At 72.1% G+C, this 43971-nt stretch carries 4 protein-coding genes and 1 pseudogene; all 5 read left to right on the forward strand.

All coding sequences use genetic code 11. The features are described 5' to 3' along the window. Positions 1-1890, forward strand: a pseudogene (locus B5D66_RS26060) (hypothetical protein); the annotation flags it as partial. Continuing rightward, positions 1802-2170 (forward strand): YbaB/EbfC family nucleoid-associated protein, encoded by a 369-nt coding sequence (locus B5D66_RS10435; RefSeq protein ID WP_235000910.1) that lies wholly within the window; start codon positions 1802-1804, stop codon positions 2168-2170. The pseudogene B5D66_RS26060 and the gene B5D66_RS10435, both read left to right, overlap by 89 nt. 9 nt (positions 2171-2179) lie before the next feature. Further along, positions 2180-5404 (forward strand): hypothetical protein, encoded by a 3225-nt coding sequence (locus B5D66_RS10440; RefSeq protein ID WP_078761489.1) that lies wholly within the window; start codon positions 2180-2182, stop codon positions 5402-5404. Between the two features lie 128 nt (positions 5405-5532). Continuing rightward, a complete protein-coding gene (locus B5D66_RS10445; protein WP_078761490.1) occupies positions 5533-5922 on the forward strand; it encodes a hypothetical protein in 390 nt (129 codons plus the stop codon). 11 nt (positions 5923-5933) lie between these two features. Beyond that, positions 5934-43971: ADP-ribosyltransferase (locus tag B5D66_RS10455; RefSeq protein WP_200813606.1), on the forward strand; the 38038-nt coding region annotated here is incomplete at its 3' end.

The following is a 43971-nucleotide window of genomic DNA, read 5'->3' on the forward strand; positions in this document are numbered from 1 at the left end:
GGCCCGGGGGCGGGCAGCAGCATGCCGCCCCCCGGTTCCTTCGGTGGGCCGGGGAACAGCAGCGTGCTGCCGCCGCCCCCCGACTACAGCGGCCCAGGCGCCGGCAGCGGCATCACCCCGCCACCCGGCGACGGCACCATCGTGCCGCCGCCGCTGTACTCGGGCGGGCCCGGTGGCGGCAGCGGCATGACACCGCCGCCCTCCACTCAGCGGGGCAGCAACCGGACACCGTTCCCGGTCGACCCGGATACCGGGCTGCCCATCGACCCCGACACCGGCCAGCCCTTCCCCGTCGACCCCGACACCGGCCTGCCCTACGACCCGGACACCGGGCTGCCCGTCGCGATCGACCCCGACACCGGCCAGCCGACGCCGATCGACCCGATGACGGGTCAGCCGATCACGAGCAGCGGTCCGGGCAGCGGCGGCTTCCCCGGCGGGTTCCCCACGGACCCCGGCACGGGGCTGCCTCTCAACCCGGACACCGGCCAGCCCTTCCCCGTCGACCCGGACACCGGGCTGCCGTACAACCCCGACACCGGCCTGCCCATCGCCCTGGACCCCGACACCGGCCAGCCCTACCCGATCGACCCGATCACCGGCGGGCCGGTCGATCCGGACACCGGACTGCCGATCCAGTTCGACCCGGAAACCGGCGACCCGGTGGGCATCGACCCCATTACGGGGCAGCCGATCACCAGCAGCGGTCCGGGCAGCGGCGGCTTCCCCGGCGGATTCCCCACGGACCCCGGCACGGGGCTGCCTCTCAACCCGGACACCGGCCAGCCCTTCCCGATCGACCCCGACACCGGACTGCCCTACAACCCCGACACCGGCCTGCCCATCGCCCTGGACCCCGACACCGGCCAGCCCTACCCGATCGACCCCGACACCGGACTGCCGTACGACCCGGACACCGGACTGCCGATCCAGATGGACCCGTCCACCGGCCAGCCGGTGGGCATCGACCCGATGACCGGCGAACCGATCACCAGCAGCGGCCCCGGCGTGGGGAACTTCCCCATCGATCCCGACAGCGGCATCCCCATTAACCCGGAGACCGGCGAGCCGTTCCCCATCGACCCGGAGACGGAGCTGCCGTACAACCCGGACACCGGCCTGCCGGTGCTCGTGGACCCGGACACCGGCGTTCCGTTCCCCATCGACCCGAACACGGGGTTGCCGTATGACCCGGATACCGGGTACCAGATGGCGTTCGATCCCGACACCGGGGAGACCTACGCGGTCGATCCCACTACCGGATTGCGGATCGACCCCGATACCGGGCAGCCCATCACCAGCAGCGGTCCGGGCAGCGGCTCCGGTCTCCCGAGTCCGCCGCGCATCGAGATCCCGGAGTACCGTCCCTCCACGACCAGCGGGGGCCCCGGATCCGGCGGCTTCGGCGGCGATGGGCAGGCCCCCGGAACGTCCGACCGCTCGAGCATGTTCGCCGGGCCCGGAGGGCAGAACGGCGCGGCCGGGCCGACCGGCGGCCCCGGTGAGAGTGGCTTCCTGACCGCCCCAAACCCCGGCGGACCAGGTCAGATGCAGAACGGGACCGGCGCCCCCATGGGCGGCATGCCGCCCATGATGCCGCCGAACATGGGCGGGCAGAACCAGCAGGACCGCAGCCGTTCGACCTGGCTGTCCGAGGACGAGCGGGTCTGGGGCACTGCCGGCAAGGACCGCAAGTCCGTCCTCGGGCGTCCCGTACCTGGCGAAGAGAAGAAGGGAGCGGCACGTGAGTACATCGATGCCCGAACAGGTGGAGCAGGCACTCGCACGTCTTCGGACGCAGATGGCGGAGTTCGCGCAGGCAAACGCAAGCCTGGAATCGGCAACCGAAGAGGTCGTGTCCAAGGATCGGGCGGTGAGCGCGAAGGTTAACGCCAAGGGCGAACTGGTGGAACTGAAGTTCCCCACCCAGAAGTACCGCCAGATGGCGCCTGCGGAGCTGGCCCAGGCGATCAAGGACGTCATCGAGCGCGCCCGTACCCAGATGTCCGCGCACGTCGCGGAAACCCTCGGCCGGTTCGCTCCGGAAGGCGTGAACATGGCCGACGCGATGAACGGCCAGATCAACCCGACGCAGATGATGAGCAAACTCGACCTCCCCTTCATGGGCACGGACGTGCCCGGCAGGAGCGAACGCCCCGAAGTGGGCTAGGAGACGACCATGACCGAGAACCGGGACAGCTCCACCCCTGTGCCCTCTGAGGAGGGCGATGCGAGTTCGCCGCGCGAGGTGCTGCGGACCGTCGCCATGATGGCGCCGGTCGCGGCTTCGGCCGGTGACAGCGTCAGCTCCGATCCCGCGACCGGGGAGCTGCACATCACGCAGGACGACGGGGACGTCACGACGCTGGACCCCGGCGGCAAACAGGTCCACGTCGACGATGAGACGGGCATCATCACCGTGGGCGCGGACAGCGACACGACCGTCGAGGCGTTCCGCGCCTTCAAGCAGACCATGCCGCGGCATGAGCTCCGGCAGGGCTCCTCGTACTCCAGCCAGCCTGGCCACGGTGGCGGCGACGGCGGCGGCTCGTACGGAGGTGGACAGCAGCAGGCCGGCGACGAGCAGGTCACGCAGCAGTACACGCCGATGACGGAGTCGGTGGACACCGCCACTGTGTTCGCGCGTGCCCTGCACCCGCAGCGGGAACCGGCGCAGCCGGTGGAGGACATCAGCGTGCCCGCTTCCGAGGGGGAACCTCAGCAGCGGCTGCTGCGCGGCGAGCAGACGCTGCACCAGCCCATGGAGCCCATCCCGGACAAGGGGGTCGCGGCGAAGAGCGAGCCGGTGATCCCCATCAGCACCGACGCCGCGGGCGAGGAGCGGTCCCCGAGCATCGAGATCGATCCGGAGACCGGGCTGGTCACCGTCGACAGCGGCACGGGTGTGGTGCACCTCGACCATGGCGACCACGACATCGAGCTGGATGCGGAGACCGGGCAGTTCACCGCCACGCCGGAAGGCAGCAAGGTGGTGTCGCCTCCCGGGCAGGTGAGCATCGACCCCGACAGCGGGCTGCTCACCATCCTGCACAGCGGCGGCAAGGTCGTCGTCGACCCGGCGACCGGCGAGGTCACCCTCGACTCCGAGGGCGCGTTCGAGATTGACCCGGAGAGCGGCCGGCTGACGATGGGCGACCCGGCGGCGCTCGTGGCCGAGGACGCCGGCTTCGCCGACGGGGAGCCGCTGGTGCCCAACCCCGGCGAGGTCATGGTCCGCGTCGACCCCGACACCGGACTGATCCAGGTGTACCGGCACGAGGGCACCATCACCATCAACCCCGAGGACGGCGCGGTCGGCGTCGAACTCGGCGACGGCTCCGTGAGTGTCGACCCGGAGACCGGCCAGGTCATCGTTACCCCCGCCGAGGAGGAGCAGGCGGAAGGTGGCGGCGGCGACGGGCAGTCCGCCGGTGGCGGGTCCGATGCGCAGGACGGCGACGAGGACCAGGCGGCCGACGATCAGTCCAAGACCGTGCCCGCAAACAACGACCGGTCCACCGAGGGCCAGGTCACCGTCCCGGAGCAGAACACTCCGCACATCCCGAGCAAGACGGTCCCCTCCGGAGAGCAGGAGACCGGAGATGACGATGCCGCGGCCGATTCGGACGCCGTCACCCCCGGGGAGTCGTCCTCCTTCGCTCCACCGTCGTACAGCCCCCCCGGCACGTCGTCCCCGCCGATTTCCCAGTCCGGGGACCCCGCGCCGGACGGTGGCTCCGGCACCGCCACGGAGGAGCCCCAGGACGAGGAGTCCACGGGTAACGAGGAGAACGCCGCAGGGCAGACGACGCCCGGAGGCTCCGCTGGCGACACCTCAGGGGACACGTCCGGGAACGGGCAGACCGGGCAGTCCACGCCGACCGAGCACGTGGGCAACACGCCGCCGGCCACCTCGGAGTCGGAACCGGCCCATTCGATCGCCACCAACCCCGAAACGGGCGCGGCCGAGATCGACTACGGGAACGGCACCGTCAGCGTGGACCCCGCCCTGGGTGACGTGGAGAAGGATCCGGAGACCGGGGACCTGGTCTTCACCCCGGCGAATGGCGACCCCAACTCCACCGGCCGGGTCAGCATCAACCCCGAAACGGGCAAGATCGCCCTGGGGCCGAACGGCAACGTGACCATCGACCCGGGGACGGGCGAGGTCACGATGGACAGCGGCAACGACCGGGTCCGTATCGACCCGGAGACGGGCGAGCTCATCATCGGTGACCCCGAGGACACCGCGGGGCACGACGACAGCTCCGCGGCTGGCGGGGAATTCACACTGGGAGAGGGCGACGCGCAGATCAGCGTCGATCCGGAGACCGGTGACATCATCGTCGACCGTCCCGACGGCCGGCTCATCGTCGACCCGGAAACCGGTGCGGTCCGGGCAGATCTGGACGACAACGAGCTGACGGTCGATCCGGAAACGGGCGAGCTCACGCTCACCCCGCCGGCGGAGGATTCCGCGGAGCAGCCGGGAGACAGCAGCCAGGGTGCTACCGGCCAGAGCGAATCTCCTGGCGGCAGTGGAGAATCGTCGGCCGGGACGGGTTCGTCCGATTCTCCCGGCGGAGGGGACTCCGCTTCCGAGCCTGTCCAGAGCTTCCCGCGTCACGTTATGAGCACCCGGCCCGGCTCGGAGGACGGCGAAGAAGGCACCGGCGAGGAGGAGGAGGAGTCGGCTGGGACGGGCTCGTCCAGCTCACCCGGCGGAGACGACTCCACCTCCAGCTCGTCCGGGGAAGAAGAGGAAGAAGACGACACCTCCGAAGAGGAGGAGGAAGAAGACGACTCCGGTGAGCCGGACCCACGTTCGGAAGATGAGCCCGAGTCCGTCGACGACAAAAAGGGCAACGGCGAGGAAAAGGGGGAAGGTGAGGGCGGAAACGGCGCGGGCCAGAACGGCGAAGGCTCCGAGACCTCCGGCGACGTCACCACGATCGCGTTCAGTGAGATCAAGAAGTTCAACAAGGACTTCGTGATCGGGATCCGGGACGCCGCCGCCGCACACAAGCTGGAACTGCAGCCGTACCAGGACGGCGGCCCGCACCTCCTCTGCGGAAATCCCGAGCACCTCCCCATCATCTCCACTCTCCATAAGCAGGTCGACCAGGGCCTGAAGGACATCTACAAGGAGCTGGACAAGCTGGAGGTGAAGATGACGGAAATCTCCGCCCAGCTGCACGAGAGTGTCCTCCGCTGGTCCGACCTGGAGGACGACCAGGAACTCACCGCTGCGGAGATCACCGCACTCATGGGACAGCCGTTCGGCTCGCAGAGCGGTACCGGCGGCACTGGTGGTATCGGCGGCTTTGGTGGTACCGGCGGTACTGGCAGCACCACCAGCGGCAACGGCAACGGCAACACCCAGAACGACGAGGAGGCAGAGTAGAAAGGGCGTAATCTACCTTTCGCCCCCACTCGTCCCCCACGCCCCCATCGGGCACCGCGGACGGCGCGGCGTGTGATCATGTGGCAGGAGACGGCACGCCGCGCCCGACAGAACGGAAAGGATAGGCGGTGTCAGGAGAAGAATTCAGCGCCAACCCCGATGAACTCGGCCGGGCCGGCAACGAGATCTACGACCTCGGCAACTTCGTCCACAAGCTGCGCACCGATCTGATAGCACAGCGCGCCAATATCGGTGATGCCTGGGACGAGACGGACGGGCGGGAAGAGGAGATCGAGCGTTCCCTGAAGGAGAACCTCACTCCGATGATCAAGAACCACGACGGACTGCTGGAGTCGCTGGTGACCGCCTTCAACGACACCGCCGACTACACCCTCGTCATGAAGCGGCGTTTTGAGCTCTCCAACGAAGCCGCTACCGACTTCGCCGACCAGTGGCAGAGCAGCATCACCGATTCCGGCACCACCCCCGGCGGTGGCGACGGCGGCCGGAGAGGGTGACGTAGTCCGCCATGGGGATGGAGCTGCCCGACGCACTCGCCGACCTGTTCTATGGTCTCACCGGCACGAAGTGGCCGAATGTGGACGAGGACCGGTTGCGGCAGCTCGGTGATGTCTACGCCACGACGAAATACATCCTCGACACCGAACTCCCCGACATGGTCATCCAGATCCGCCGCAAGGTGGAGATGACCTTCGACGGCCATTCCAACGAGTTTTTCCAGCAGTCGCTGGACCAGTTCACGGCGGGGAAGAACGACTACGTCGGAAAGGCCGCCGAACTCGCCGGCGAGATCGAGAAATACGCCCGGGAAGCGGCGAACCAGGTCGAGTACGCGAAATGGATGGTGATCGCGCAGCTCATCCAGTTGGCCTTGGAGATCGCCTGGGCGATCTCCATGGCCTTCTGGACGGGCGGCAGCTCCCTCACGTGGATTCCGATGTTCCGGTTCATCCGCAACCAGATGATCCGGCGCATCCTCAACTGGCTGGTCTGGACCCTGATCAGCAACGTCGCCATCTCGGTGCTGTTCGCCTACGCGATGGACGCCATCATCCAGCGCATCCAGATCGCCCAGGGCAACCGGGACTCGAACGACGACAAGCTCACCAAGAGCGCCCTCATGGGCGGCCTGTTCGAGGGCCTCATCAGCGCGGGCCTGTCCACCGGCTTCGACATCCTCATCAGCCGGGAACTCGCCAACATCTTCAGCAAGAACCTCGACGAGCTCGCCAACTTCGACCCGCCCCCGCCCGGCGGCCGCAACATCGACGTCGACGGTCCGCCACCGCCCCGGGACACGCCCGAGAGCCTGCCGGACCCGGAGCCCGGCAACGCCGGCCCGGGTTCGCTGAGCAACGGTCCGGACATACCGTCCACCCGCAGCGGCTCGGACGACCTCGCCCAGACCCCACCGCCCCGGAGCACGCCCGAGGAGGCTCCGGACAGCTCCCCCACGCCGACGCCGGAAGGCTCTCCGGCCCCCACTCCGTCGTCCGCCGGGAACACCGCCCCCGACGCCGCCGCGCGCACGACGCCGGACAACGCGTCGGACAACTTCCCGTCCAGCGCCGCCGACGAGGTGGGGGACGATGTTCCCCTGCTCGGCTTGCGCGACCGCAACACCCCCCTCGACAACCCCACCGGGGCGATCACGCCCGACTTCAACCGGGATCTGTCCAAGATCTTCGGCAAGAATCAGGACCAGATCCTGGCCCCCTGGCGCAACGACGTCGGCTGGCTGGACCCGAAGACCGCCCGGCAGTTCCGCGATGACATGGCGGACCTGTTCGAGCACCAGTTCGGCAACACGATCGGCCGCGACGCCGCCCGGCAGCTCGGCAGCGACTACGCGGACACCTTCGCCAAGAACTGGCAGAAGCCCGAACTGCGCAGCAGCCTCGACGAGCTGCTCGCCAGCCACCCGACTCCGCTGCCCCAGGGCACCCGGGACTTCCTCTCCAATGGTGTCCCCAACACGCTCACCAAGACGCTCAACGAGTACGGCGCCCGCTGGTCGGACCGGTTCAAGCAGCTCGCCTTCGCCTCCGGTTCCGGCGCCCTCCAGGGCTACCTGGGCGAGGGACTCACGAACCTGTACATGGAAGGGGAGTTCAAGGCGAACGGCATGTCCGCGGTGGCCGGTGCCTCCAGCGGCGCGCTGACGACCCTGGCCACCCTGGGTGGCACGTCCGTCATCAACTCCCTCAAGAACATGGGGCCGATCGACCTCCCGACCCCGCCGCCCATGGAGACCACCTCCGGCGCCTCCAGCGACCCGGGCAACGCGTCCGGCCCCTCGAATGCTCCCGCTCCCAACCCCGACGGCTCCAGCAGCGATTCCAGCAACAACGGCCCCGGCACCGCTGAGTCCAGCCGGGGCAGCGACAGCGAGTCGCCGGGCACGGAGGACATCGAGCTCTCGCAGGGTGGCCGCGGAACGGACGGCCGCCCGGCCACGGTGTCGAGCGACACCCCGTCCCCGCAGCGCGACCGCTCGGCGGATACGGCACCGGACCCTGCCGACGACCGGCGGGACGCCCCGGCGCCGGGACAGCGGCCCAGCAACGACAGCCGCCCGGCCCCAACACCGGAACAGTCCGCCGAGGACACCACCACCAGCAACCAGAACGACACCCCGGCACCCCAGCAGCGGCCCACCCCGCAGAACACGCCGGGGCAGCAGTCGTCCGGCCAGAGCCGCACCTCCCCCAGCGCCGACCCGGAGGTCATGGCGCTGATCAACCAGATTCTCAACCCGGGACAGCACGGCTCCGGTCTCGGCTCTCTCCCCGGGCTGGGGCAGGCGGGACCGAACGTCGTCCAGGTCTACGCGGTACCCGAGATCCAGACCAACGGCGCGAACGGCAACGGCGCGAACGGCAACGGCCAGAACAGCACCGCCGGGCCGGCGCCCGCGCACCAGCCGGGATCCCAGGCGGCCACGTCGCGGGCCGGCGGCACCACCCAGCAGAGCGGCGGCACCACGCAGTCGAACCGTGCCGCCGAGGAAGGTGGCTCTGAGTCGACGCGGCAGACGGCCCGCACCACGTCCGGCACGGACGAGCGCGGCGAACCGGACCCCACGGCACCGCTGACCGAGACGGCCGGGCAGCAGGGCACCGAGTTCGGGCGGGACACCGGGGCCGGCAACACCGAAGGGACCCGGGAAGACTTCACGCCGATCCGCACCACGTCCGGCCAGGATACGCCCGGTCCCGTCACGGAGTCCGGCCCTCTCCGGGAGGACACCACCTCGCAGTCGCCCACCGGCGAGGGGAACGTCACGTCGCAGTCCGGTGAGGGGCAGCAGCCGGGCGGCGACGAAGAGACGGCGCCCCGATCCGACGTCGATTCCGAGTCCGACTCCGAGTCCGAGTCCGGCACCGAGAACCAGCGGGACGAGCGCCCGCTGCCCCAGCCGCCGGAGCACGTCCGGCAGCTCGGCATGGAGGCCGACCGGCGGGCCACCGAGCTCGACACCGCGCGGGAGGACGTCGAGCAGGCGGAGCGACGGGTCACCCAGCTGGAGAGCTGGGAGAAGGACTCCTCGGACGCGTACACCGCGTCGCAGAAGAAGCACGAGGAGGCCGAGACCGCCGCGAGGGACGCCCGGGCGGAACAGCGGCGCCACGTCGACTCGGCCGCCGCTGCCGCGGACGCCGCACGGGAGCGGGCAGAGCGGTCAGCGCGGGCCGCGCGGGCGGCCGAGGCTGCGGCCGAGCAGGCCAGGCAGCACCTCCAGAACGCCCGGGACGGGCAACGGGCGGCCCGCGACCGGGCTAACGAGCTGCGCGCCGAGGCGGCGGAGGCCCGGCGGGAGGCCGCCCAGGTCCTGCGGGACGCCGACAGCGCTTCCCCGACGCGGCAGCGAAGCACGCGGGACACGGCGAACGAGCTCCGTGCGAGGGCGGCGGAGAATCAGCGCAGAGCCACCCAGATTGAGAGGGACGCGGACGCCGCCCGGGAGCAGGCCGAAAGGAACGTGGAACGGGCCGACAGGACGGCGCGGGACGCCGCCCGGACCGCCGAACAGGACGCGCGCACCGCGCAGCGTGCCGAGGACGTCCGGGTGGAGACGGTCTCGCAGGAACGTCGCGCCGTCGAGGCGGCCGACGAGGCGCTCCAGCAGGCCCGCGACACCATGGAGCGCGACCAGCGCAACATGTGGCGGGACCAGTTCGACCTCGCTCGCGCGCGGCAGGACCTCGGCAACGCGCTCCGGGAGGCAGCCGAGGCCGGAGAGCGCTGGCTCGACGCGCACCGGGCCTACCACCAGGCACGGGTGGGACACTTCCGCGAGGCCGCCGAGGCCGCGGAGCTGGCACGGGACAGGGCCGTTGATGAGCGGCGGGCGGCCCGGCAGCGGATGGCGGACATCGATGGCGAGGCTCAGCGGCTGCACGGCTATATGGAGGGCCTCCGCCTCTTCAACCCTGAGCGGTTCGAGACCGAACGCCCCCGGGCCAACGCGCGTATGCAGGAGCTGCGCGAGCAGTACGCGGAGGCGGAGCAGCAGCGCGACGCGGCCCGGGAGGCGGTGCGGCAGCACCAGCGGGACTTCCGTGCCGCGCAGCGCGATGTCACGCGGGTCCAGCAGCAGGCGGAGGAGGCTGGGCAGCAGGCCGTGCGGGAGCGCGGCATTGTGGACGAGCAGGCGTCGCGGGCCGGCGAGTTGCAGTCGCCCGAGGCCACCGAGAACATCCGGGACCTCCAGGAGAAGGTGGCGACCGCGGAGCGGGACTCGGGGAAGAGCCGCGCGGACGACCTCGGCACCTACAACCGTCAGCTCGACCACCTGCTCGGCAACGAGCTGCTGGAGCGCAACCGGGTCCGGCTGGACGTGCCGGACTCCTCGGGCCACACCGGGATCGACGCCGTCCTGCAGCGGTTCGACGGGCACCTGACCGATGATCTGCGCGCCCGCCTGGCGTCGGACTACGCCAGAAACCCCTATCCCTTCTTCAGCGAGCGCGGTCACACCGTGCGCAGCGGGAACGATTCGGCCACCCTGAAGCTGCGCTCGGCGAACAACGACTGGCGCCGGTCGGATGACGTGCGCGTCCGGCCGGACGACTCGGTGCCGGAGCTCGCCAACGCCGACACCGCCGGCCGGGAGATCAGCCACACCGGTAGCCGGACGGCGGGCTCCCGCCGCACCCTGGGCGGCGGTGCCTACATCAACCCCATGCTGCCCATTCCGGACATGACCGTGGGGCCCGCCGTCAGCCCCGCGCTCGCGCTGGCGTTCAACCGGCCGACGGCGAGCGAGACGGTCGGTCAGGACACCTCGACCAAGACCGAGACGTCGGTCGGGGGCGGGCGGCACACCTACACGACCGACCTGGTCGCCGAGCTGTCCCGTGGCCCGGACGCCACCGACAGCGACAGGGATGGCGGCACGCCCCTGCGGGACATCCACCGGACCGACGTCCCCAACGGCCTGAACATGACCGTGGAACTCGGCGACCGCGCGTCCGAGGCGCCGGACCACATCAGGCTGCACGACCCGTTCGCCTCCGGCACGCGGCCAGACGGGGCTGGCGACATTGGCACCCGGGCGCCGGTCGGCCACACCGGGAAGGTGAACGGCGTCTTCCACGTCCCCGCCGAGGAAGGCGCGGGCGGCCCCCGGACGACCATGGCCGACTGGGTCGCGGACCACATCAACCAGGAGCGGCCGTCAACGGCGCAGCGGCTCAAGGACACCCTCATTCCGGATGCCCTGCGCAGCCACGCCAACGATCCGCGCCGCGCCGACCGGGTGCGCGAGCAGCTTTCCGACGACGCGCTGCGCGACCTGATGCGGGACGCCTCCCAGGGCCCCGTCTACTTGGAGCTCGTGGACAACCGCGGGCGGCCCCGCATCGCCAAGATCTGGACGGTCCCCACGGACCTGACCCGGATCCCGGACGCGCCCGCCAAGCTGGACGTCAAGGACACGACCAGCTCGGCGACGACGACCGACAGCAAGCTCACCCGCAGCGACGTCTTCAGCCCCGGGCTGGGTTTCGGCGCGGTGCTGCAGACGGTCGGCAGCCTGTTCCGGATCGAACTGCCCATGTTCGACTACCGGCACGACCGCCAGCGTGGCCTCGGCAACTCGCGGCAGTCCGGCGCCACCACCAGCATGGCCAGCGAAACCAGCGACTCGGCCATGTACCACGTGAACCGGAACTTCTACGTGCAGTTCGACGGGGAGGACACCGCGCACCGGTTCACCGGGAGCACGGTCGAAGCGCTGGGGATCGACGACGCCCAGCTGCTCGCCGACCCGCATCGCAACGACGCCGACGCCCGGGAGCGCGCGAAGCACGTCCCCGCCTACCCGCACCTGCGGCGGGACAAGCCCGAGCACCTGGGCGGCACGACCGTGCGGGGCATCACCTGGCGGGACGGGAACCGGTACGCCAGCACGCCGCCGGCCGACGGGACGGACGGGGCGGCCGGCCGGGACGGCTCCGGGGGCACGCCCCCGCCACGGACGGTGTTCGACGCCTACGCCCAGCAGGTGCTCGACGGGATCGCCCGCACGTACCCCGGCCTAGTGATTCCCGACCTTGGGCGGCCGAGGGACGAGTTCGCGTACCGGCCGGCGGGTGAGCACGATGACGCGTTCTTCTCCCGGGAGAACCACTTCCGCCGCAGCCACCCGGTGGCTGTGTACAACACCCTCAAGGTGCTGGACGCGATTTCCGAGCAGAGCCTGTCCGACCGGGCCCGGGCCGACGACTGGTTCAACCAGGGCGTCGACATCCACCTGTACGAGACCGCGCGGTTCAACCCCGACCTCAGCAACTTCGACCCCCGGGACCCGGACAAGGAGGGCTGGCTGCGCAACCACACCGTCACCGTGCGGCTGAAGGCGACCCCGCGCGACCGGGAGTTCGGCGGCACCGTCACCAAGAACCACACCACGGTCTCGACCGAGGGGAGTTCCGGGCGCAAGCGCCACGAGGAGCACAGCCGGTCGCACACGGGCGGGGCCCGGGTCCGGGCGGTGTACCGCGACTACTCGGGGCAGGACGCCCGGGGCATGCCGTCCGCCCAGGGCGGTATCGGGATCCGGGGGCACGTCACGCACACGTCCAGCCGGGGCCTCGACACCGGCGGTACCGACAAGAGCGCCGCGGAGTTCAAGGACAAGGGCGACACCGACATCTGGCGGTACCAGCTCGACCTGCACGCCGAGATGGGCAAGTTCCGCAAGTTCGACGACCTCCCGCCGGACCAGCGCGAGGTGCGGACCGGCTCCGCCCGCGACATCTTCCGCTCACCGGACGAACGCGGCCCCAACCGCTACGACGGCCACCGCGTCAACCTCATGACCGACGCGAACGGCCAGCCCGTCCACCTCACCGCCCGCATGGAGCTGGAGGCCCCCGCCCAGCTCGACCCGCACGCCAGCGAGACCGAGCCCACCCCCCGGCGCACGCGTGCCCAGGATGACAGCACCGGCCTGCAGCGCGACCAGGCCCGCAACTTGATCAACGGCGGCCGGCCGGCCGCCCCGGCCCGGACGCCCCAGGCCGCCGGTCTCGACGCGGTCCCGACCTACACCCAGAAGATCAGCACCACGGTCGATGACGTCGACCTGCGGCAGCGGCTCTACGGCCTACTGGGCAAGGCCCCCGGGCTGGCCCGCTACCTGAAGGAGCAGCCGGCCTCGCACGACTTCCTGCCCACGCACTTCTCGGACGACGAGCTCGCGGCGCAGGCCAAGCACCTGCTGCCGCCCGCCTCGGGGCACCGGGCACGGAACTGGATGCGGGACTTCGTCTTCAGTGGCCGGCACACCACGGCGCTGTTCGCCGACCGCACCGGCGTCACCTTCTACGACCCGCGGCCAAACTCCTCCATCAGGATCCGCTCCCAGCACAACACGAACCTCAACCGCTCCCAGGGCTCCTCGTGGACCGGGGGCGTGGAGACCGAGGTTCGTGCGGCCGGCAACCCCAACCCGTCCGCCGAGAGCCTGCGCGCGTCCCAGGGGCAGGACCAGCTCCGCGCCAACCAGGCGAACGCGCCCACCATCCAGCCGATCTGGAACCCCCTCACCAAGTCGTGGACCACCGGCACCAGCACGGCCGACTCGGCGACGTACTCCCAGAAGCGGAGTTTCGAACCGCAGGGCGGCGCCATCCCGTACACCGCCGACCTGAGCATCACGAGCGCGGCGGAGATCCGGAAGGACTGGGATCTCGCGCTCAACGTCGCCCGGCACTCCAGCGGTACCGACTTCCGTGGTATGCGGTTCACCGCCGACCGCGCCGAGTTCGGTTACGTGCCGGCACGCTCCGCCTACCAGGCCGGTCTGGTCAACGACCGGTACGTGCCGCCCGCGGGTAACGAGACCACCGGCCGGGCCATGCCACATATCAACCCGCACCTCGACACCAGCCGGTTCCGGATCCGCCCCGGCTTCGAGGGGCAGGGCACGCGGCTGAGCAGCACGCCCCGGCCGCCGGATTCGGGGACCGGTCCCGTCTCGACCGGTGTGCAGCTCGACGCCCGGCTGCGGCAGGACAACTACGGACTCACCGGCGAGAGCCGCGAATCCGTCCTGGCCGAGATCACCGCGCACGTCACCGGCCGCCGTGCGCCCAAGACTCTCGACGTGAAGCTGTACCACCTCGAAGGACTGGCGAACAACAAGATCGACCACGGCACGGTCAAGGTCGAGACCGTGCGGGAAAGCCCGGTCATCACCGACCTCGGCGGCAAGGGCAAGTTCGGCGAGGACACGGCCCTGTCGGCCTCGCGGAGCGACACGGATTCCGGGTCACGGAGCACCGGAACCCAGATCGAGGTGTCGGGTATGACCCCGGCCCCCTTCCCTGGCCAGGACCAGCCCGGCAACCTGCCCGACGACCTGCCCCGCAACCGGTTCATCAACATGGCGCCGGCCCCCGGCTCCGGGGTGTCGTCCAGCACGAGCCGCACGGACACCACGACGGGCAAGACCGACACCACCTCGACCACCGAGCTCACCGGCCCCTACGCCATCGCCGAGACTCCCGAGCACATCAAGCTGACGGTCAGTTACGGCGGCCGTTCCTTCACCATCGAAGGCGACCACGCCACCGTCCAGGAGGCCTTCGAGGCCGCTTACCTCGACGTGCTGCCCGACCGCCGCGCCGGGGAGACCGAGGGCAGCGGCCGGCCGGTGACCACGCCCGCTCTCCCACCCCGGGTACGCAACCCGCAGGGCAACTTCGATAACGCGATCCCGGCCTGGCGTCCGCAGCCGCGAGAGGGTGCCGAGGCGCCGCCGGACGCGACGCTGACGCCGCTGACCATCCAGGATCACGGCCAAAGCGTTGTGGACGCGAGCTACGTCGCGGTGGCCCGCGCGCACGGCTGGCCGCACACCGGCGCCCTCCGGCCCGCCGACATCCAGCAGGCCAAGGAATTCGTCTACAAGAAGACGGGCATCCGCCCCGACAACGACCCCATCGCGACGACCATTCACGAGGACTCGCTCCGGGGCTACCTCAACGACGCCAAACGCGGCAACGGTGTCGGGCTCATCGACATTGGTGGCGGCACCAAGTGGCGGCTCGGCGCCCACCCGCACATCGACCGGGCCACCGTGCTCGACGTCGCCGTCGAGTCCTCCACCACGGACTCCCTGTCCCGGGGCACCTCCCGCGCGACCGCCGCCGGCACGACGACCACGACCAGCGGTGCCGTTCCGGTTCGCCCGGTGGGGATCACCTCGCCGGCGCCACCGGAGAACGACCCCACCGCCAGCATGCCCTACACGGTCGAGGCCGGGCAGGCCGGCTTCAACCCCAGCCACGAGCGCGGTGGGACCCGCACCGAGACCGTCACCGACACCGACCACGCGGTGCCCGGCCCGGACGCGAACTCCAAGCGCTCCTACCTGGTGTCCATCCCGGTCGACTGGGTCGTCTCCGCCGTGGTACCCCACCGCGCCGTCCCCGGATTCGGCCGGCCGCCCACGCAGGGCATGGCCGATGCCGCGTCGACCATCACCACCTGGGTCAGCGAGGCTGACGCCCGCTCTCTGGGCCTGCTCGACAACGTCCCCGCGAAGCCGTGGGACCGGGTCGCGGACGCCCAGGAGAAGCTGGGCGACGCGGAGAAGACCTACTACGAAGCGCGGGCCAAGCTGCCGCCGCTGGTCCGGCGGCTGCTCGACAACCCCGGCGACGAGGACGCGCGCACGGAGTACGCGCTCGCTGAGCAGGAGTACACGAAGGCACGGCGGAAGTTCGAGCAGCGGTTCACCGCCTGGCGGGACGCGCAGGACCGTGCCCGCGCCACGATCGGCAACCCCGAGGCGGGCCTGACCGGCTTCGAAACCCCGAGGTCGAGTGAGTCGCCCAACGTCTCCGGCACCCCCACCCCGCTGCGGGAGACGCCACCCGGCAACTCCGGTGCCGGCACTTCGACCACGACCTACTTCCCGCCCCCGAACCCGGCCACCGGCCGCAGCGGGAACAATGTCACCGTCATGGCGGTGCAGACCGGCCCGGTCACGCCGCCGCCCCGCACCACCACGGGCAGCCTCCCGCCGGAACCAGGCCCGGTGGAGTCGGCACGCAACCGCGTGGGCGACGCCCAGGCGAACGTCGTCCGGTTCGAAACCAACCTGGAAAACACGCGCAGCGAGCTCGGCCTCGCCGACGACGACCTGTCCTACCTCGGCGGGCTGATCGAGGCCGCCCAGCTGCGGGTCACCGCCGCCCAAGCCGAGATCGACCTCGCCCAGGCACACCTCCACGACGCACGCGGCAGCCGCAGCGGCACCGAAACCGCACGCGCAGACATGGCCCGCGCCCAGACCGAACTCGACCGCGCGAACGCCGACCTCGCCCAGGCCCGCGACCACTACACCCAGGCCGGCGGCACCTACCGCCCCGACGGCACCCCCGACACCCCCACCCAGTTCACACCCCCCACGGCCACCGACGGCACGCCCACCCCGCCGGCCACCGCGGACAGGGGGAGCGAGACGGAGACCGCAGCGGCCGTCCCCACGTCACGGGACCAGGAGCCCGCCCTCGCGGAGTGGCGGAGCAACCCCACGCACCAGGTGAACCCGGCATTCATCGAGCCGCCCGCCGTCCCATTCCTCACCACGCCGCAGCCCGGCACCGTCGATCCGCTGCTGCAGAGCCAGATCGCCGCCGCGCTCGGGCAGCACATGTCGTCCGGCCTCCACCCCGGTCACGCGTACCCGATTCTGACCGCGTTCTACGACCACCACATCAATGGGGTGCCGATGCCCCACGTGGTCGCCAGGTTCACGGGCAACCCCGATGCCTACGCATCGATCGAACAGGCACTGCGCCACCAGTGGGGTCAGTGGCAGGGCTCCGGCCACCTGTTCTGGGCGTTCGACGCGCTCTACCAGTCCGGTGGCGTCTTCGTGCCCCGCAACTTCTGGTCCACACTGCTGCCCCCGCCACGCCCCCCGATGCCCAGCGGCGGCGAGGGCAGCGTGGGCATGACCTACCGCACCAACCGTCTCTCCGACGAGGAAGCCGGCTTCTTCTCCATCCGGGAGCTGGAAGGCCAGGACCGGGGCAGCCGTGTCCAGGACCTGCTCCCCCCGCACGAGGTCGAGGCCGTCCGCCGCTACGCCCGTGACGATTTCGACTTCGTGAATAGCGCGCTGCGCGGCCTGGACTACCTCCCTGATGCGGACCGCCCAAGTCTCCTCGACATGGTCGTCAATCTGGACAGCGCGCTCTCCCATCGGCCGTTCCCGCAGTCGTTCATCATGCAGCGCGGGGTCAACACCGACTTCATCAACATGCTCGGTGGCAACGTCGACAATCCGGCCGCCATGCGCAATCTGGTGGGCCAGGTCTACACCGACCCCGGCTACATGTCGGGCTCCCTGGGGGCCACCAGCCCGCTGGAACGCGATGTGTACATCGCGATCCGGGTGCCCGCCGGACACAACGGTCTCAGCACCATGCCGTTCGTGGAGACCGCCGCCGGGGAACGCGAGATCCTGCTGCCGCGCAACACCACGATGGTTCTCCACGCCGCCTACCAGGCCGAGGCCGTGCAGCCCGGGAGCGGCGAGCGGAAGCCCATATGGTTCCTCGAAGCCGAAATCGTCCCGCCCGGCTGGCGGCCCGGCCCCGACTGGCGCCCCTCCCCCTACGGCGACGTGCACGAGGGATACCAGGAAGGCTCCACCCGGGACTCTGACTCCGACCTCGACGACTCCGACGACGACGTCAACGTTTACACGGTGCTCACCGAGCCGTCCCCGGCCACCGTGCCGGCCCCGGAGCCCGGTGGCCGGGCGGTCGACGTGCCGCAGGCCCGTGCCGCCCGGGCGCAGGCCGACGTCGTCCGGTTCGAGACCGGTCTGGAAGCCGCCCGCAGCGAGCTCGGCCTGGCCGACGACGACCTCTCCTACCTGGGCGGACTCGTCGAGGCGGCGCAGCTGCGGGTGACCGCCGCCGAAGCGGAGATCGACCTCGCCCAGGCAGAGCTGGCCGACGCACGCGGCGGCCGCATGGGCACCGAAACCGCACGCGCCGACCTGGCCCGCGCCCAGACCGAACTCGACCGCGCGAACGCCGACCTCGCCCAGGCCCGCGACCGCTACACCCAGGCCGGCGGCACCCTCACCCCCGACGGCGCCCCGGTACACACCGCGCCCACGGTCCCCGGAAGCACGACGCCCGCGCCGGCAGCCGACGGCACGTCCATCCTGTCCCAGCTCACCTCCGCGCCGAGGGCCCCGCTCACCCCCGGCGACCTTCCACAGGCCCCGGATAGCGATCCGGTGATCGGCGGGCGCGACGGTCTGACGCCGGAGCAGGCCGCCATGGCGCTGGAAACGTACTACGCCCACTATGTCGAAGGGAGCAGCCGCGACAACCTTTTCCGGGGCGACCACGACACCGAACAGTGGTTCCTGCAGACCACCGCCTACTGGCGGGAGAGCGGCGCCTTGCTGGAGGCGCTGCAGGGGCTCGAACGCGCGGGTTTCCAGCCCCCGCGCGACGGCTGGGAGAGCGTCGTCAACCCGACCAGCCGTTCCGTGCCGATCAGCACGTCGATGGCGGAAAGGTTCGGCAACGTCCCCGGCCAGTCGCGAAGCTTCACCGTCACGACGGATGACGGGAGCGTGCTGCCCGCCCGCATCACCCAGCGCGGCGCTCGCTCGGTCCCACCACGGTTCGAGTGGCACCGTATCCACCGGGACGGCGGCGACATCGTGGAGGGGCGGTACCGGCTGATCCGGCACCGGCCGCCCGCCGGGCTGGACCCGGACACCGTCCGGCAGGCCGAACAGCGGCTGGTGGCGGACCTTGAAGCCCAGATCAATGATGGCCGGCCGGTCCCCGACGGGCAGGGCGGCACCCGGGAACGCGTCCCCTACACCCTGCGCGACGGCAGCGAGCTCCGGCTGAAGGTGGAACTCGTCGACCCCACGGACGTGCCCGACGACACCGCCTACCACGGGCACCTGCTTTGGGAGGATCCGGCGACCATCACGGGAAACCGGCCCGACCACACCGTGGCCGGTCCCGACGTGCTGGCGTGGTTCGGCTTCACCGAATCCACCGAGTCCCAGACCAGCCGGGAGTTGCAGCAGGCCGAGCGCACCGAGACCAACGCGCGGGACCAGCGGAGGCGGGCGAGGCAGGAGGAGGCCTGGGCCACCCAGGGTGTCCCCGAGCCCACGGACGATGGCTGGTTCGATTCGCAGGACTCACGGGAGGAGGCCCGGGTTGTAGCGGGTATCGCGCGCACCGCGCGGGAGCAGGCCGGTGACCTCCTAGCGAAGGGCGACATGTCCGGCGCCCTGGCCAAGCTGGCCGAGGCCCGTGACAAGGCCCAACAGGCCATGGCGTATCAGCGGGAAGCCCGGGACCTGCACCCCACCCCTCAGCCGGCCGCAGCTGGCAGCACACCATCGGCATACGACCGCGCCCGGCTGGCCGAGGCCGAGACCATGCGCGCCGAAGCGGTCGAGTACCGGGCCTTGGCCGACTCCCTGGATGCTGTGACGCAGGCGGTGCGCTTCCGCACGCCCGCGCACCAGGACGCGGTGCGCGATGCCGTGCCGCCACGGGTCACCGCCGCCGCCCTGTCCCGTATCTCCGAACTCACCACGGAGTCCAGCAGCAGACCCGCTCCGGTCCACCAGGGGCTCGTTCCCATCGCCGACTTGGAGGACCCGCGCAGCCAGGTGCCCGAGGCGCTTCGCCAGGCCTGGGAGGATGCCGTCCGCCAGGCCCCCGTAACCGTCGTTGGATCCCGCCCGGACGAATCCGGTGTGGACATCGGCAGCCGGGAGTTCAAGCTCTCGGCGCGTCCGGCCCGCCCCACCTACCCCGGTGACCCCAATGGAGTATCGATTCCGGGGCGCCCGGACGACGCTCCCGAACGCCTGATCCCCAGCGATCCGCGCAGATTCGTAATTTCGCCCCGTTTGGTGGTTCGCAGGATTCCCATTCCGGATGCACTCCGGAGGCCCGGCGGCCCCACCCACGTCATTGACGTCGCCGTCGTCGTCAAATTCGACCCGAACGGGAACGACCCCGCGCTGGCCGCCGAACGCCTGGCGGCGGTCATCAAGAAGGCGCATGAGGTCGTCAACCACCGGCACCGGATCCCCAACCCGGACGGCACCGTCGGCGATCAGATTCACTTCCGACTGCTGGACGTGGACGATCCCGGCGTCCCCTGGCCGGCCGGCTACAGGGTCAACTGGCGCGCCACGGCTCCCGATGGGACTATCCCGCGCAACAGCGCTGGCAATTGGTCCATGGACTCGCCCCCAGAGGGCCTGGTCCATGAGGTCAAGCACTTGTTCGGCTTCCGGGACGAGTATTTCAAGCGCTCCGATACCGACACCAGCGTGCTGCGGGCCCGCCCCGACCACTCCCGGGTCGATCCCTCCGCCGCGAACATCATGACGCAGCCGAGGACACCGTTCACCGGGCTGCGTGAGCACCACCTCGCGGAGATCGCCGCGCGAATCCGGCCCGCGCTGGACCGCGACAACGGCGGACCCGTCCCATACCAGACGCCCACTCGCATCGCTGACCTTCCCGACTCGGCCGTCACCCCGCTGCTCGGCCAGGGCGTACTCGGCGATCCCGAGACGGTGCGCGACATCCTCGGCGCCTACTACGACCACCACATCCTCGGGCGCAGTTTCGAAGATGTCACCGACTACCCCAGCGGCATGCTGGTGCCCGACAGCTCTGGTGGGGAGCGCAGCGCGAACGCGCAGGAGCGGGCGGAACTGCTCCGCACGGCATGGAAGCAGTGGCAGGACAGCGGCGTCCTGCAGCCCGTCCTCGACACGCTCCCGCAGCAATCCACGCCCGGTGTGGGCTGGAGCGCCACCCTCCCCCACCACGGCAGCGCGCCGTCCGCCGACCCGGGCGAAGCCCCGCAGGACCCCGGAGGCAGCGAGGGCACGGACGCGCAGCCCGGCACGGACACCACCCAGAACCCGCAGACCACCCGGCCGCTCGCCCCGGAACCGCAGCAGGTCCGCGACCTCGCGGCCGGCGTCGTCCAGCGGGTGGCCGACGTCGACGCCGCCCGCGCGGACGTGGAGGCCGCCGCCCGCCGGGTGCGGCGGGCCGCATCCTGGGCGAAGGACTCCGAAGACGCCTACCAGACGTCCAGGAAGAAGTACGACGACGCCCTCGCCGACGCGCGGAAGGCCCGGGCGGAGCAGCGGCGCCATGTTGATCGCGCCACCAGCCGCGCCGACGCGTCGCAGGCCCAGGCGGACCGGTCCTGGGCGGAGGTGCAGGCCGCCCGGGAGCGGGAGGTGGCGGCCAACGATGCCGTCCAGGCCGCCCAGGCACGGCGGCAGACGGCCGGCGCCGAGCACCGCGCGGAAGCCGCCCGCGCCCGGCAGCAGGCCGAGCAGGTCCTGCGGGACGCGCAGGGCGGAACCCCGGACCAGCTGGCCCGCGCCCGCGATGACGCGGCCCGGCTGCAGGCGCAGGCCACCGAGTCCGAGCGCGAAGCCGCCCGGCTCGAGCAGGAGGCCGCCGCCGACCTGCAGCGGGCTGAAGCGGCGGCCAGGGAGGCCGGCCGGGAAGCGGAGGAGCGCGCGGCCACCGCGCAGCAGCACGCGCGCACCGCGCAGCGTGACGCGGACATTCAGCGGGAGACCGTCTCGCGCTACCGGCCCGCCGTCACGGCCGCCGATGAGGCGCTCCAGCAGGCCCAGGACGCCATGGAGCGCGACAACCGCAACCGGTTGCGCGACCAGGTCGACCTCGCCCGCGCCCAGGAGGAGCTGAGGGCCGCCCTGGAACGGAGCCTCGCCGCCGGCCAGGCGTGGCGGGACGCTTTCCGGGCCTACCACGAGGCCCGGCTGGAGCACTACGCGGACACCTCCACAGCCGCCGACACCGCGCGGGACGAGGCGCGCGAGCGGCACGACCAGGCCCGGCAGGCCGTGGACACCATCCAGCACGAGCAGAACCGGATCCGCCGGCTCGCCGAGCAGCTGCGCACGAACCCGCCGGACCCGGACGACGCCGAGGCCGTCCGCGAGCACGGCGAGCGGAGCGCGCTCGTCCGGCAGCGCACCGACGCGCTGCTCCGGGAGAAGATCCGGGCCGAGCAGCAGCTCCGGCACGCCGAAGCGGAGCTGCGGCAGCGCGAGGAGGAGGCCCGGCACGCGCAGGCGGACTACGACACGGTCGAGCAGGAGTTCGACCGGGCCGGCACGTACGCCGAACAGGAGGGCAGGCGGTACCAGCAGGAACGTGAGCAGGCCAATGATCTGGAGCAGGCGGCCGAGCGGGCCGCCGCCTTCCAGCGGCAGGTGGACGCCGCGGAACGAAACTCCGGGAAGAGCCGCGAGGATGATCTCGGCACCTACTCCCGCCAGCTCGACCACCTGCTCGGCAGCGAGGTGCTGGAACGCCACCGAGTCCGGCTGGACGTCTCCGGCCCGGACGGACGGAGCCCGCTCGACCATCTGCTGGACCGGTTCCGGCCCGGCCTGCCCGCAGACCTGACCGGTTTCGACCGCTTCGCCGACCGGTTCCGGTCCGACTTCGCCGAGAACCCGTACCGGTTCTACAGCGAGCGCGGCCACACCGTGCGGATCGGGAACGACTCCGTCACCCTGAAGCTGCGCTCGGCGAACAACGACTGGCGCCGGGCGGGCGACCCGCACGCCCGGCCGAGCGACTCGGCACCGGACCTCGCCAACGCCGACACCGCCACCCGGGAGGTCAGCCACACCGCCGGCCAGGGCCTGGCCAGCCGGCGCACCGTGGGCGGTGGCCTCTACATCAACCCGATGCCGGCCGGACCGGCTGTGGTCGTGGGCCCGGCCGTCAACCCGTCGTTCGCTGTCGGGATGAACCAGCCCTCCGCCAGCCAGACGGTGGGGCAGCAGACGTCGACGCAGACGGAGACAAGCCTCGGCGGCAAGGACGTGAGCTACACGACCGACCTGGTCGCCGAGCTGACCGCCGCCCCGGGCCGGACGGACGGTGACGGCCAGGGCGTACCGCTCCAGTCGCATCAGACGGTCCAGGAACCCAACGGGCTGTCCATGACCGTGGAGCTCGGCGACCGCACCTCGGAGGCGCCGGACCACTTCACGCTGCACGACCCGTTCGCTCCCGGCGCGCGGCCGCTCGGCGCGCAGGACATCGGCGCCCGGCCGCCGGGCGGCCACACCGCGAAGGTGAACGGCATCTACCACGTGCCGGACAACGCCACGGGACCGGCCGGACGCCCCACGACCATGGCCGACTGGGTGGCCGACCACCTGAACCAGCCCCGCCGGCGGGGCTCGTGGGACGCGGCCAAGGACCGGCTGGTGCCGAACTTTCTGCGGCGGCACCGCCCCGATCCGTCCCGCGCCGACCAGGTGCGCCGGCAGCTGTCGGACGATTCGATCCGGGACCTGATCCGGGACGCCTCCCGGGGGCCGGAGTACCTGACGCTGGTGGACAACACCGGGCAGACCCGAATCGCGAAGATCTGGTCGGTCCCCACCGAGTTCACGCGGATCCCGGACGCGCCCGCCAAGCTGGACCTGAAGGACAAGACCAGTTCGGCGATGTCCACCGAGAGCCGGTTCCTGCGCCGGGACCTCTTCGCCCCCGGCCTCGGCTTCGGCGCGGTGCTGCAGACGGTTGGCAGCCTGTTCCGCATCGAACTGCCCATGGTCGACTACCGGCACGAGCGGTCGCGCGGCCTGGGCGACCGGCGCTCGGCGGGCGGCACCACCAGCATGGCCGTCGAGACGGGCGACACGGCCATGTACAACGTGCGGCGCAACGTCTACCTGCAGTTCGACGGGGAGGCCACCCCGCACCGGTTCACCGGAACCACGGTCGACGTGCTCGGCGTCGACGACGCCCAGCTGCTGGCCGAGCCGAACCGCAACAACGCGGACGCCCGGGACCGCGCGACCCACGTCCCCGTCTACCCGCATCTGCGGCGGGACCGCCCGGACCACCTCGGCGGCACCACCGTTCGTGGCGTCACCTGGCGCGACGGCCGCCGCTACACGCCGTGGACTCCCGCCGGGCAGCCAGCCACCGGCGGCGACGGAACCGCGACTCCGCCGCCCCGCACCGTTTTCGAAGCCTACGCCCAGCAGGTGCTCGACGGGATCGCCCGCGCCTACCCCGGCCTGGTGGTGCCGGAGATGGCGCGCACGGCGGACAACTTCGCGCACCGGCCGGCGGGTGAGCACGACGACGCGTTCTTCTCCCGGGAGAACCACTTCCGCCGCAGCCACCCCGTCGCGATCTACAACACGACCCGGGTGCTGGAGACGATCTCCGAGCAGTACCTGACCGACCCGGAGCATGTCGACCGGTGGTTCACCGAGGGCATCGACGTCCACCTCATCGAAACCGCTGTCCTCAATCCCGACCTGAGCAACTTCAACCCCCGGGACCCCAAGAAGGAAGGCTGGTTCCTCCCCGACATTGTCACCGTCCGGCTGAAGGCGACCCCGCACAACCGGGCGTTCGGCGGCACCGTCAGCAAGAACGACACGTCGAACTCGATCGAGGGCACGTCGGGGCGCGGCCTCGTGGAGGAGCACGGGCGGACGCACACCGGCGGCGTGCGGGCGCGGGTCGTGTACCGGGACATCCCCGGCCAGGACGCGCGTGGCATGCCGCGCAGCCAGGGCGGCGCCGGCGTGCGGGGGTACATCACGTACTCGTCCAGCCGTGGGCTGGAGACGGGTGAGACCGACAAGGCCACGGCGGAGTTCAAGGACAAGGGCGACACCGACATCTGGCGGTACGACGTCGACCTTCACGCCGAGATGGGCAAGTTCCGCAAGTCCAGCGACTTGCCGCCTGGCAGCCCGCCGGTGCGGTCCGGGTACGACGGGCACCGCGTCGACCTGATGACCACCGCGAACGGGCAGGGTGTCGACATCCGGGCCCGGATGGAGCTGGAGGCCCCTGCCCAGCTTGACCCGCACGCCCGCGAGAGCGACGCGCCGGCTCGTCCGGACCCGGACCAGGCAGAGACCGCGCTGAGCACTGCCGACGCCAGGAACATGATCAACGGCGGCCGGCCGGACGCCCCGGCCCGGACGCCGCGTGCCGACGTGCTCGACACGATCCCGACCTACACCCACAAGATCAGCACCACGGTCGGCGACACCAACCTGCGGCAGCGGATCTACGGGATCCTGGACGGTGCTCCGGGACTGCAGCGTTTCCTGAAGGAGCGCGCCGGGCACGACTTCTACCCCGTCCACTACTCCAGCAGCGAGCTCGCGTCGCACTCCGACCGGCTGTTCACGGCCCCGCCGGGGTACCGGGCGCGGAACTGGATGCGGAGCTTCGTCTTCAGTGGCCGGCACACCACGGCGCTGTTCGCTGACCGCACCGACGCCACGTTCTATGACCCGCGGCCGAACTCGTCGCTCAAGATCAGTTCGCAGCACGACACGAACGTCGGCCGCACCCACGGCTCGTCGTGGACCAGGGGTGTGGAGACCGAGCTGCGCGGGGTCGGGAACCCCAACCCGACCGCCGAGAGCCTGCGCGAAGCGCAGGGGCAGGATCAGCTCCGCGCCGACCAGGCGAACGCGCCCACCACGCAGGTCATCTCGAACCCGTTCACCGGCTCCCGGACCCTCCGCGGCACGTCGCGGGCGGAGTCGGCGACCTACTCGCAGAAGACGAGCTTCCAGCCGCAGGGTGGCGCCGTCCCGTACACCGCTGACTTGAGCATCACCGGGGCGGCCGAGGTCCGGAAGGACTGGGATCTCGCGGTCAACGTCCCCCGGCATTCGCGGGACGAGGGGTTCCGCGCGAGTCAGTTCAGCGTCCCGCAGGCGGAGTTCGGTTACGCGCCCTCACGGGCCCTGTACCTTGCCGGGCGGGTCCACGACCGGTTCGTCCCCGCCACCGGCGAGGCGGAAGCGCAGCCGAACCCGCAGCTTGGCACCGACCGGTTCCGGGTCCGTCCGGGGTTCGAGGGCGCGGGCCAGCACCTGGGCACCCTGCCACGGCAGGTCCCGGCCCCCGACGGGCAGGGCGGGCCCGACCACCGGCCCACCGGTGTCCAGCTGGACGCCCGGCTGCGGCGGGACAACTACACGCTGACCGGGGAGAGCCGGGAAGCGGTCCTGGAGGAGATTTCCGCGCACCTCACCGGGCGCGGGGCTCCCAAGACGCTGGACGTCAAGCTGGTGGCACTGGACAGCCGCGCCTCGCACGGGCCCGACGGCGCGGACCGGCGGGTCGAGGTCAGCAACCAGATCCGGCACGGCTCGATCACGGTCGAGACGGTGCGTGGCCGCCCGGTCATCACCGACCTCGGCGGGAAGGCGACGTTCGGCAGCGAGACATCGCTGGCGATCTCCGACACCCTGAGCACGCCCGGAACCACGAGCAGGGGCACCCGCTTCGAGGTGTCGGAGCTCCTCACCACGACGTTCCCGGGATCGAGTGACGAGCGGAACCTGCCGAGCGAGCTGCCGCGCGACCGTCCCACCAACGTCGCACCCGCCCCCAACGTCGCCCACACGTCCTCGACCACCCGTACCGAGAGCGACACCGACAAGACCACCACCACCTGGACCACGGAGGTGGACGGTCCGTTCGCGGTGGCCGAGACGCCGGAGCACATCCGGCTCACGGTCGAGTACGGTGACCGTTCCTTCACCATCGAGGGCGACTACGCCACGATCCGGGAATCCTTCCCGGTCGCCTACCTCGACCTCGTGGACGGCGCCGATCCCGAGGGGCAGAACGGGACCGGGCCGGAGACCGCCCCGGCGCCGCCGCCGCGGGTGGTGAACCCGACCGGGCGGCTGGAGGACTCGATCCGCGACTGGCGGAACGCCCAGCAGCCGGCCGGCACGGCGCAGCCGGAGGCGACGCTGACGCCGCTGACCATCCAGGACCACGGCGCGAACATCCTCGACGCCGGCTACGTCGCGGTCGCCCGCGCGCACGGCTGGCCGCACACCGGCGCCCTCCAGCCCGCCGACATCCAGCAGGCCAAGGACTTCGCCTTCGAGAAGGCGGGGGTGCGCCGCAACAACGACCCCATCCGGGCGACCATCAACGAGGACTCCCTCCGGGCCTACTTCAACGACGCGAAGCGCGGTGACGGCGTCGGGCTCATCGACATCCAGGGGCCCAGATGGCAGTCCATCACCAGCCTGCGCACCGACCCCTCCACCGTCCTCGACGTCTCCGGCCCCACTAAGTGGCGGCTGGGGGCCCACCCGCGCACCGACCAGGCCACCCTGATCGACGTCGCCGTCGACTCCTCTACCAAGAACAACCAGACGCACGGCACGGCGCACGCGTCGGCGGTCACCGAAACCGGCACCACGACCAGCTCCGTCCCGGTCCGGCCGGCCGGGACCACCGGTGAGGAGCCGCCGGAGGGCACCCCCACCGCCCCGACCCGCAGCGTCGGCTTGGCCGGTGGAGCCGACCCGGTGTCCGGCCAGGAGGGCAGCGGCACCCGCACCGTGACCGTCACCGACACCGACCACGCGGTGCCCGGCCCGGACGCGAACTCCAAGCGCTCCTACCTGGTGTCCATCCCGGTCGACTGGGTCGTCTCCGTCGAAGTCCCGCACCGGGTGATCCCCGGCCTCGGCCGGCAGCCCACCCAGGGCATGGCCGAGGCCACGTCCACGGTGACGGGCTGGGTCAGCGAGGCGGAGGCGCGCGCCCTCGGTGTGCTGGGCCAGACCCGGACCAAGGCGTGGGACCGGGTCGCGGACGCCCAGGAGAAGCTGGGCGACGCGGAGAAGACCTACTTCGAAGAGCGGGCCAAGCTGCCGCCGCTGGTCCGGCGGCTGCTCGACAACCCCGGCGACCAGGGCACGCTCGCCGACTACCGGGCTGCGGAACGCGAGTACGAGGCGGCACGGACGGAGTTCGAGAGGCAGTTCACCACCTGGCGGGACGCGCTGGACCGTGCCCGCGCCACGATCGGCAACCCCGGCGCCTGGTCCGGCTCGGCGACTCCGACCACGCCGCTGTCGTCGACGCCCACCACCCCGGGTGACGAGACGCCGCCCGGCGGGCCTGGCCTTTCGGATCAGCAGGGGTCTCTGCTCCCGAGGCCGCCCCGCGGCACCGGGAACAATGTCACCGTCATGGCGGTGCAGACCGGCCCGGTCACGCCGCCGCCCCGCACCACCACGGGCAGCCTCCCGCCGGAACCAGGCCCGGTGGAGTCGGCACGCAACCGCGTGGGCGACGCCCAGGCGAACGTCGTCCGGTTCGAAACCAACCTGGAAAACACGCGCAGCGAGCTCGGCCTCGCCGACGACGACCTGTCCTACCTCGGCGGACTCATCGAAGCCGCCCAACTGCGACTCACCGCCGCCCAAGCCGAGATCGACCTCGCCCAGGCACACCTCCACGACGCACGCGGCAGCCGCAGCGGCACCGAAACCGCACGCGCAGACATGGCCCGCGCCCAGACCGAACTCGACCGCGCGAACGCCGACCTCGCCCAGGCCCGCGACCGCTACACCCAGGCCGGCGGCACCTACCGCCCCGACGGCACCCCCGACACCCCCACCCAGTTCACGCCCCCCACCGGCAGCACACCGGACCGCAGCTCCGGCTCGCAGCCCGCCGTGAGCTCCACCGGCGGCCGGGGTCTGTCCGATCTCATCGCCAGCGTGAACGCCCCAGACGTCTGGGCGCTCTTTGACACGGTGACGAGTGCGCCGACCGTCGACTCCGCGGCGCGCGCCACCATGGACCCGCTCGCCGGATCGGTGCTGGACCGCAGTGTCCCGCCCTTCGAACGGCCGGCCGACCCGAACACCGACCCGACCCCTGACCCGAACGGCACCGTCGTCCGCGACTTCACGGTGACGGGCACGGAGCAGCCGGCGCCGCTGCCGGAGCCACTGCCGGAACCGGTGCGGCAGCGGCAGCAGGAGGCCGCCACCGCCCACACCGCCTATAACGAGCTGCGGCAGCGCCTGCAGGACGCGGCCGCGGACCTGGAAAAGGCCGAGACCCGGGTCAAGGACTCCCAGGAGGCGGCCACCTCCTCGGCGTCCAAGCACGAGAAGGCCGAGAAGGCCGCGAAGCAGGCGCAGACGGACCGGCAGACCGACGTGGACCGCCACTCGAAGCGGCTGGCCGACGCCGAGCGGCGCGCTACCGAGTCGGACCGGCGGGCCGAGGAGTCCCGCACCCGCCTCGGCCAGTCCACGGACGCGCTGCGCGACGCCGAGCAGGCCCGCGAGGAGGCCAGCCGGGACGCGGCCGATATTCGCTCCGCGGCGGAGACCGCGCACCAGTCGGCGATCGACCGGGCCGCCGCGGTCCGCGCCGCCGCCGGCGAATCCGCCGACCCGGCGGCGGAGAACGCCCGCGCCGACGAGGTGGAACGCCAGGCCCGCCAGGACCGGGACGCGGAGAATGCCCGCGCCGACCGCATCGTGCGGGAGGCCGACGATGCCCTCCGCGCCGCCCAGGGCCGGCGGCAGCGGGACGAGGAGCGTCTCGCGGACGACGTCCGCGCCGCCGGGCGCGACCATGACGCGGCGCGCCGGGAACGGCAGATCCTCGCGGAGCGGACGGCCCAGCACGACCGCGCCGTCCAGAAGGCCAACGAGGATCTGCGCAAGGCGCAGGAAGTCCGGGAGCGGGACGAGCGCAACCTGCTGCGCGACCAGTACGACCTCGCCCGCGCCGGGCAGGCCTACGGCGACCTGCTGCAGCGCACGGCGGACGCCGGCCAGCGGCTGGCCGGCATCCGGGACGGGCTGCGCGACGCCCTCATCGACCACTACCGGTCGGCCGCCGAGCAGGCACGCCAGGCCCGCGACGACGCGGCCGGCGTCCGGGACCGCGCGATACGCGACCGCGACGCCCTGCTGGCCGAGCAGTCCGAAGTGCCCGCGGCCATCGAGCGCGCGGTCCGGGACGGCGACGCCGCCGCAGAGGCCGCCGCCCGGGGCCGGGCCGAGGCGCTGCCCGGGGAGATCGCCACCGCCGAGCAGCGGGTCCGCGACGCCCAGAGCACCTACGAGCAGCGGAACACCGCGTGGGAACGCGCGGACGCCGCCGTCCGTGACGGCGAGCGGAACGCGGCGCAGGAGGCCGCCGACGACCGGGAGAAGGCGGCGTCCTTCGACGGCCACCGCACGGAGGGCCGCGAGCTGTCCGAGCAGGCCGCCACGAGCATCCGCACCCTGCAACCGCGGGTCGACGCCCTGGAAGGCGTACCCGGCAGGTCGCGGGAGGACGACCTCGGCACCTACTCCCGGCAGCTCGACCACCTGCTCGGCAGCGAGCTGCTGGACACGTACCGCATCAAGCTGAACGTGACCGACGGCGACCGCAGCGGCATCGACGCCGTCCTGAACCGGTTCGGCGATCTCGACGCGGACACCCGGGCGCGGTTCGCGGAGGACTTCGCCCGCAACCCGTACCCGTTCTTCAGCCACGACGGCCACACCGTGGACACCGCGGACGGCAAGGTGAAGCTGCGGCTGCGGTCCACGGACAACGACTGGCGGCGCGCGGGTGATCCGCGCGCCAAGCCCGACGACAACGCGCGGGACCCCTACAGCACGGACAGCACCTCGCGCGACACCAAGCGCACCACCACGCGCGGCGCCAGCGTGCAGCGCGGCCTGGGCGGGTCCGTCACGATCAACCCGATGAACGTGACGGGCATCGGCCGCGTGGGCCCCGCCATCGTGCCGATGCTGCAGTTCTCGTGGAACCAGCCGTCGGTGTCGGAGACGCCCAACCAGGGCGTCACCATGAAGACCGAGACGGCGCTCTCGGGCCGCGCGGTGGACTATTCGGCCTCGCTGACGGCCGAACTCACCGTTACGCCGCGCACGGACACCCCGGCGGCCACCGAGACCGCCGGCGAGGAGAGCATCCCGTTCTCGGGGACCACGTCGTTCCAGCAGGACAACGGCATCACCCTGACCGTGGAACTCGCGGACCGCACCGCCACCGAGGCGCCCGCCGAGTTCACGCTGCACGATCCATTCGCGCCGCGTGATTCGGGTACGGAGCCGGCCGGCAACCCGGTCGGCGCGCGGGCGGCCGGGATCCACGGCGCGGCCGTCAACGGCATCCGCCACACGGGCCCGGACTCCCAGACCCTCGCCGACTGGGTGGTCGACCACGTCAACCAGCCGCGGCCCCGGACGCGCTGGCAGCGGTTCAAGGACGCGGTGCTGCCGGACTTCCTCCGGCACTACAAGCCGAACCCGCGGAACGCCGACGACATCCGCAAGGCGCTGTCGGACGACTCGATCCGCGAGATGCTGCCGGACCTCACGCGAGGACCGGTGCCGCTCGTCGTCACCGACAACAGTGGCCGCGAGCACCTCGCCACCATGTGGTCGGTCCCCGAGCGGTACAGCCGGTTCGACGACCGCCCCACCAAACTCGACCTGGACCTCAAGACCGAGACCAGCAAGGACGCCGACAGCTCACTCCAGCGCTCCAGCGGGATGAGCGCCGGCCTGGGGGTCGGCGCGGTCCTGCAAATCCTCAGCAGCGTGCTGCGGCTCGACGTCCCGATGGTGGACTACCGGTACAACCGGGACCGGTCCGTGGGGAACTCGCGGAGCGCGGGCGGCATCTCCAACGCGATCACGAAGAGCGGCGACACGGCGATCTACGACGTGCGCCGGAACTACTACCTGCAGTTCGAGGGCGAGTCCACCCCGCACCGGTTCACAGGGAACACGGTCGAGGTGCTGTCGGTCGACGACGCCCAGCTGCTGGCCGACCCGCACCGCAACGACGCCGACGCCCAGGCGCGCCGCGACCACGCCCCCATCTACCCGCACCTGCGCCAGGACCGGCCCGACCATCTCGGCGGCACCACCATCCGTGGCATCACCTGGGCGGACGGCAGCCGGTACGCCGCCGCCCAGCCGGGCACCGAGGCGGCGGCCACCGCGCCCTCCGGGAGCGGCACCACCCGCCAGGACGGCCAGGAGCCCGGCAGCACGGACCCGGCCACCACCCCGCAGGACGGGGAGCAGACCGCCACTCCGCCACGGACGGTGTTCGACGCCTACGCCCAGCAGGTGCTCGACGGGATCGCCCGCAAGTACCCCGGCCTCGTGGTGCCCGAGATGGCGCGCGCCCGCAAGGACTACGCGCTGCGGCCGGGGAACGAGCACGACGACGCGTTCTTCTCCCGGGAGCACCACTTCCGCCGCAGCCACCCCGTCGCGATCTACAACACGGCCCGCATCCTGGAGACGATCTCCGAGCAGTACCTGACCGGCCGCAGCCAGACCGGCGACTGGTTCAACGAGGGCGTCGACATCCACCTGTACGAGACCGCCCTGGTCAATCCCGACCTCAGCAACTTCAACCCCTGGAACCCGGACAAGGAGGGCTGGTTCCTCCCCGACATCGTCACCGTGCGGCTGAAGGCGACCCCGCACGACCGGGAGTTCGGCGGCACCCTCAACAAGAACCGCATCGGTGACACCGGTGCCGGGACCTCGGGACGGCAGCGCAGCGAGGAGCACGAGCGCGGCCACACGGTGGGCGTGCGGGTGCGCGCGATGTTCCGGGACATCGCGAACCGGGACACCCGGCTGATGCCCCGGCTGCAGGCCGGCGGCGGCGTCCGGGCGCAGGGGTCGCACTCCCGGACCACCGGCCTGGAGACCGGCCAGACCGAGAAACGCACGACGGCGCTCAGCGACAAGGGCGACACCGACGTCTGGCGGTACCAGCTCGACCTGCACGCCGAGATGGGCAAGTTCCGCAAGTTCGACGACCTCCCGCCGGACCAGCGCGAGGTGCGGACCGGCTCCGCCCGCGACAACTTCCGCTCACCGGACGAACGCGGCCCCAACCGCTACGACGGCCACCGCGTCAACCTCATGACCGACGCGAACGGCCAGCCCGTCCACCTCACCGCCCGCATGGAGCTGGAGGCCCCCGCCCAGCTCGATGCGACCAGGCGGGAGGCGGAGCCGCAGAGCGACGCCAGCACGCCGGCGCGGAACGACTCCGTCAAGCTGGCCCCGGACGCGGTCCGCCGCATGATCAACGGCGGCCGGCCAGACGCCCCGGACCGGACGCCGCTAGCCAGCGCGCTGGACCAGCTCCCCACCTACACGGCGAACATCAGCTCGGGGTCCAGCGACCGCACGCAGCGGCAGCGGATCTACGAGCTGCTGTCCGGCGCCGCCGGGCTGCAGCGCTTCCTCAAGCGCGCGGCCGGGCACGACTATTACCCGACCTTCTTCTCCGGGGAGACCCTGGCCGGCCACGCCGACCGGCTGTTCTCGACGTCGCCGGGGCACCGGACGCGCAACTGGCTGCGTGGGTTCTTCTTCAGCGGCCGGCACACCGTCGCGCTGTTCGCCGACCGCACCAACGTCCGGTTCCACGACCTGCTGCCGAACTCCACGCTGAAGTGGACCACACAGCTAGAGGCCGGCATCACCCGCAGCAAGGGCACGTCCACGAACGTGTCCGTCGAGGGCGAGGTGCGTGCGGTCGGCAACCCGAACGAGAGCGCGGCCTCCGCGCGCAGCCGGCAGGCGCCGAACGACCCCAACCGGGGACTGCTGCGCGCCAACGACTCCGGCCTCCCCAGCATCCAGGGGGCGCTGAACCTGTTCAGCGTCGGCCGTGGGCGCAGCAACGGCCAGTCCGAGGCCGCGACCTTCACGGAGAAGACGAGCTTCAAGCCGCACGGTGGGGTGCGCGCCTACAACTCGGACGTGCGGCAGACCGAGGTCGCCGAAATCCGGCGCGACTTCGACTTCGCGGTGAACGTGCCCCGCCACGCCAGGGGGGACCAGCACCGCGGCTTCCAGCACACGATCAGCAACGAGGAGTTCGGGTACGCCCCGCTGCCTGAGCTGTACGACGCGGGGCTCGTCAACGACCGGTACGTCCCGCCCGAACCGCCGCAGAGCCCGGCTGAGACGGACGGCGCGGAGCGGACCGAGGGCACCGAGCGGACCGAGGGGACGGAGAACCGTTCCATCGGCCGGACCGAGCCGCAGCCCAACCCGGAGCTGCGCCCCGACCGGTTTGCGGTGCGGCCGGGCTTCGAGAATCAGGGCCAGCGGCTGAAGAACGTCCCCCGGACTCCCCCGCCGGAGGCCAGCAAAGACCCGCTCGGCGTGCAGCTCGCCGACCGGCTGAAGCAGGACAACTACGTCCTCACCGGGGACAGCCGCGAGGCGGTCCTGGCCGAGATCAACGCGCACTCCACCGGGCGGAAGGCGCCGAAGGACGTCCTGGTCAAGCTGTACGCCGACGAGGGCCGGTTCTCCCGGGGAGAGGGAGACGACCGGCGGAAGCGTCCGCGCGTCGAGTTCGACAACCAGACCCGCGAGGCGACCATCCGGGTGGAGACCGTCCGTGGCCGCCCACGGCTCACCCGGGCCGGCGGCGGGGCGACGTTCGGGCACGAGATCAGCCTGGCCGACAAGACCAAGGAGAAGGAGGGCGAGAGCAGCAGCCTCGGCACCCGCGTCGAGGTCGCGCCGCTGATCCCCACGCCGCTGTCCGGCGGGGACGAGCCGCGTAACCTGCCGGGCGAACTGCCGCCGAACCGCTTCACGAACATCACTCCGGCGCCGCGCATCGGGTTCTCCAGCTCGGAGGGTGAGAACACCAGCACCGGGGACAAGGACACCACCAACTGGGTCTCCGAGCTGGTCGGCCCGTACGCCATCGCGGAGACCCCGGAGTACATTCAGCTGACGGTCGAGTACGGCACCCGCCGGTTCACCCTTGCGGGCGACTACACCACCGTCAAGGAGGCGTTCCACTCCGCCTACCTCGTCGCGAAGGACGACCCGGCCGACACTGGCACCACCGGCTCGCGCAGCGGCGAACAGGCCGGTGACGGCGGCACGGGCGAGCAGCCGGCTGAGCGCCCGACCGCCACCGAGCGCGAGGACGCCCAGCAGGACGGGCAGGTCACCGCTTCCACCCCGGCACCACGGCAGGAAACCGCCCCGGCCGCGCTCGACGGCGCCATCCGGGACTGGACCCCCCAGAACGGGCAGCCCGCAGCCGGCCAGCCCGCCAGGTTCATTCCCCTCTCGGTGGAGGCCGACGGCCAGGGCATCACCGACGCCGGATACGTCACGATGGCGCGGGCGAACGGCTGGTCGCACTCCGGCGACCTCGACTCCGACGCGCTGAAGCAGGCCAAGGCCTACGCCATCAAGAAGACGGGGATCCGGCCCGACAACGACCCGATCCCCGGCAACCTCAACCGGGACTCCGTCCGGGCCTACTTCGAGGAGGCCAGCAAGGCGGACGGGGCCGAGTTGCTCAGCATCGGCCGCAACGAGTGGAAGCTCGGCGCGAAGCCGCGGTACCGCGAGGCCACCATCATCGACGTCGCCGTCGACGGCCAGGCCAAGGGTCTCCACTCGCACAGCACCAGCAACTCCCGGGCGGTCCCCACGTCCGGCTCCACCACCGGGGGGCTCGCGCTCCGGCCGGCCGGTCTCTTCACCGAGCAGAACTCGGGGGCCGGCCAAGGCGGGGCCACCGGCACCACCCCCGCCGACGGCATTCGCGGGGACACCGTCGTGCTGTCCGGCCAGCTCGGCGGGGACATGGGCGCCGGCGACCGGGCCACCCGCACCGGTGAAAGCACCGACGGCGGGCACTCCGACAACACGCCCCCGGCCGACTCCAAGCGCACCTATCTGGTCTCGGTCCCCACCGACTGGGTCATCGCCGCGCAGCACCGCAACCGCAACATTCCCGGGCTGGGCCGTGGGACGACCCTCGGCATGGCGAGCGTGCCGTCGAGGGTCATCGGCTGGATCAACGAGTCCGACGCCCGTGAGCTCGGGCTGCTGCCCCAGGATCCGGAGGACGCCGCGGAGTGGACGCGGGCCTGGGAGGCTGTCGGGAAGGCGCAGAAGGATCTCAGCGACGCCGAGAAGACGTACTACACGAAGCGCGGCAAGCTGCCGGATCTGGTCAGCCGGCTCGTGGCGGCCGACCGCGCCGTCGCGGACGCGCGGGCGGGACTCGCCGCGGCGAGCAGGTTCTCCGACCAGGCGCGCCGGGACGGTGACGAGTCGGAGCGTGACGTACAGGCCGTCGCCCGGGCGCGGGACGCCCTCCGGGACGCCGTGGAGGCCGCCCGCACGGCCCGCACGGAGTACGAGGCGGCCGAGAAGGCGTACGGCGAGGCCCGCGCGGACTTCGAGAAGAAGTTTGACACCTGGTGGGACGAGCTGACGAAGGCGCGGCGGCACATCGCCGACCCGTCCGTGCGCACCGCCCCGGACGACGACACCTCGAAGGACACCTCGAAGAGCACGTCCAGGCCGCGTCCGCCGCAGCTGCCGGACTTCACCGAGGCCGGCCGGGTGAACCCGGCCACGGCCCCGGCGCCCACGAACCGGCAGATCGACACGGTCACGGTCATGATGATGGAGACCGGCCCGGAGGTGCCGCACCCCGCGCCGGACGGACCGGTCAGCCGCGCGGTGACCGACGCGCGCACGCAGGTGGCCCGTGCCCAGGTGGAGGTCGTGCGGTTCGAGACCGACCTAGAGGACACCCGGGTCAACCTGGACCTCGCCGACGACGACCCCTACTACCTGGGTGGGCTGGTCGAGGCGGCCGAGCGTCGGGTCACCGCCGCCCAGGCCGAGATCGACCTCGCGCAGGCCGAGCTGGACGACGCCCGGGGCAACCGGACCGGCACCGACCTGGCGCGGCGGGAGATGGCGCGCGCCCAGACCGAGCTCGACAATGCCCGGTCGGCCCTCGACCAGGCGCGCGAGCGCTTCATCCAGGCCGGCGGCACCTTCACCCCCGACGGTGCTCCGGTGCGCCCCGCGCCCACGGTGCCCAGCGACACCGGCCAGCCCCCGGCACCCGAGACGTTCCCGCCTGCCGTGCGGCCGGAGAAGTCCGGCGGCGAGGAGCCCGGCCCGCGCCCGGCGGCCACCAGCACCACCGAGGAGACGCGGCCCGCTACCCCGCCGCCGCCCACCACCCCGGCGCCCGCTGTGTCCAGCGACCTGCTGGCGCAGTTCTCGGCGGCCCTGGGCCCGCAACGGCCGGACGCCACGGATGGCACCACGCGGGGCCAGGACGGCACCGGCGATGGCGGCACGCCCACGGCCGGTGCGGAACGGCCCGGCCAGGCGGCCGAGCGCGCCGGCACACCCGACGCTGACACCGTCCGGGCGCCCGAGCCGGTGTCCACCGGCGACCAGGCCGGAGAGCCCGCCCGCGACGGGCAGGCCAGCCCCCGGCCCACGCCGGAGCGGCCGGGCGAGGAGCCGGAAACCCGGCCGGTGCCGCCCACGCCGTCCGAGGACGGCACGGACTCCGACGGCCTGTCCTCGACGACGGAGTCGGTTGACTGGGACTGGGCCGATCCGCCGTCCCCGGCCTGGACGCCGTGGGCCGGGCAGGCCGGGCCGTCCACGCGGCCGGGACAGGGTACGCCGGCCGGGCAGCCCGGAACGCGCGGCAGCGGAGACGGCGCGGTGGACAGCCCCACCACCGGGCTCGGCACTGAGGACTCCGCCAGCGACGTCTCGTCGCTGGACAGTGACGACTCCCGCTCGGAGAGCGCCGGCTCCGTCAGCACCGCGGCCACGTCCGTGCTCTCCGACGGTTCCGCGACCCTGGCCGGCAGCGACGACGCCGCGTCCTTCGTCTCCGACGATTCGGCGACGCTGATCGGCAGTGACGACGGTGTCATGGCCGACACCGCCTCGGACGTCTCGGACGAGTCCGTCCCGTCCCTAACCGAGGACTCCGGATCGGACAGCGACCGGTCCGACACCGACTCCGAGCCGGACACCGACGCCCACCCGCTGGCCAGCCAGGCGACGCTCCCCTGGGACGGCACGTTCACCGTCAACACGGCGCGCACGGACGGCGCTCCGGACGACGGCCGCGCCGACCGGTCCGTGGACGCGGCGCGGGCCGAGGTGGCGCAGGCTCAGGCCGGCGTCGTGCGGTTCGAGACCGATCTGGAGGACGCGCGCCGCAACTTCGGCCTGCCCTACGACGACCTGTACCACCTGGGCGGGCTCGTGGAGGCCGGGCAGCTGCGGGTGACCGCCGCCCAGGCCGAGATCGACCTCGCGCAGGCCCGCCTGAACGACGCGCGCGGCAGCCGCATGGGCACCGAAACCGCGCGGGCAGAGCTGGCCCGCGCCCAGACCGAACTTCGCAACGCCCAGACGGCCCTCGACCAGGCCCGCGCGCGCTTCGCCCAGGCCGGCGGGACCTACCAGCCGGACGGCAGCCCGGAGCGTCCCACGCCAGCGGTTCCGGACGGGAACGGCCAGCCGGCGGACGCGCCGCGGGCGCAGGCCCCGGTCACCACGACCGGTCCAGCCGCCGTCTCCAGTGGCGGCAACGGCACCGGCCCGGACAGCAGCGTCCCCGCCTCCATGGACACCACCGCCCGCGACCGGGAGGCCGACGCCCACCTGCGGGAGTGGCGGGCCAACCCCATCGTCGACGTCAACATGGCGCACGTCGACCTCGGCTCCGCCCGCCCGCAGAACGGGGAGTGGCCGTCCGGCGACATCCGCGCCTACCTCCCGCCCGCGCCGCGCTGGGAGGGCACGGCGGAGCAGCCCGGCAGCGCCGGTATGGACGGCGCCACCCGGTTCGACGACGACCGCGCCGCCGTCGAGTGGGCGAACCAGCACATGCCCACCGATGGGATGGACGGGACACGGCCGTGGCGGCTGCTCACCTTCCCGCAGCAGCGGGCGGTGGAGGACTTCACCGGCACGGGCTACGAGCTGGCGGACGCCGGGCTGCGCGACGGCGACGTGCCCACCCACCGCGAGCACGAGTTCGTGCGGATGGTCGACCAGCTCGACCAGGCCATCGACCGGTCCCGGGTGCCGGGGCCGCTCGTCCTGCACGCCGGTGCGGACCGCGCGCTGCTCGGCCGGCTCCTCGCCACGGTTGACCCCGGCAGCCAGGGCATCCCCACCCCGGAGAACGTGCGGAACCTGGTCGGTACCACCTTCACCGAGCCCAGCTACCTGTCCGCCAGCATCGGCTCCCACTTCCCCGGAGGCCGGGACGTCTACCTGCTGCTGCGCGTCCCCCAGGGCCACCCCGGGCTCAACGTCATGCGGCTCTCCGTCTTCGGCGACGAGGAACGCGGGATCCTGCTGCCGCGCAACACCAACCACGTGATCCACGCCGTCTACCAGCGCCGGATCGACACTCCGCTGAACGGCGGCACCCGCGACGCGTGGTTCATCGAGGCCGAGGTGGTCCCCACCGGCTGGGAACCGCCCGCCGACTGGCGTCCCGCCGCCGTTGGTGACGCCGACCGTGGCTACCCCCGCCCCACCGGCGAACCCGCGCCGTCCACGTGGCCGGCCTACGTGCTCCCGCAGGTCCCCGCGACCGCGACCACGGCCGATGGCCCCACGCCGGACGCCACACCGGCCACCGACGGTCCCGGCACGGACACCGCCGGGCCGGAGCCCGGGCCACAGCCCGGTGCCGGGGACGACAGCGCCTCCGGCACCTCGTCGCACCCGGACGACGCCGGCTCCGAGGACTTCGGCAGCGAGGCCGGCCCCGCCCTGTTCGACTCCGACGGGGACAGCGACACCGACGCCACGTCGCATCCGGACGACGCCGCCTCCGTCCTGTCCGACTCCGAGGACAGCGACACCGCCTCCGCCCTGTTCGACTCCGACGGGGAGAACGACACCGACGCGACGTCGATCGCACCGTCGCTGTTCTCCGACAGCGACGTGTCCGACGCCGAGTCCTGGGACTCCACCCCGCTCTTGGACCGGGGGCTGTCGGATGACGACTCCGACGACGACGCGGGCCCGTTCGCCGGCGGCCACGGGATGGCGGGCCCGGCGTTCCCCGCCACGCTCGCGGTGCACACGGCGCTCACCGACTCCGCCCCCAACGGCCGGCCCGACGGGGCGCGGCCGGACACCGAGGGTCCCGACGGCCAGTCCGTGGACGCGGCGCGCGCCGAGGTGGCCCGCGCCCAGGCCGATGTGGTCCGCTTCGAGACGAACCTGGAGAACACCCGCAGCGAGCTCGGCCTCGCCGACAATGACCTCTCCTACCTGGGCGGGCTCGTCGAGGCCGCCCAGCTGCGAGTCACCGCCGCCCAAGCCGAGATCGACCTCGCCCAGGCCCGCCTCGACGACGCACGCGGCAGCCGCAGCGGCACCGAAACCGCACAGGCAGAAATGACCCGCGCCCAGACCGAACTGCGCAACGCCCACACCGGCCTCGACCAGGCCCGCGACCGCTACACCCAGGCCGGCGGCACCAGCGACCAGGCCGTCTTCGCTCCCCCCACGGAGACCTCCCTCCGGGACACGGACAGTTCCCCCGCCACCCGGGGTGGCCACGCCGTGCCCACCACCGGCAACCTGGCCGCCACGGCCACCACTGACCCGTCGCAGCGGCCGGCCGGGGATGACCCATCGTCCGCCACCCCGGTGGTCGAGGACCCGTTCAGCAGGCGGACCTCCCCGCCCGCCTCCGACTCGGACGGCTCGGACGGCTCGGACGTGGACATGGACAGCGACTCCGACGACGCTATGGACGTCGACGCGTCCAGCGACCCGTTCGACAACGTGGACACGGACCCGCTGCTCGACGGAATCGACGACCTCGAGGCGGACGACGCCGCCGAGATGCTGCGCACCTACTACGACCACCATGTCAAGGGCGAGGGCCTCGACTCGGTGTTCGGGGGCGACCGCGACATGGAGGAGCAGTACCTGAACTACACCAGGTACTGGCAGGAGAACGGCGCCCTGCTCGAGGCACTGAACAATTTGACCGACGTGGGCATCACGCCGCCGCCGGGCGGCTGGGAGCGGGTCGCCAACTCCCCCCTCCGCACCGCCGCGCTGTCCGACGAGCTCGCCGATCGGTTCGGCAGCCGCCCCGGGCAGACCCGCGACTTCGCCGTCCCCACCGACAACGGCGCCGTGCTGCCCGCACGCGTCATCCAGCGTGATGGCCTGCTCGGCTCTACCCATCCGCGCTTCGAGTGGAACCGGATTCCACGGGTGACGCCGGACGGCCGCGACACCGTCGAGACCGTGGTGCGCCTCGAACGGGTGCAGAGCTTCGCCGGTCCACGCCCCGACGTCATCGTCCGGGCCGAGAACGAGCTGGTCCGGGCCATGGAAGCCCAGATCAACGACGGGCGCACCATCACCCACGGCAACGGCGCCAGCGAGCGGATCCCCTACACGCTGCGCAACGGCGCCGAGCTCCGGCTCCGCGTCGAACTCGTCGACCGCGGCCAGGCCGACCGCTACCGGCTGCACGGTCACCTCGTCTGGGGCAAGCCGTTCCGGGCCGGAGCCGGGCCGCAGCCGAACCACACGATCGCCGTGCCCGACGTGCTCTCCTGGTTCGGGCTCACCGAGTCGGGCGCGTCCCAGGCCGCGCGGACCGGCGCTCAGAGCACCCCGCCGGCCCGGGTCACCGCCGTCTCGCTGTCCCGGATCTCCGCCCTGACCGCGGAGCCCATCAGCGCACCCGCTCCCGTCTACGACGGCCTGGTCGGCCGCGTGCACTGGAAGGACGCCCGCGACCACGTCCCCGTCACCATCATTGGTGCACCGGATGACGCCTCCGGCGTGGCACGCCAGCGCGGTCCGGAGATGCGGACCACGGCCGTCCCGGCCCGTCCCACCACGGCTAGCGACCCCAACGGTGTCCGCGTGCCGGGCAATCCGGACGGCGTGCCCGAGTTCGTTCTGCCCGCCCGCCGGCACCGCTACAACATGGTGGGCTACTTCGAGGTCCGCCGGATCCCGATTCCGGACGAGTTCCGCACGCCCGGCGGCCCTTCGCACGTCCGTGAAGTCACCCTCCGCATGCAGTTCGGCTTGGACGGGGTTGACCCCGACGTGGCCGCCCAGCGCATGCGGGCGTTCCGCGAGAAGCTGGATGAGGCCATCAACTACCGGCACCGGCTTCCGAACCAGGACGGTTCTCCCGGCGACCAGCTGCACTACACGGTCGAGGAGGCGGGCACTCCCGGCGTTACCGGCCCCATCCACCGGCCGGTCACGTGGGTCGGCGAAGGCCGGCGGGCCAACATGGGGCAATGGCCGGTGGACGCGCCTCCCAGTGCCCTCGTCCACGAGATGTTGCACATGTCCGGGCTCGCGGACGAGTACTACCAGAGCGACACCCCCGCGGTGTTCCGGACCCGCCCCGACCAGTCACGGGTGGACATGGCGCCCGGCAACCTCATGGCCTGGTCGAGTACTCCCTTCGCAGGGCTGCGCGAGCACCACCTCCAGCAGCTCGCCGCGCTCACCCAGCCCGCGCTCGACCGTGACACGGGCGGCCCCACCCCCTACGAACCCCCGGTGCGGATCGCGGACCTCACCGAGGAAACGGCGGAACGCATCGGTACCCCGCTCCAGCAGGCGGCACCCGACGTCGTGGACGACCATGACGAGGCGCTCGCCTTCCTCGGCGCCTATCTGGACCACCAGCGCGGCGACAGCGTGGAGCAGGTCACCGAGAATCTGGGCCACTACGAGCAGTCGACCGACGACGGCGGCACCCGCCCCATGACGCCGGACGAGAAGTGGCAGATGCTGCAGGAGGCGTGGAACGCCTGGCGGGCATCCGGGGCGCTGGACACGGCCCTGGCGGACCTCGCGGCGCTGAACACCTCGCCGTTCTCCACAGCGGGTAACCCGGCTGCCGCGCGACCGGCCTCCGGCAGCGCCTCGGACTCCGCGCGGTCCAGTGACGGCTCCGACATGGACATCTCGGACGGTGAGGATCCGCAGGCGTTCCAGAAGCCGCCCAAGCCGTCCGGCGCGAACCCGGCGCACGCCGGCAACCCCACCGGTGACGTCTCCGGCCGTCAGCTCACCGCCGACGACCTGCTCCGGGAATGGCAGGCCAATCCCACGCTCGACGTGAACATGGTGCACGCCGTCATGGGCGACTCCCGCCCGGCGGACGGCGCCTGGCCGGCCGGGGACATCCGCAGCCAGCTCCCGCCCGCACCGCGCTGGCAGGCCACCCCGGACGAGCCCGGTGGTGTCGGGATGTCGGCCACCCGGTTCGACGACGATGCCGCCGCCGTGACGTGGGCCAACGAGACGATGCCGGTCGAGGGGCACGACAGCTCGAACCCGTCCGCGCAGCTGCTCACCCCCGAGCAGGAGCAGGCGGTTCGGGACTACACCAGCCTCGACTTCGACATGCTGAAGAAGGGGCTGCGGCACGGAAACGTGCCGCCCGGGGAGGAACAGCGGTTCCGTCAGCTCGTCACCGACCTCGACGCGGCGATCGAGCGTGGCCAGCTGCCCACGGCGTTGAACCTGCACTGGGGCATCAACGATGAGGTGGTCGGGCAGCTGGTGGCGTCCCTGGTGCCCGGCCACCAGGGGCCGCTCACGCCGGACATCGCGCAGCGGATGGTCGGCAGCACCTTCACCAACAGCAGCTACACCTCGGCCTCCATCGGCTCGCACTCGGCCGTCGCCCGCGACGCCTACGTGCTGCTGCGCGTGCCCAGCGGCCACCAGGGGCTCAACGTCATGCGGCTGTCCGAGTACGGGATGGACGAGCGGGAGATCCTGCTCCCGCGCGAGATGAAGTCCGTGATTCACGGCGTGTACCAGCGCCGCATCGACCTGCCCAACGACCTCGGCACCGTGGACGCCTGGTTCATCGAGGCGGAGGTCGTCCCGACGGACTGGGAGCCGCCCGCGGACTGGCGCCCGGCCCCGCTGGGTGACGCCGACCGGGGTTACCCCCGGCCGACGGGCCGGATCGGCCCGTCGGGTGGGTACGGCCCGAACGCGATGCCGGGCCAGCCCGCGCCGTGGGGCGGCCCGTGGCAGGTCAACATGGTGGTCACGGATCCGGCCACGCCCAGCTCCGGGAACGATCCTCAGCCCGGCGCCGATCGCACCGGTGGCGCCCCCGCCACCACCGGCCCGGACCGGAGCGGGCGCACGGTGGACGAGGTGCGCGCCGAGGTGGCCCGCGCCCAGGCCGATGTGGTCCGCTTCGAGACGAACCTGGAGAACACCCGCAGCGAGCTCGGCCTCGCCGACAATGACC

The organism is Marinactinospora thermotolerans DSM 45154, assembly GCF_900167435.1.
GTDB classification, from domain to species: domain Bacteria; phylum Actinomycetota; class Actinomycetes; order Streptosporangiales; family Streptosporangiaceae; genus Marinactinospora; species Marinactinospora thermotolerans.

What these genes read in the sequence shown, in the direction of transcription:
- B5D66_RS10435 (WP_235000910.1), top strand. Translation starts at nt 1,802, where the DNA reads ATGGCGGAGTTCGCGCAGGCAAACGCAAGCCTGGAATCGGCAACCGAA.
- B5D66_RS10440 (WP_078761489.1), top strand. Translation starts at nt 2,180, where the DNA reads ATGACCGAGAACCGGGACAGCTCCACCCCTGTGCCCTCTGAGGAGGGC.